The sequence below is a fragment of the Rossellomorea oryzaecorticis genome (assembly GCF_045897515.1).
GTDB classification, from domain to species: domain Bacteria; phylum Bacillota; class Bacilli; order Bacillales; family Bacillaceae_B; genus Rossellomorea; species Rossellomorea enclensis.
This window is the reverse complement of the sequence record NZ_JBJOSA010000010.1, coordinates 1-57671: the sequence shown is the minus strand read 5'-3', so window position 1 is coordinate 57671 and position 57671 is coordinate 1. Positions and strand designations below refer to the sequence as shown.

Here is a 57671-nt window from a genome sequence, read left to right as displayed (position 1 = left end):
AATTCAGAAGGCTGCTTTCCTCTTCCCTTTCCCGCTTCACATCATATCTGATCACCTTGTATGCTTCATAGAAAAAGTAGAAGGAGAGCAGAAGGAACGGGATGGCCCCGAGCCGAAAGTGGTAAAGAAGGGCAGCAGCGTAGATACCGGCCGCAATGAGCATATAGCGTATAAATGTCCTCACAATTTCACATCCAGTATAAGTCGTCTAAAAGTCTAATTATCCAATACCCATTATATAGCAAAACGATGCGTTCTACTATTACGATACGGTAAAGAATTGTCACTTTTCTGTATATTCAGTGTGGACAGTTTTATTCCGATTTAAACAACGCAATTGGTTTCCGTGGAAGACTTCGCTTTCCGCCGGCAGACGGTGAGCCTCCTCGTCGCTGCGCTCCTGCGGGGTCTCACCAGTCTTGCTATTCCCGCAGGAGTCTCCGTCTTCCACTCCAACCAACTGCTGATAACGGTTAACCATTTTAAGTGATGTCATAAATCAGACTTAGTAATGCTTTATGTATATATGGAGATGACTCTGCTCCCTAATGCTTTACGCTTTACTGGCCGGGTCTTGGTTAATAAGTGAAGAAAAGACTGCCGTCCAAAACGACAGCAGTCTTCTCTTTTTCTATTACATATTCCGGCGGTATTGGCCTCCGACTTCGTACAGGGCTCTTGTGATCTGCCCGAGGCTTGCGATTTTGACGGTTTCCATCAGTTCTTCGAAGATGTTGCCTCCGTCTACTGCCGCTTTTTTCAGGCGCTGAAGTGCTTCATCGATATCACTTTCGTTTCTCGCCTGGAAGTCGCGCAGGTTCTTGATTTGTGTTTCTTTTTCTTCCTTCGTCGCACGTGCCAGTTCCATGCTGTCCATCTGTTCCTCTGATGGAGGATTCGGGTTCAGATACGTGTTCACGCCGACAATCGGAAGTTCGCCGTTATGTTTCTTCATTTCATAGTACATTGATTCTTCCTGGATCTTGCCGCGCTGATACTGGGTTTCCATGGAACCGAGCACACCGCCGCGGTCATTCAGGCGGTCAAACTCAGTGAGCACCATTTCTTCAACGAGATCCGTCAATTCTTCCACGATGAAAGACCCTTGAAGCGGATTTTCATTTTTAGAAAGACCGTGTTCTTTCGTGATGATCATCTGGATCGCCATCGCACGGCGGACGGATTCTTCGGTCGGCGTCGTGATCGCTTCATCATAGGCATTCGTGTGAAGCGAATTACAGTTATCCTGCAGTGCCATCAATGCCTGAAGCGTCGTACGGATATCGTTGAAATCGATCTCCTGCGCATGCAGCGAGCGGCCGGACGTCTGGATGTGGTACTTCAGCTTCTGGCTGCGCTCATCCGCACCGTACTTATCCCTCATGACCGTCGACCAGATTCGGCGGGCCACGCGGCCGATCACCGTATACTCCGGATCCAGTCCGTTCGAGAAGAAGAATGAAAGGTTAGGCGCGAACTTATTGATATCCATTCCGCGGCTTAAATAGTACTCGACGTATGTGAAGCCGTTGGCGAGCGTGAACGCAAGCTGCGAAATCGGATTGGCTCCCGCTTCCGCGATGTGGTAGCCGGAAATCGAGACAGAATAGTAGTTTCTCACTTTATGATCGATGAAGTACTGCTGGATATCACCCATCATGCGAAGCGCGAACTCAGTCGAGAAGATGCATGTGTTCTGGCCCTGATCTTCTTTTAAAATATCGGCCTGAACCGTTCCGCGGACAACCTGGAGCGTCTGTTCCTTCACTTCTACATACTCTTCGACTGTCAGCACGCGGCCAAGCTCTTCTTCCTTGGCGCGGATCTGCTGGTCGATCGCCGTGTTCATGTACATCGCAAGGATGATCGGTGCCGGACCGTTGATCGTCATCGACACGGATGTTGAAGGCGCACATAGATCGAAGCCTGCATACAGCTTCTTCATGTCATCAAGCGTACAGATGCTGACGCCGCTCTCGCCGACTTTTCCGTAGATGTCCGGACGGTAATCAGGATCTTCACCATACAATGTAACAGAGTCGAACGCCGTACTCAGGCGCTTCGCATCATCGTCCTTCGACAGGTAATGGAAACGGCGGTTCGTACGTTCCGGAGTCCCTTCGCCTGCGAACTGGCGCTTCGGATCTTCCCCTTTTCGTTTAAAAGGAAACACGCCGGCCGTATACGGGAATGAACCCGGTACGTTTTCCCTGTAGACCCATTTCAGGATCTCCCCGTAATCCTTGTACTTAGGCAGGGCCACTTTAGGAATATTCAGCCCCGACAAGCTCTTTGAAGTAAGCTCGGTGACGATTTCCTTGTCGCGGATTTTCGTGACGAACTGGTCCTTGCTGTACGTATCCTTGAGATTTTCCCATTTAGCCAAAATATCCTTGGATTCAGCTGTCAGCTTGTTTTCCACTTCTTCTTTCAACGTGTTGAGTGAAGTAAGGACTTCATCGTTCTGCTCTCTTTCACGAAGTGCTTCCATCGCACCTTCGAGCTGGAACAGGCGGCGCGCAAGATTCACTTGCTCTTCCGCTTTTTTATGATAATTGCGGACGGTCTCCGCGATTTCTCTTAAATAATAGCGTCGGTTGTTCGGAATGATCACATTCTGTTTTTCAACATCGGCGTTTTTAGAAAAACTTGTCTTCCAATCAAGCTTCATCTTTTCATTCACTGTTTCCACAATTGCCGCGAACAGCGCATTCGTACCCGGATCGTTGAACTGGCTCGCGATTGTGCCGTATACAGGCATCTCATCAAGGTCCTTGTCAAACAGCATATGGCTGCGCTGATACTGCTTCTGGACCTGGCGGCGTGCGTCCTCCGATCCTTTGCGTTCGAATTTGTTGATGACGATCAGGTCGGCAAAATCGATCATATCGATTTTTTCAAGCTGTGATGGCGCACCGAATTCACTCGTCATGACATACATGGACATGTCGCAGATTTCAGCGATTTCCGCATCACCCTGCCCGATTCCGCTCGTCTCGACGACAACGAGATCGTAGCCTGCTGCTTTGACGACATTGATTGCATCCTTGATCGCCAGTGAAAGCTCCGTCTTCGAACCGCGCGTGGCAAGACTGCGCATGTAAACGCGCGGATTGAAGATCGCGTTCATGCGGATACGGTCGCCAAGAAGCGCTCCGCCCGTCTTTTGTTTCGTCGGATCAATCGACAGTACCGCGATCTTTTTCTCAGGAAGCTCGTTGATGAAGCGGCGGATCAGTTCGTCGGTAAGTGAACTTTTCCCCGCTCCTCCTGTTCCTGTGATCCCAAGTACCGGCACTTTTTTCGCCAGTGTCTTGATTTCTGAGAAAACTGTCTGCGCAGTCGCCGCCACTTCTTCATTCGCCCCGACCTGATACTCAGCGAGTGAGATCAGCTTCGAAACAGCATTCACGTCGCCACTCGAAAGCTTTTCAACTTCAGAGTTGACGCTGTCTTTGATCGTCGGGAAGTCGCATTCCTCGATCATCTGGTTGATCATCCCCTGCAGACCGTGCTGACGGCCGTCTTCCGGCGAGAAGATGCGGGCGATCCCGTATTCATGAAGCTCCTTGATTTCGCGCGGGATGATGACCCCGCCGCCCCCGCCGTAAATGCGGATATGGGAAGCTCCTCTTTCGTTCAGCAGATCATACATGTATTTAAAATATTCGACGTGTCCGCCCTGATAGGAGGAAATCGCAATCCCCTGTACGTCCTCCTGGATCGCAGCGTTCACAACTTCTTCCACGGAGCGGTTATGACCTAAGTGAATGACCTCTGAACCGCTCGCCTGGATAATCCGTCTCATTATGTTGATCGATGCATCATGTCCGTCGAAAAGGCTCGACGCCGTCACGAATCGGACATGGTGCTTTGGTTTGTATACTTCAACCGTGCTCATACTACTCCCCCTGTTCTCCTTTGTTTTTCAAAACCCGTGATTCCTGAAAAAAGCAGTTCGACCTGCAGATCGATGTATTCCTGGAGCGAATACCTCTTCTGAAGCGCCCAGCGGCGGAATCCCCACATCTGCCCCTGGACGAATACATTCTGCGCAAGCATGTGGATCTGGTGCTCATCAAGTTCGAGCTCCCCCGTCTCGACACAGCGCACGATCAGCTTCTCGACCATCGCGACCATTTCAAGCTCTTTCCGGAGGACGTAAGGCAAAGCGTCCTTCGAAAGCGACTTTGCCTCCTGATACATGACGAGGACCTCGTCCTGCATCCTGTCCATCACCTGAAAATAATGGGCGATGCCGACCTTCAAGCCGTCAACCGTCCCCTCATCCGTATCCAGCTCCTCAAGCTCCAGCCGAACCTGTTCATAAATGCTGTCACAGACCAGATACAATACATCTTCCTTTGTCCGTATATATTCATAAAGCGTGCCGATGCTGAACCCGGCGGCCTTGGCAATCTCCCTTGTCGTGGTGCGGTGAAACCCCTTCTGTTTAAAAAGAGAGACGGCTCCCCGGATCATCTGATCGCGCCTTTTCTCCACCAAACGTTCATCTTTGACAGAAGCATGCACTTCCCTTTTGTTCTCCACTTCTACCGACCGCCTTTATTTCATTCTCCCATTGTCCCTGTTATTCTCCGCCTGCTTCATCCCCCAACGAGTCAGGCAGATCTATATATGGTAAACATACCCCTTTAAACCTTTTACCGCTTTCTTACTTCGTGACCATCCTTGAAATGACAAGGCGCTGGATTTCCTGCGTTCCTTCATAGATCTGAGTAATCTTCGCGTCACGCATATAGCGCTCGACAGGATAATCCTTCGTGTAGCCGTAACCGCCGAAGATCTGGACCGCTTCCGTCGTCACCTTCATCGCCGTATCCCCGGCCATCAGTTTCGACATCGCCGATTCTTTCCCGTATGGAAGTCCTTCAGACTCAAGCCAAGCAGCCTGATAGGTTAATAGACGGGAAGCTTCAATGGATGTCGCCATGTCTGCAATTTTAAAAGAAATGCCCTGGTTCGCAGCGATCGGCTTCCCGAACTGCTCACGTTCTTTCGCATAGTCGACGGACGCATCAAGCGCACCCTGAGCGATCCCGACAGCCTGTGCAGCAATCCCGTTACGTCCGCCGTCAAGCGTCATCATTGCAATCTTAAAGCCTTCCCCTTCTTTGCCGAGAAGGTTTTCCTTCGGCACCTTGCACTCTTCGAACACGATTTCAGTCGTTGGAGATGAACGGATGCCGAGCTTTTTCTCTTTTTTACCGACAGAGAATCCTTCGAAGTCCTTCTCCACGATGAACGCACTCGTTCCGCGCTGGCGCGACGATGGATCCGTCAATGCAAATACGATGTACGTATCGGCGATTCCGCCGTTTGTGATGAAAATTTTAGATCCGTTTAAAACGTAGTGATCTCCTTCAAGGCGCGCAGTCGTCTTCATGCCGCCTGCATCGGAACCCGAACCCGGCTCAGTCAGGCCGTACGCACCGATTTTCTCACCCTGTGCCATCGGACGGAGATACTTCTGCTTCTGCTCTTCCGTACCGAATTTGTATACCGGCCAGCCTGCCAGTGAAGTGTGGGCGGATAACGTTACACCCGTAGAAGCACACACTCTTGAAAGCTCCTCGACTGCGATACAGTAAGCAAGGTAGTCGCTTCCGATCCCGCCGTACTCTTCCGGCCAAGGAATACCGGTCAAGCCGAGCTCCGCCATTTTCTTGAAGATATCCATATCGAAGCGTTCTTCCTCGTCGCGTTCCGCGGCAGTAGGAGCAACCTCGTTGCGCGCAAAATCGCGCACCATCTTGCGAATCATTTCATGTTCTTCAGATAATGTAAATTTCATGATTTTTTCTCCCATCTTTGTTGGAATCTATTTTGATAGTTATTTAAAAATGTGGTTTTCAATCAGGCACAGTTTAATCACCGCTGTTGATTTCCGTGGAAGACTTCGCTTTCCGCGGGCGGCCCCTTAATTCTTCAAGAAGGTCACTGTCTAGCTGCAGGGCTTAGAGGCACATGTCATAAGCCAAACCGACCAAGAAGGCAAAGAACGCCTTCGTGGCCGATTCGTCTTATGCCACACGCCTCTGAGCAAAGCCCTTCCGCTTTTCTCATAGGAGTCTTCGTCTTGCACTCCAACCAACGCTGGAACTGCCCAATTCACAAGCTCAAGCTTCATCCATTCAATTTCCTTTAAAACCTCTTAAACCAATAAGTTCTTCCCGATAACCATTCTCTGAATCTCGCTGGTGCCTTCGTAGATTTCGGTCACTTTTGCATCGCGGAATAGTCTCTCTACTGGATATTCCTTCGTGTAGCCGTAGCCTCCGTATACCTGGATGGCTTCGATTGTGACGTCGACGGCTGTTTTTGAGGCGAAAAGTTTGGCCATGGAGGCTTCTTTTCCGCAGGAGATGCCCTGCCCGCGGAGGTCAGCCGCTCTGTAGACCAAAAGTTTCGCACCTTCGACTGCGGTTGCCATGTCGGCGAGCTTGAACCCGATACCCTGCTGGGCGGCGATTGGTTTGCCGAACTGGACGCGTTCTTTTGCATAAGCCGTTGCGTAATCGAGTGCACCTTCAGCGATCCCCAGGGCCTGTGCGGCGATTCCGATGCGGCCGACATCCAGGTTCGCCATCGCGATCTTGAAGCCTTCCCCTTCCTCGCCAAGGAGGTTTTCAACAGGCACTTTCATATCTTCAAATGTCAGCTGTACAGTTCTTGAACCGTGCAGCCCCATTTTGTGTTCGTCTTTACCGATGATCAGGCCAGGTGTACCTTTTTCAACGATGAACGCCGATACCCCGCGGCTTCCCTTCGTCTGATCGGTCACGGCGAACACGATATATGTATCCGCCTCGCCCCCGTTCGTGATGAAAACCTTCGAACCGTTCAGTACATAGTGATCGCCGCGTTTTTCCGCTTTAGATTTCAAGCTCTTCGCGTCCGACCCTGCACTCGGTTCCGTCAGACAGAAAGCCCCTAAATACTCACCCGAAGCAAGCTTCGGAAGGTACTTCTGTTTCTGTTCCTCGTTTCCAAAGTAGAGGATCGGGTTCGTCCCGACCGATGTATGCACCGACAGGATCACCCCGATGGTGGCGCTTACTTTTGACAGCTCGTGGATCGCGATGATGTAGGATGTGAAATCCATCTCGGAGCCGCCGTATTTTTCTGGGATCGTGATCCCCATCAGACCGAGCTCTGCCATTTTATTTAAAATCTCCCGTGGAAAATGCCCCTCTTCCATTTTCTCAACGAAAGGCTGTATCTCTGTTTCTGCAAAATCGCGCACCATCTTGCGCATCATCTGCTGTTCTTCCGTGAATCGTAAATTCATGATTGTCCCCTCCCGGATGTTCGCATGCACTACAAGGATCTTTCTCATGGCCCTTTCAACAAGGCCGTTGATTTCCGCTGCAGGCATTTGCTTTCCGCGGGGAGGAAGTCGAGCCTCCTCGGCGTCCCGCCTGCGGGGTCTCGACTTTTCCTCTTTATCCCGTCGGAGTCAAATGCCTTCCGCTTCAATCAACTTAGTGGTAATATCATCAATCGGCTTTAACGAAATCCTTATGCGACATCCACTTATTCGTAAGAGTAAAATCCTCTTCCTGTCTTTTTACCTAGCCAGCCTGCTTTGACATATTTTCTGAGCAGCGGGCATGGACGGTATTTGTCGTCACCGAAGCCTTCGTGGAGCGTTTCCATGATGTACAGGCAAGTGTCGAGACCGATGAAATCGGCAAGCGTCAGCGGCCCCATCGGATGATTCATGCCGAGCTTCATCACCTCGTCGATCGCTTCCTTGCTTGCCACCCCTTCATACAGCGTGTAGACCGCTTCGTTGATCATCGGCATCAGGATACGGTTTGAAACGAACCCCGGGAAGTCTTCCACCTCTACCGGCACTTTGCTCAGTGACTTCGTCATATCCTCGATCGCCTGATACACCTCATCCGTCGTCGCAAGCCCGCGGATGATCTCTACAAGCTTCATCACCGGTACCGGGTTCATGAAGTGCATCCCGATCACCTGCTGGGGACGATTCGTCGCCGCTGCAATCTCCGTGATTGGAAGAGAAGAAGTATTGGTCGCGAGGATCGCATGCTCGGGAGCAATTTCATCCAGCTGAGCGAAGATCTTCGTTTTGATCTCCATATTCTCAACCGCTGCTTCAATCACGATATCCACGTCTTTGGCATCGTTGAGATCCGTGGAAGCCGTCAGCCTGTTCAGCGCTGCTGCCTTATCGTCTTCACTCATGCGGCCTTTGTCCACCGAACGGGAAAGGTTCTTTGTGATGACGCCGATCCCTTTTTGGACAAATTCTTCTTTGAGGTCGTTCAGGAAAACGTCAAATCCTGCCTGCGCACATACCTGGGCAATCCCAGAGCCCATTTGACCGGCTCCGATGACCATGACTTTTTTTATGTTCATTGTGTTTCTCCCCTTTGTTTGAGATGTTTCTGATTACACCGCTTTTGATTTCCGTGCAAGACTACGCTTTCCGCGGACGGCCGGTAAGCCTCCTCGTCGCGTTGCTCCTGCGGGGTCTTACCTGTATCGCTTTTCCCGCAGGAGTCTTCGTCTTGCACTCCAATCAACGCTGGAACTAGTAATATTTCAATAAATGTTTTATCAGAAATTCCGGTTTTGTGTACCTGGTTCATTTGAGTGTGATAGTACCTGGTACACTGGCGTTTTCTGAGCTGTGCCATGCACAGAAGACTTGTTTTGTGCCTGGCACAAACTGGCCTGTTTGTTCCTGGCACAGCTAGACTTGAAAATGGTGCCTGGCTCAGATGACCCGGTTTGAGCCAGGCACCCAGCCCAAACCTAAAACTCTCCCAATCTACCAATTCAAATCAAGAACCCTACTGCTTCGGCACCTCGATCATAACCGCATCGCCCTGTCCGCCTCCGGAGCAGATGGATGCGATTCCGATTCCGCCTCCGCGGCGTTTCAGTTCGTATGCAAGAGTTAAAATGATGCGCGCTCCGCTTGCCCCGATCGGGTGGCCGAGTGCTACGGCGCCGCCGTTTACGTTGATTTTTTCAGGATCGAGACCGGCAATCTTGCCGCTTGCGAGTGCGACTGCCGCGAATGCTTCGTTGATTTCGAACAGGTCGATTTCTTCGAGTGATTTGCCTGTTTTCTTCAATAGTTCATTGATGACAAGGCCCGGCGTCTGTGGGAAGTCTTTTGCTTCCACTGCGATTGCTGTATGGCCGAGGATGGTCGCCAATGGTTTTTTGCCTTCTTTTTCAGCACGCTCTTCGCTCATCAGGATCATGGCGGCTGCTCCGTCGTTGACTCCCGGTGCGTTACCTGCCGTGATCGTGCCGTCGGAGCCGAATACCGGTCCGAGTTTTGCCAATACTTCAATGGATGTATCCTTACGAGGTGCTTCGTCGCGGTCGACCACCACCGGATCGCCTTTGCGCTGCGGCACTTCCACCGCCACGATTTCTTCACCGAGTTTCCCGTCTTCTGTCGCTTTCACCGCAAGCTCGTGACTTCTGAGTGCCCAGTTGTCCTGGTCTTCCCTTGAAAGTTCAAATTCTTTGGCTGTAGCGTTTCCGTATGTGCCCATGTGGACATTGTTGAAGGAGCAAGTCAGTCCGTCGTGGACCATCAAGTCCTTGACGCTTGAGTCGCCCATTTTGAATCCCCAGCGTGCTTTTGGCAGGATGTATGGCGCATTCGACATTGATTCCATTCCGCCGGCCACGATCACTTCCCCGTCTCCTGCACGGATGATCTGATCGGCCATCGTGACGCTCCTCATACCGGACGCGCACACTTTATTGATTGTTTCTGTTTTTACGTTCCAAGGAATACCTGCGTGACGCGATGCCTGGCGGGAAGGGATCTGTCCCTGTCCTCCCTGAAGGACGGTGCCGAGGATCACCTCGTCGATATCTTCACCGCTGACACCTGCTCTATTCAATGCTTCCTTCACTGCAAAACCGCCGAGCTCGGAAGCTGTAAAACTGCTCAATCCGCCTCCAAACTTGCCGAAAGGAGTTCTGGCTCCATCTAGAATGACCGTTTTTCCCATGTAAATCCTCTCCTCTTTCTTTCAGTTTGAGTACTTCATTTTGTATACGCTTTCAAAAAATATTCTAAGTATCATGTGTTTCCCTCGTTCATAAAGAACTCGTCATTCAGAACGTTAAATGGCTTTCCCGACGGGCTGCCGCGATCTTGACTGAACGCTCGCTCGACCGAATGCCAAAAGAGGAAGGGACAGATTCCGTCCCTTTCCACTACTTCCATTGTACTTCAAAATTGTGTAAAACGTAATGATTTTTTAGAAAGTTTTTATTTTTCGCTATAGTTACTATTTTAGAATAATAAAACAGGAGTGAAACGCCATAATGCTGATTATGTTGTTTCACTCCTGCTGTCATATCAATACCTATTAAGCAACGACCTCATCTTTATGATCGCCGCAGACTGCTTTTTCAAGAAGCTCGGCAACGTCGAGTGTGGAGACGTTTTCTTCGACTTCCTTCGCTTTCGTTCCATCGGAAAGCATTGTCAGGCAGTACGGGCAGCCGGAGCTGATGACGGACGGGCTGACGGCAAGTGCCTGCTCGGTACGGGATACGTTGACGCGGTGGCCTGTGTCTTCTTCCATCCACATAAGTCCTCCGCCGGCTCCGCAGCACATTCCCTTTTCTTTGTTCCGTTCCATTTCAACGAGTTTGACGCCGGAAATCGATTTAAGGATTTCACGCGGCGGATCGTACACTTCGTTGTAGCGGCCCAGGTAACACGAATCATGGAACGTGATCGTTTCGTTCACTTCATACTTCGGCTTCAGACGTCCTTCCTTCACGAGTTCATAAAGAAGCTCGGTGTGGTGGTAGACTTCCGCTTCGAGTCCGAAGTCCGGATATTCATTTTTGAAAATGTTGTAAGCATGCGGATCGATTGTGACGATTTTCTTGATCTCATGCTTTTCAAATTCGGCGATGTTGTTCGTCGCAAGCTCCTGGAATAAGAATTCGTTTCCTAGGCGGCGCGGAGTATCGCCTGAGTTTTTCTCTTTATTTCCTAAAATCGCGAACTTGACGCCGGCTTCGTTCATCATTTTGGCAAACGAAAGCGCGATTTTTTGGCTTCGGTTATCGAATGAACCCATGGATCCGACCCAGAATAAATATTCGAAGTCTTCCCCTGCTTTTTTCATTTCCTTCACCGTCGGGATGTGAACGTCTTCCCTTGCTTCGCGCCAGTTTTCGCGCTCTTTACGGTTAAGACCCCAAGGGTTGCCCTGGCGCTCGATGTTCTGCATTGCACGCTGGGCATCGGCATCCATTTTTCCTTCTGTAAGGACCAGATAACGGCGAAGGTCGATGATTTTGTCGACGTGCTCGTTCATGACCGGGCATTGGTCTTCACAGTTTCGGCATGTCGTACATGCCCAGATTTCTTCTTCCGTGATGACGTCTCCGATCAGGGATGGGCTGTATGCCGCACCGGCTGCCGCTTCTTCGGCTGCCTGTGTCGCACCTGCCATCGCAAGCTGGTTTCCTTTTGTACCGTTGAATGCGAATGTCGGCACCCACGGTTTTTTCTGTGTCACGGCAGCACCATGATTTGTCAGGTGATCACGCAGTTTCACGATCAGGTCCATCGGCAACAGCATTTTCCCTGTGCCGGTTGCGGGACACATATTCGTACAGCGTCCGCATTCCACGCAGGCGTAGAAGTCGATCATCTGCGTCTGGGTGAATTCTTCTATTTTTCCTACCCCGAAGCTTTCTGCCGATTCGTCTTCAAAGTCGATCGGCTTTAGTTTTCCAGGGTTGTCTAAGCGGTTGAAAAATACATTGGCTGGTCCTGCGATCAAGTGGGCGTGCTTTGACTGCGGCACGTAGACCAAGAAAGCAAGTAAGAACATCAAGTGGATCCACCATGCGATGTAGAAAATGACAATGGATGCCGTTTCACCGATCGCACCGAGTGCTCCCCCGATCATTGACGCAACAGGCTCGGTCCATGCAAGGTCCTCACCATGCCAGATCAGGCTCATCCCGTTCCCTACAAGCACGGAAAGCATCAAGCCCCCGATGAATAAAAGAACGAGTCCAGATTTGAATCCTCTTTTTAAACGGACGAGCTTTTCCACGTAACGTCGGTGGAACGCCCACACGACAGCGACGAGGATCATCAGCGTGACGAGTTCCTGGAAGAACGTGAAGCCCGGATACAGAGGTCCAAGCGGCAGATGGTTCCCCGGAGCAAGTCCTTTGATGATGAAGTCGATTGCCCCGAATTGTACTAAGATGAAGCCGTAGAAGAACATGACGTGGATCGCTCCACTTTTCTTATCCTTCAAGAGCTTTTTCTGTCCGAAGACGTTGACCATGATTTTTTCGAAGCGTTCCTTGAATCTTTTGTCGAATTCGACTTTCTTGCCGAGTTTGATATATTCAATTCTCGTTTTGACCACATACACAAACAGACTCACTGCGTAAACGGTTACAAAAATGAACGCAATCCAATTGAGAATGAGTAATCCATTCATCTCAAGTCTCTCCCCCTTTTTCGGCTCGCAAATGAACTTCCCCTTTGTTCAAACTTTTACAAACCAAATTAATATTCAGAAAAATATCCTTATGTCCATTATATAATGAATGAGCATTCAGTCAACGGTTTTTTTAAAAGAAAGCTCTCCGATCACCGCTTATGATTTCCGTGCAGGACTTCGCTTTCCGCGGGCAGCCCGTGAGCCTCCTCGTCACTTCGTTCCTGCGGGTGGGAAAAGCCGAGGGGCTTTGCTCAGAGGCGGGTGGCATAAGGCGAATTGGCCACGAAGGCGTTCTTTGCCTTCTTGGCCGAGTTGACTTATGACATGTGCCTCTAAGCCCCGTAGCTGGACAAGTCTCACATTAGCTACTCTTCCCGCAGGAGTCTTCGTCCTGCACTCCAATCAACGCTAGTACTGCTGCTATCCTGGAAATCATGACTGCATGATTTAAAAACATCAGATGGTTCGCAGGTCCCTTTTTCTCCCATAGTCAAAAAGTAGTGATTTAAGGTTTCGAAGCCTGTCATTTCAGGGAATAAAAAAAGATGGAACACAATGCAAGTAGACGGACATACTAAGTTTATTGACGATGAGAGAGTGATACGAATGTGGTTAGTTTATGTGATTTTGATTATCGGGGCTTTGATCGCCTGGATGGTGGTCGATTTCAAGCTCGGACGCAGCAGGTTCATAAGGACGCGCACGAGACGGAATTACGGAGATCGTTATAGTGATATAACGTTGATTTCCCGCGGACCGGAGTTGTTCGATAAAATGTTTTATGATATTAAGAATGCGGAATCATCCATTCATATCCTGTTTTATATTGTCCAGAATGATCATCTCGGCCACCGTTTTTTAGAGGTGCTTGAGGAGAAGGCAAAACAGGGTGTGGAGGTCAGGCTTCTGATGGATCAGCTCGGAAGCTCGCAGGTGCCGAAGTCGAAGGTGAAGCTGCTGAAGCAGGCCGGAGCGGAAGTTGCTTTCGCCCAAAAGGTGAAGCTTCCTCATCTCTTCTTTACCTCCCAGCAGAGGAATCACCGGAAGATCACGGTGATTGACGGAAAACTAGGCTATCTCGGGGGATATAATGTCGGCAAGGAATATATTGATGAAAATGACCGGCCGGAACTATCTCCGTGGAGGGACTATCATATGAGGATGGAAGGTGAAGGCGTCCTCGATCTTCAAGCCGAGTTCAGCATTGACTGGCACCGTGCGACACAGAAGGAATTGAAGAACGAGCCCTTATACTTCCCTCCTGCTGCTAAAGGTGAGATAAGGCATCAGATTTTCCCCACGGAGGGCGTCAATATCGAGAAGTTTTTCGGAGAGTTCATCGATGATGCGAAGCATTCCATCGTCATCGGGACCCCTTATTTCATCCCGACCAGCCATCTGATGGATAAGCTGCTCGCCGCTCTCGACCGCGGAGTCAAGCTGGAGATCATCGTACCGAATCAGGCGGATCATGCCCTTGTGAAAGAGGCGGCCTTCCCCTATTTCAGACCCCTTCTTGAAAAAGGGGCGCTGGTATATCAATATATGAACGGTTTTTATCACGGGAAGCTCATGATTGTCGACGATCATTTCTGTGATATCGGGACGGCCAATTTCGATCAGCGCAGTTTTTTCATCAATCTTGAACTGAACAATTTAATATACGACAAAAATTTTATTGATATAGTAAAAAAAGAAGTTGCGAAGGATATCAAGGAATCGGACAGACTCACCGCAAGTGACTTGCAGTCCGTTTCTGTGTTCACACGCATAAAAGAAAAAGTGGCATCTGCGATTTCGATTCTTTTATAGGAGGGATTCAGCATGAAAGTGAGACTGGGATTCGTGGCAAATTCCCTTGCCCTTTGGGATTCAAGTCCCTCCAAAACAATGACTTACAGACGGTTCACCGAGCTCCCTCACGATGAACGCATGGAGAAGCTCATTGATGTGACTCGAAAGAATCTGGAACACACAAAACGGATCCTTTATTATTGTGCTGCTCACGAAATCGAGCTGTACCGGCTTTCGAGCTCCCTCGTCCCCCTTGCGACGCACCCGGATGTGGAATGGGACTTCCATTCTCCTTTTAAAAAGGAATGGAAGGAGCTCGGAGACCTCATCAAATCGTTCGGCATCAGGGCAAGCTTTCATCCGAATCAATTCACACTGTTCACAAGCCCGAAGCAGCATGTCACCGACAATGCGGTGAAGGACTTGGTGTATCATTACCGGATGCTTGAGTACATGGGGATCGAAAAGGAAGCTGTCATCAATATTCATATCGGCGGTACTTACGGCGATAAAAAAGCAGCGCTCGAACGGTTTCACGAGAACTTGAATGCCATCCCGCCCGAGGTGAAGGAAATTATGACCCTCGAGAACGATGACAAGACGTACAATGTGGAGGAGACGCTTGCCGCCTGTCAAAAGGAAGATATACCGATGGTGCTTGATATCCACCATCATGAAGCGAACCCTGGAAGTCTGCCGCTTGAGGAATGTCTTGAGGATATTTTCAAAACATGGGACAGGCGCGACCTTGTTCCAAAGATACATATCTCCTCACCAAAATCGGATAAGGCGTTCCGCTCCCACGCCGACTATGTTGACCCCGATTTTGTGGAGCCATTTTTCAAAACCCTTAAGAAATTCGGCCAGGACGTCGACTTCATGATCGAAGCGAAGTATAAGGACCTTGCCATGCTGAAACTGACCGAGGACCTCGCCTCTATCCGCGGGGTCAAGCGGATCAGCGGGGGTGTGCTGGAGTTTTGATTTAAAACCGCCGCCTTTTAGACAAGGTGGCGGTTTTTTGATCATCCAATCTTCTGGTTATCTTCCACAGCCAGCCCGGAATCTCTCCTGAAAAATGAAGTTACGAAATAATATAATCCCGGCATGACGATGGCCAGGCCGACAAACATATAGGTTTGTCTTGTACTGAGAATCGCAGAAGAGGCAAACAGGATCCCTAATGGCATCGTCACCCTGATGAAAAGAAGCCTGACAGCACTCAGCTGTGACAGGCGGTCTCTCGGGGCTTCCCTTTGAAACTGAGCGGCATTCTGGGCATTGAAAAGGGGAAAGATCAGGCCGCCGAATAATTCACAGAGCCACGCAAATGGGAGGGAGTGGACAAAGTATAAAAACACGAAGGAAAGTCCGCCGCCTATCAAGCCGAAATACATTGTTTGTGCGTTTTTCGGTACACGGGTCAATAATAGCATGCCGAGAGCATACCCGACAGGAAACGCCCCGGAAAAAATCCCATAGTGCCAGGCATCGCCATTCAGATCGCTGCGAATGAATGGGACACTCAACACCAGTGCCGCTCCAACCGCAAACTGTACAGCAGAGGAAAGGATGGTCAGACGCAAAAGTTGGGGATATTGAAAGAAGGTTTTGTATCCCTCCTTCATCTCTTCCCACCAGAACTTCTTTGTCCATGCCGCCACCTTTTTCTCACTGGTGTGAGGGATTCGTGATAGTGCGAAATAGCTGGCAAGAAACATGATGGAGGAAAAACCATAGATGAAATGCATCGGGCTGACCACAAGTAATAAGGAAGTGGCTCCCGGGGCCAGAAAACTCATCAGCCTGATGGTGCCGTCGAGTAAGCCGTTTGCATCTGCGAGCTCATCATCCTTGCAAATATCGGGCAGTAAGGAGAAGGAGAGACTGGCATAAATGGGCTGCATCAATCCCAAGAGGCATTGCAGCAGGACCAATCCTGAAATGATTCCAACTGTGGAGCCGGTCAGATAGCCTGCTAAAGGAAGAAGATAAGCAAACGCCCGGATTAATTGAATTCTCTTCAGCATCTTTTCTTTTACGACATGGTTAAGAAACGGGGCACTGATTCCCTGCAACACCAAGGAAGGAATGAAGTAAACGAGCCAGAGGATGCCCATCCATTCTTTTGAGCCTGTTAATTCAAACAGCAGCAAGCCGTTAATGATCCCTCCGGCAGCCCCGCCGAATTCCGAAATGACTTCCCCTGCCCAAAGCGCCTTGAATGATCTGGAGAATTTCTTCATCATTTGATATCCAGGAATTGATTCAGTTTTTCAGAAAATGTTTCGATTCTGTGCGGGTTCACTGAATAAACCCCTCTATCGGCGGCCACAAATTTTGCCGCTTTTAACAGTGAAAGCTGATGATGGAGCGACGTTTTAGACATTTGAAACCTAACACTCAATTCCTGCAGCGATAACGGCCCTTTCATAAGCTGGTACAGCAGCTTCAGCCGGAGCTCGTCCCCCAGGGCTTTGTGGCCGCGGACTAGTTCCGAAGATGGCTCGCCGGGAGAAGCAAGGTAATCATCTTTTAAAGGATAGAAAAAAATCTTGGTGTCCGGGGTCCGTTTTTCCAATATCCACGGTCTGTAGGCTGCATGGGGGATCAGTTTGACCTTCCACACCCCGGGTTCCGGGAGGTAGTTCACACCGTCCGTCACTCTTTCAATCTCCTCAACAGGTTTTCTTGCATCAAGATTTCGCTGCTGCTTACTCTCATATTCCAGAGCCTTGACCCACTTTTCCCAGTTTTCGTTTTGCTTGATCCAGCTGGTCCATTCATCCATGATGGTGATGAGCAGATTCCTGACTTGCTCGTAGGCATACCGTCCAAGATGACTTATATATCCCCCTAAAAATTCATGCCCCTCAAATTTGGCAGCGTATTGATCAAACAGATCAAGTTTCTTGTGCTGTTCAGCTGTTTCCACTCTCATTGTCTCAAGATTTCTGCTTTTATACGGCAGCACGGTTTCATAGAAATCAACTGCCGGAAGCTCATTCAGTTTGTTCGAAAAATCTTGAACGGTCTCTGCGGAAAATTTATCTTGAAGCATGATGAGGGAGTACCAGAAGTTCGTTTTTTCGATTTCATTCAGGTTCTTCACCAAGGTTGGAGGCATGGAAGACGAAGCTTCCGCCCACTCCCTGTCCATGTCGAAGGTGTGCCTGAGCTGCTTATGCGTGTAGCCCGAGATGCCAAGGATGACTTCCCATACAGGTGACCATTCCACCTCCAGGGATATGGTTTCCACTTCATCTGATTGCAGTAAGTGTTTCAAAATAATAGCCTCCCTTTTTCATCGTTGACTTCATTCTAATATTATTGAATTTAATATTCAATATATTTTGAACAATAAATTCAAAATAATTACAAAAGCCCGGAACCATTGAGGTCCGAGCTTTTATAGTTATTTTTATGTAAAAGTTACTTAAACACCGATTCAATCCACGGCTGGATTGCCATGAATGCCTTGAATCCCAGATAAATCCCTACGATTCCGGCGATTCCTGCGAGGGCAGGCGGGGCAGGGATGGGAAGCTTGAACAGGGCAAAGATGAATCCTACTAAAAAACCGGTCACAATGGCCAGCACAACTGTCTTCATGAGGTACCTCCTAAGCTATGTCTACCCATTATTATACGTTATGAGGAGAAAAATATTAAAAAGAAGGCCCGTCCCTCACCGCTTTAAAGCAATGAGGGACGGGCCTTCAATTCAATTACATTTTTTCAGGAGCAGCTACGCCGATAAGGGCAAGTGCGTTCTGGAGCGTGACGCGCACGGCTTTGACGAGTGCCAGGCGGGCTGTTGTCAGCTCCCGGTTTTCGTTATCAAGTACCTTGTTGGCATTGTAGAAGCTGTGGAATGCCGAAGCAAGATCGTTGATGTAGTTCGCGACACGGTGGGGTGTGCGCTTTTCAGCTGAATCAGCGATCATCTGCGGGAATTCACCGAGCTTCTTCAATAAATCGATTTCTTTTTCCGTTCCGATCAGGCTCAGATCGATGCGGTCCTCGGATGCAAGACCGGACTCTTCAGCCTGACGCAGGATCGAGCAGATACGCGCATGCGCATATTGAGCATAATATACAGGGTTTTCATTGGACTGGGACACTGCAAGATCCAGGTCGAAATCCATGTGAGTATCCGCGCTTCTCATCGCGAAGAAGTAACGAACCGCATCGAGGCCGACTTCTTCCACTAGTTCACGCATCGTCACGGCTTTACCGGTACGTTTACTCATCTTCATCTTCTCGCCATTTTTGTAAAGATGGACGAGCTGGATCACGGCCACTTCAAGCTTTTCACGGTCAAAACCAAGTGCCTCAACCGCCGCTTTCATACGAGGGATATAGCCGTGGTGGTCCGCTCCCCAGATATTGATGAGCACATCATGGCCGCGCTCGAATTTATCCTGGTGGTAAGAGATGTCAGGAGTCAGGTACGTATACGTTCCGTCGTTCTTAATCAGTACGCGGTCCTTATCGTCGCCAAGTTCAGTCGAACGGAACCAGGTCGCTCCTTCTTCTTCGTACACATGACCGTTTTCACGAAGCTTGGAAAGCGCAGCGTCGATTTTTCCGTTTTCGTAAAGGGATGTTTCTGAGTACCATACATTAAACGGCACGCGGAACATCTCAAGGTCCTTCTGGAGCTTGGACATTTCCACTTTCAAACCGTACTCACGGAAAAATTTATAGCGTTCGTCTTCGCTTGCTTCCGCATACTTGGAACCGAATTCCTCCGCAAGCTGCTTCCCGATTCCGATGATGTCGGCGCCATGATATCCGTCTTCAGGCATCGCCACATCCTGGCCAAGCGCCTGGAAGTAGCGTGCTTCCACTGATTTCGCAAGGTTATGGATCTGGTTCCCGGCGTCATTGATGTAGTACTCGCGAGTAACCTTATAGCCTGCTTTTTCAAGAACGTTGCAGAGTGAATCACCGACTGCGGCACCGCGGGCATGGCCGAGGTGAAGGTCGCCTGTCGGATTAGCAGAAACGAACTCGACGTTGACTCGTTCGCCTTTACCGGCATCAGACTGGCCGTATTCGTGATCTTGATCGAGGATCAGCGGGATGAGATCCGTCAAGTAGTCATTGTTCATGAAGAAGTTGATGAATCCAGGGCCGGCGATGTCCATTTTTTCAATGGAAGCCTTAGACTGATCGAAGTTCTTCATGATGTCTTCCGCGATCATGCGCGGCGCTTTTTTCGCAACACGTGCAAGCTGCATCGCCATGTTGGTGGAGTAGTCACCGTGTGACTTGTCCTTCGGCGTCTCCAGGATTATGTCCGGAAGCTGGTCCTCTGAAGCGAGCCCAGCTTTCAGGACCGCTGCCTTGATTTCGGATTTCAGGTTTTCTTGTACTTTCTCGACGATATTCATGCGCCTATTCTTCCTCCTTAAAATTGATCGACATCTCATAATCCCCGACCGGGCTGCCCTGCATGATCAGCTCATAGGAAAGGTTGAAATCCCCTTCTGCCTTGGAGAGATTTTTCGTATGTGAAAGTTTCTTAGTCTTTGTCGTAAGCAAGAGTGTACCCAGCTCGCTTTCATAGGAACCGTTCATCTCTTCCTCTTCGTTGAACACCATTCGCATTTTGACGGCACCGCTCCTCAGGATCAGTGCCTGGGTGTCGGTGACCTTGACGATCGTGTGGATGGTCCCTTCTTCCTGGACTTCGTCGTACTTAAGGAAAAAGGCATCCCCTTTTTCATAGTATCGCCCGAATGAGACGAGCTCAAAAGCGTCGCTTTCTTCACCGACTGTGATAGTTGTTTTTAAGTGAATTTTGACAGGCGTGGATTCACTGTTGAAATCTGTCAAACCACTCACATCCTTTTCTTATTTAGGGTCCGATCTGGAATCTATCCGGCCGGTTTGGTGGACGGTCTTCCTCTAACTTATTAAGTATAAGAAGTATTGGGGGAAAATGCAATGAGTGGGGGTGAGTTTTGGGATGGAAGTTTGTGAAAGTCGGGTTATATCACTCCGCAAAAACACAATTACCTCCCTTTGATTGCCGCAGTTTATTTCCGTGGAAGACTTCGCTTTCCGCTGGCAGCCCGTGAGCCTCCTCGTCGCTGCGCTCCTGCGGGGTCTCACATTGGCTACTTTTCCCGCAGGAGTCTTCGTCTTCCACTCCAATCAACTGCTGGATAGGATATAAACTCAGTTTTTCTCCTCGTAAATTGTGTATAGTGACCTCCCCACCCTTTTCATTTTTGAGACAGGAAGATCAACAGCCACCCATACCTTCTAAACATCAATATAAGAAAAAGGATTACCCTTTTACAGGCAATCCTATTTTAAAAATATTATTTTACCCAGCCCAGCAGCATTTCACGGATGAGTTTGCTGGCTGTGTTGGCTGTTTGTTCGGAGTTGTCGTAGATTGGGGCTACTTCGACTAGGTCGGCGCCTACTACGTTGATGTTGGAGTGGGCGATCGCGTGGATGGATGCAAGCAGCTCCTTGGATGTGATGCCTCCGCAGTCCACGGTTCCTGTTCCGGGCGCGTGAGCCGGATCAAGGACGTCGATGTCGATAGTGACGTAGACAGGGCGTCCCGCGAGCGTCGGAAGGATTTCCTTCAGCGGCTCGAGCACTTCGAATTTCGAGATGTGCATGCCGTTTTCCTTCGCCCATTGGAATTCTTCCTTCATGCCGGAACGGATCCCGAATGAATAGACGTTTTCGGGGCCGATATGCTCGGCGATCTTTCTGATCGGGGTCGAGTGGGAAAGAGGCTCTCCCTCGTACTCTTCGCGAAGATCCGTGTGGGCATCCATATGGATGATCGCCAGGTCCGGATATTTCTTCGCGATCGCCTTCATGACCGGCCATGAAACGAGGTGCTCCCCGCCCATGCCGAATGGGATTTTCCCGTCGCCTAAGACCTGGTCGATGTAATCCTCGATCATATCGATGCTGCGCTGCGCATTTCCGAACGGAAGCGGGATATCGCCTGCATCGAAGTATTTTACTTCTTCAAGCTCGCGGTCAAGATAGGCACTGTATTCTTCAAGTCCGATCGACACTTCGCGGATACGCGTCGGGCCGAAACGTGAACCCGGACGATAGCTCACTGTCCAGTCCATCGGCATCCCGTAAAGCACGACTGAGCTTTCTTCGTATGAAGGGTGGCTCTTAATAAATACATTACCTGAATAAGCTTCATCAAAACGCATCATATTCAAACCTTTCTCTATTGAGGGGGCGGACCGTTGGAGGCCCGTCCCTCACTTATTTAAATCGTTAATCGATTAAACGCCCGTCCCTTTTGCTTGTCTGAGGGGACGGGCCATCCATGGTTTTATTATTCCGTCAGGTCTTTAACAAACTTAGGAAGCACGAATGCTGCTTTGTGCAGTTCCGGTGTGTAATACTTTGTCTGGATTTCGTGGAAACGCTCTTCCGGCACTTCGATTGGGTCGTGTTTTTTCGATCCGATCGTGAATGCCCACATGCCGCTTGGGTATGTCGGGATATTCGCTGTGTACAGGCGTGTAACAGGGAAGATTTCCTTTACATCACGCTGTACCTGGCGGATAAGGTCCGCTTTGAACCAAGGGTTGTCACATTGAGCGACAAAAATCCCGTCTTCTTTAAGAGCTTTCGAAATTCCTGCGTAGAAACCTTTAGTGAAAAGATTTACAGCCGGCCCGACTGGCTCAGTGGAATCGACCATGATGACGTCGTATTCATTTTCACTTTTCGCGATATGCATGAATCCGTCGCCCACCTGGACATCGACGCGCTCGTTTTCAAGCTCGCCCGCGATTTCCGGCAGGTATTTCTTTGAGTATTCGATGACTTTTCCATCGATATCGACCAATACGGCTTTTTTCACGCTTGGGTGCTTCAGCACTTCGCGGATGACTCCGCCGTCCCCGCCGCCTACTACAAGAACGTTTTCAGGATTCGGGTGTGTGAATAATGGTACGTGTGCGACCATTTCGTGGTAGACGAATTCGTCTTTTTGGCTTGTCATGACCATGCCGTCAAGGAAGAGCATGTTGCCCCATTCTTCTGTTTCGGCCATTTCGAGGTATTGAAAATCCGTTTGTTCTGTATGTAAAGTCTTTTTGATTTTCATTGTGATTCCGAAGTTGTCTGTTTGTTTTTCTGTGTACCAAAGTTCACTCATTTTGTTTCAACTTCCCTTCTTTGTTTTTATAGGCTCTTAATCGCCGCTTATTGATTTCCGTGCAAGACTACGCTTTCCGCGGGTGACCCGTGAGCCTCCTCGGCTTCGCCTGCGGGGTCTCACGTTGGTCACTTCTCCCGCAGGAGTCTTCGTCTTGCACTCCAATCAAACGCTGGATCCGGTTAATACATAATGGGACAAACCAAAAATTTGTATGTCTATTCTAGCTGTAAACACTTTTATCACTGAAAACCAATAACAGCTTAGGTTTCCAAATGCAAAAGTCACTTAACATCACAGATATTGAGTACAAAATAAATAACGTCATGGACAGACGTCATTTTTATCCTTCCCTATCATGATAAATACAAACATGAGAAAAAGTATAGTGGAATCTAGCAAAAATTCAAGTGAAATTTTTTCTATCTCTAGTACGTTTAAAATCTCTGCAAACCTTTCATACTGATTATATAGAGCTGCAGTTTGCGGGAAGGCCCGTCCCTCATCGCTTTAATGTGTTGAGGGACGGGCTTCGGGAATGGATTTTCATAGAAAACTATTTTATAGAGAAGGCGGGATCGGGGATGGAACTGATGACTCGTGCTGGATTGGAGAAAACAAAAAAATATGTGAGAGCGGCCGTTATTTTGTCTCTTTTCTTATCTGTCCTTATGCTCATCGGGCTGATCGGGGTGCTGACGTATGCGAAGTTCCAGGGTCCCCCTCCGCTTGCGGTCCCTCAGTCCACGCTGATTTACGGGGATGACGGCAAGGTGATCGGCGAGACGAATACTGGTGAGAAACGCTATTGGGTGGATCTCGAAAAGATTTCACCGACCCTTATCGAGGCGACAATTTCAATAGAAGACAAGAATTTTTACCAGCATTACGGATTTGATTTAAAGAGGATAGCAGGGGCCGCACTCGCCGACATAAAGGCGATGGGCAAGGTCCAAGGTGCGAGCACCATTTCCCAGCAGTATGCCCGGAATCTCTTTTTGACGCATGATAAAACGTGGAAGCGGAAGGTCTCAGAAGCCCTTTATACCCTGCGGATCGAAATGAATTACAGCAAGAAAGAAATCCTTGAGGGCTATCTGAATACGATTTATTACGGTCATGGTGCGTACGGCGTCCAGGCCGCGAGCCAGTATTATTTCGGAAAGGATGCCGACCGGCTGACGCTTGCCGAGGCGTCCCTGCTCGCCGGGATCCCGAAAGCGCCGTCCTACTATTCGCCTCTCAAATCGGCCGAGCATGCGAAGAATCGTCAGGAGCTCATCCTTGATTCCATGAAGGATGACGGCTTCATCACGAGAGAGGAAAGTGAGATCGCGAAGGCAAAGCCGCTCAAAATCACGGGGGAACACGCGCATCAAACGGTGGAGACGGCCCCTTATTTTCAGGATGTGGTGAAAAATATCCTCCGCACAGAACTGGGGCTGGATGAGCGGACGATCGAGATGGGCGGACTAAAGGTATTCACAACATTAAACACGAAACACCAGGAAATCGCTGAAAAAGTGGTCGATGAACAGATACAGGATGAATCCGACATCCAGCTCGGGTTTGTCTCGATGAATCCGAAGAACGGCTACGTCACCGCGATGGTCGGGGGGAGGAGCTATGAGGAGAGTCCATTCAACAGGGCGGTCCAGGCGATCCGCCAGCCGGGCTCGACGATCAAGCCGCTCCTGTACTATTCAGCACTCGACCAGGGGTTCACACCTGCAACGACGATGAAGAGCGAGCTCACTACGTTCACGTTTGATGATAATAAAAAATATGCACCGCACAACTACAACAATAAATACGCGAATGATGATATCACGCTTGCCCAGGCAATCGCGCTTTCCGATAACGTCTATGCCGTGAAGACGCATCTGTTCATGGGACAGGATACACTGGTGAAAACGGCGAAAGAGAAGTTCGGACTCACCACCCCGGTCAAGAAATATCCGTCCTCCGCCCTCGGAACATCAGGGGCGAGAGTGATCGACATGGTGAACGCCTACAATCTATTCGCCAACGGCGGCTACAAAGTGAAGCCGGTATTCATCACCCGTGTCGAAGACTGGTCAGGGAAGGTCATTTATGAAAAAGAAGTGAAAAAAGAACAGGTCCTGGATTCCGACAAGGCTTTCGTGATGACGCATATGCTGAGCGGGATTTTCGATCCGAAACTGAATGATTACTCGACCGTCACCGGGATCCAGATCCGCAAAGACGCGACCAGGCACTATGCTGGAAAATCCGGGACGACCAACACAGACAACTGGATGATCGGGTTCTCACCGCAGCTGACAGCGGGGGTATGGACCGGTTATGACAAAGGCAAAGACATCTCGCTTGTGCACGATAAGCTCTACGCGAAGAAAATATGGGTGCATTTCATGGAGGAAGCCCTGAAGGACGAACCCGTAAAAGCGTTCAAGCCGACCAAGGGCGTCGTCGGCGTCGCGGTCAATCCACATAACGGCAAGCTTGCCACCAAGGATTGCCCCGTCCAGCGCTTCACCTATTTCGTGAAGGGCACTGAACCGACCGAATACTGCAAGGAACACCTTGGCAAAAAAGAAGCACCAAAAGAAAAACAGCCTGCCAAAAAAGACAGTAAACCTTGGTACAAAAAACTGAAGGATTGGATTTTCTGATTTAAAGGCCCGTCCCTCGCTGCTTTAAAGCGTTGAGGGACGGGCCTTCAGCTGTTAAAGTTTCATTTTCATTCCTTCATGTGTCGCAGTGAAACCAAGTTTCTGATAGAACCTGAGAGCTTCCCCGCGCTGTTTGTCTGTCGTGAGCTGGACGAGGCTGCAGCCGCGTTCACGGGCACGATCGACTGCCCAGTTGATCATCTTGGATCCGACTCCCTGACCGCGTACTGCGGAAGAGGTCCTAACGCCTTCGATCGTCGCCCGCCAGCTTCCCTGATGGGTAAGATACGGCGTGAACGTTATTTGCATCACACCTATGATTTCTTTGTCGTGGCAGGCCACTGTCAGTTCATTGTTCGGATCTGACTCGATTGCCTTAAAGGCTTTCAGATACCCTTCCGGCAGTGGATCCTCATAACGTTCCCTTTCTTCTCCCAATACATCATCCGCAAGCATCTGGACAATCCGTTCCAAGTCCTCTTCTGCAGCTAATCTGAATGTAATATCCCTCTCCACCTCTACCACTCCTTTTTGTAACAATCTACTACCATCGTACCCGCCAAGCTGTCATAAGTTAATTAGAAGATCATTATCCTCATACATAAGTTTTCCTTATGTTTCCGAATATGTACTTTAAGGAGGTTTTTCCGGTCTTTAGTTTATCGCTTTTTTATGAGGGAATAATGGTGACAAGAAATCAAGGGGAGGTTTGGCGATGGTTAAAGTTCTGGGAACACGGAGCATTTACTCCGGGCGGAATCTGTTATCGGGATTTCTATGCGGACTAGGACTGGTGGCTTTCATTGATGAGACGGTCTTTCACCAGCTGCTTCACTGGCATCATTTTTATGATAGATCCACCACGGATGTCGGCTTGGTATCGGATGGCTTTTTCCATGCATTCAGCTGGTTTGCCACGATCGGCGGATTTTTTCTTTTTGCAGACCTGAGACGGAGGAACGCCTATTGGCAGAAGAGATGGTGGGGCGGCGTCCTGCTCGGCACCGGCGGATTTCAATTGTACGACGGTACAATCCAGCATAAGATCATGGGCATCCATGAAATCCGCTATGTTGAAAATGTACTCGTTTACGATTTGATTTGGAATGCCACTGCCCTCGCACTGCTGATTGCCGGCATCATGGTGACGATCCATACAGGCAGGAAGGCAAAGGCGGAACTCAGCCAATGAGCACGGATCACGTCCACGAAGAAGCTGCCCGCAGCCTTTTGGGGTCCGGACCTCAATTGATCTTGGCCCTTCCTTTTGTTTGTGCACTGATCCTCTATGTGTGGGCGGTTATCTATACAAACCGCCGCTATAAAAAATGGCCATTATATCGCACGGTTTCCTGGTCCGCAGGGATTTTACTGGCTGTTGCTGCCGTTGCGGGCCCCCTTGCCGAGATGGCCCATCATGATTTTCAGGCGCATATGCTCGGCCACCTCTTCCTCGGCATGCTCGCCCCGCTGTTGATGGCATTAGCCGCTCCCATGACACTTACACTGCGCACCCTATCCAGGGATAAAGCGAGAAAGCTAACCCGACTGTTAAAAAGCAGGCCGTTCCGGGTGTTGAGCGATCCCTTTTTTGCTTCCATCCTGAATATAGGAGGACTGTGGCTTCTATACACCACGAGCCTCTACAGCGCGATGCACGAGAATATGCTGCTGCATATTTTTATCCATCTGCATGTATTCCTTGCGGGCTATCTATTTACGATCAGTTTGATTTATTTCGATCCCATCCCGCACCGTACAAGCTATGTATACCGGACAATCGGATTGCTGTGCGCACTTGCTGCCCATGGAATTCTTTCCAAAATCATTTATGCCCGGCCTCCTGAGGGAGTCACGGCAGATCAAGCAGAAGCCGGCAGCATGCTCATGTATTACGGAGGGGATGCCATCGATATGATCATCATTTTTATCCTTTGCCTTCAATGGTACAAGGCTACTAGACCAAAACCGGCTGCTATCACTCTATAAAGCTCTTTTCGTATACTTTGTTGCTTTACAAAGCAGAAAATACCGGAACTTAGGTATTTTCGGTGGTTTAAACCAATCTTCATATAGAATTGAGTTCGACAAGAGCACGTGTACACTCTTCTTTAGAATTTTATATGTACTTCGAAAAGCAACAATCTTTTAGAAAACAGCCATCTATAAATACGAAAAACCCCGGGCTTGTGCGAACCCGGGGTCTTTCATGTCCTAGTTTATGTGCAAACTGTGCTTTAAGTGTACTTTTTTTCCAACAGGAGTACAAGATGTGAAAGTCACTTTCAAATAAATGTCACAATTTGTTCACACATTACGAATTTTGTCGAAATAAAGGCCCGTCCCTCACTGCATTAAAGCGGTGAAGGACGGGCCTCCCATTTATTAAGCGTTCAACGCATTTTTCAGTTCAGGCTTGGAGCGGTCCCACATGCCCTGGTCATGGTTTTTAAGGAATTCTGCGAGAACCCCTTTTGACTTATCGTCCATTTGATCAACGATGATGTGACGCTTGATGGACTTATCCATATGATTCACGTGCTCAGGCATCGACTTGTAGCCTCTGCGCTTTTCTTGGTTGACCACCAATTCACAAGCTGTAACCCCCGCATAATATGGACCTTCGTCCATGAGGTCGATCGTCACCCAGATCAGCCAGTACGGCTTGCCGCCGGCTGAATCCTCACGATTATTCGTAAATTTGATCCTTTTTTCAATCGGGCTCCGCGCATGCAGGGCACCGATTTCAATCGTCGCTTCCCCTTCTTCGATATCGATCATGACAGGAGAAACATTATCAAGGCTCAGCGATCCGACACCGTAGCCCCCGTGGCCGTCCGTAGGATCACTTTTTATGATATTGAATCCGATGTTTTTTTTCTTTTCCATCGAAACTCACTCCTTTTAGCTAAAAATTGAAAAGATTGTTCCGTAAATCGTGCTGAATGCCTGGCCGGTCGCACTCATACCTGTATTCAAAAACGGCCAGATCGTATATTGGTCAAGCGGTGTGATCACCAGGACCAGAAACAGCAGGATGCCGTATTGTTCAAACTGACTCATTTTCACCCGCACATTCGGCGGAGACAGATCCTCGATGATCCGGTACCCGTCCAGCGGAGGGAACGGCAGCAGGTTAAACACAAACAGAAGGATGTTCAGCTCGACGATCATCTGCAGAAGATCGATGACGAACGGAGGAATCCCGCCTCCCGTCACACCGACAAAGAAATAAAATAGGCCGAACGCGATGAATGCGATCAGGAAGTTGCTCAGTGGTCCTGCAGCCGAGACGAGAATGCCCGCAAGCCGCGGATTCTTGAAGCGCGACCTCATCACGGGAACCGGCCGCGCCCATCCGAAACCTGCAATCAGGATCAAGATCGTCCCGAACGGATCAAGATGCTGCACAGGATTCAGCGTCAGCCTTCCCTGGTCCTTCGCCGTCGTGTCCCCGAATTTATAGGCCACAAACGCATGGGCAAACTCATGGACCGTGAAGGCGAGCACCAATGCAATGACCACAAACGGAAGCTCTTCAAGCGAAAAGACCGAAATGGATTCAAAAAAACTGCGAAAAGTATCCAAACTATGTACTCCTTTAAAAATGGTTTACTTTCTTATTCAATAGTATACAGAAAAAGTCCTGCTCATGACTTTCAACTTACGCTTGCTTCCCTACCCCGACAGGATTACAGTAAAAGCAGGGTTCTACCCACGATTGTATCAAAATCAAGGATAAGGAGCGAATCATAATGCCTTACATTACCGTAAAAATGCTCGAAGGACGTTCAGAAGACCAAAAGAAAGCCCTCGTCGAAAAAGTCACCCAGGCCGTCAGCGAAACCACCGGCGCCTCAGAAGACAAAATCGTCGTCTTCATCGAAGAAATGACGAAAGGCCATTACGCAGTTGGCGGGAAGAGATTGAGTGATCAGTAAATCGCTTCACACGAGGCTCTGAAGTTATTGCTTTGGAGCTTTATTTCTTCCTCTCCGTATTAAGGATTCAACCAAAGACATCGAATATCCGAGCTTCTCTGCAATAGTCTCCTTGCTTACACCATTTCGATAATCACGGGCAACAGATTGGTATCTTTCCTTTTTTTTATATATCTTATGAATTTGATTTGCCCTATTCCCAGTTACTCCAAGTGTTTCACCGATGGCTCTAAATGTTTTCCCTTCTTCCCTTAGCTTGTTCACAAACAACTCTCTCTCCGTAAAATCATAATGCTGCATGTAATTTTCCTCCTATTTATAAAATAAAAAGACCGCCCTTCCACTAAGAGCAGCCCTTCATCCAATTATTGAACAACCTTAATCTTCTTCAACCCATCGATATAGGCAAACGCCTCATCGATTTCTTCTTCGGTATACTTCTGCTTGCTCTTCAGCGTGAAGACCTTCTCGCAGACTTCTTCTTTTGTAAGATTATCAAAATATAAAACCGTTGAAACAAGCTCCAAAAAGCGGGCAGACTGCGTGTTCATGTCCGTGAGGCAGTCCTTCAGGGACGGGATGTCCTTTTCATAGAGTGAAAGGAATTCTTCCCCTTCCTTCGTGACGGTGTAGCGGTACTGGTAATAGCCGCCCTTTTTCTCGCGCACCTCCGAGATGAATCCCATATTGCACAGCTCCTCGACGCGCAGGGTCAGCTCCTCCGAATATGGGCCGTAAAAATGAAATTGGAATTTTTCTTGAAACGGGAAAGCGAGCTTCTTGGCGATGAAGATCATCTTCTGCAGCTTCTTCCTTCCCACCACTTCGCCGGACGCTAAAAAGGCACTCATCAGTTTTGCATGTTCTTTCAACAATGTACGTCATCTCCTACTCCTAGTATTGCATAAGCGATTCTCCGTTGGCATAGGTGTCGGGGCTGTCCTGCAGATGATGCCCGCGCACAGATCGCGCGAACCATTCACCCATACAGCCTTTTTCTAAGAAAGTTCCAGAATCGTCCGTATCTGTCTCTTTATATTCTTCTTCGTTGATTCGTCGTATAGTAAATCCACTGGATAGTATAATTTATGGTCGGTTCTGCGCTTGCCCGAGATGGAATCGACGATATCTGACTCCCTCGAGAGCTCCCGAAGCTCGTTGTTTCTCATTAAAAGATGGATCGGAAGGCGTTCCTCTTCTTCACCAGGCCGGTAGAAATCGTACGGAAGATCGGAAGATGAGTCTACGACCAGATAATATTCGGGGTCGATGCCCGCTTTTTTAAACAGGGTCTCAAGCTCGCTGTGCTTCTTGTATTCCTTCGCCGGATCGAATTCCACATATTTGAAGAGGTTGCGGTTCATGAACCGCTCGCACAAATCGCGCAGGATGTCGTCCTCTTCTTCCTGCCAAATCTGAAAATAATACATGATCACCGATTCATCGAGCTTCAAATAATCCTGAAGTGCGACGCTTCCTGTGAACAGTGAGTAAAAATGAAGGGGTTTCTGCTTGAAAGAGTATCCCGTTTCATGAAGCTCCTTCGCTCTATGTAAAATCTTCGTCAGGATCACTTCCGCACTTCGCGTCACTGGATGGAAGTAGACCTGCCAGTACATCTGATAGCGGCTCATGATGTAATCCTCCACGGCATGCATCCCGCTCTGCTTGATCACGACCTGATCTTCACGCGGCCTCATCACACGCATGATGCGTTCCATGTCGAAGTGTCCGTAGCTCACACCCGTAAAATAGGCATCGCGCTGCAGATAATCCATGCGGTCGGCATCGATCTGACTCGAGATCAGGCTGACAACAAGCTTGTTCTCATAGGTCTTCGCGATGACCTCTGCCACATGCTTCGGAAAATCCTTCCCGACTTTCGTAAGGACCCCATTCACTTCGGTGTCGCCCAAAATGATCGCCTGCGTGAAATGCTCATGATCAAGGTGGAACACCTTTTCAAACGAATGTGAAAAAGGTCCGTGGCCGAGGTCATGGAGCAGGGCTGCACACAGGGAAAGAAGACGCTCCCCCTGATCCCATTCCGGGCGTCCGTCAAAGACATCATCCACGATGCGGCGGATGATCTCGTAAACACCGAGGGAGTGGTTAAAGCGGCTGTGTTCCGCCCCGTGGAAGGTCAGATACGTCGTACCGAGCTGCCTGACCCGTCTGAGGCGCTGGAACTCCTTCGTCCCGATGAGATCCCAAATCACGCGGTCCTTTACATGAACATACCGATGAACAGGGTCTTTGAATACTTTTTCTTCATGCAATTTCTGCTTGGAATACTCCATCTTCTACCCTCTTCCTAAACTAGCATATTTCTATTATAGCGACTTTGTACCCGTCGTTCATCTCGAATTTTGTCGAAAAAAATATAAAAATGTCCCCTGAACAACTCACACCGGGCACTCCGTCACTCTCAAAAAAATTTCATCCATTTACACCATCTTGACAAAACATTTACCCTCTTAACATTCTCCATCCCTTAAATATTTCCTTTAAACACACCAGGTAAACATTCGGGAGGGACGGGCTTTCAGCGCATTAAGTCGCTAAAGGACTGTCCTTTAGCGGAGAAAAGAAAAAACTCCCTTAAAGGAAGTTTGCTGAACCACGCATTTATTTCTTCATTTTCTTTTCGATCTTTTCCATTAATTCTTCTTCCGTCAATGCCGCTACCGGACGATTATTGACAAAGGCGAATGTCTTTTTGCGTCCTGGACCACAATAGGACTGACACGCAATATCAATCGGTGCATCCGGATCCATCTCTTTTAATTTCGGAATCAAAGTCTTTAAATTCACGGCCTGACAATCATCGCAAACCCTAAATTCGTTTGCCACCTGCCAACAACCCTTTCTATCTATCGAATCAATTATTTTCACACAAACATCGATTTCTAGAATACCGTTTTCCGGGGCGATTTGCAAGAGAGCGTCATTTCCAGGTTGTAGAGATTTATCGCGATGAATTGTTGGCACGTGAAGATCTTCCACATCAACATATAGTGGTAGTGCCGGCATTTTACTTGAAACCAGCGTTTGATTGTAGTGGAAGACGAAGACTCCTGCGGGAGAAGTGACCAATGTGAGACCCCGCAGGCGAAGCCGAGGAGGCTCACGGGTCACCCGCGGAAAGCGTAGTCTTCCACGGAAATCAATAGCGGCGATGTAAGGTACAATCAAAAACATGGTGCTCACCGGCCACACGCGGAAAGCGTAGTCCTGCACGGAAATCAATAGCGGCGATTAAAGGGACAATCAAAAATAAGGTGCTCACCGGCCGCCCGCGGAAAGCGTAGTATTCCACGGGAATCAATAAGCTGGATTAGAAGAAATGTACAACGAAACTACCAACTTCAAAATATTTTTAACATATTCGTATAAAAATCTATAAAACTGCCCATCCTTTTATCAACGAACAAATTTCAAGTAAAAGTTGGGAGTTGAGATGAGAATGATGAAAACAAGACAGGATGCCTGGACCGAAGAAAACGATCTGCTTTTAGCCGAAACGGTCCTGCGCCACGTACGCGAAGGCAGCACACAATTGAACGCATTCGAAGAAGTCGGGGATAAACTGAACCGCACATCCGCAGCCTGCGGGTTCCGCTGGAATGCAGTCGTGCGCCACCAGTATGAAAAAGCTCTGCAGCTTGCAAAAAAACAGCGCAAACAGCGCCACCGCCTGCTGGGGAAAGATCAGGGCGGAAAGAAGAAGCTATTATACAGGCCGCCTACACCTTCTATGGAAGAGCTTGATGCTATGTCTCTATCAATGGAAGAAGCGGAAGAGGAAATGGAGTTCCAATTCGAGAATTATGTACCGGCAACCGAGCAGCTTTCACAGCAGGCCGCTCAGGCAGAAGCTGAAGTTCCGGAGGAAGCCGAAGAGCAGACCGCCGCTCCTCAGGCACCGGCCAGTAAGCATATGGTGAACCCGTCCGGCCTCCGCGGGGAAGTCACACTCGAAAAAGTGATTGCGTTCCTGCAGAACATGGCGCAAACAAGTATGAACTCGGATATCGTAAAAATCGAGAATCAAAGATTGAAGCATGAAATCGCTGAGATTAGGAGAGAAAACAAAGAGCTTGAAAAGAAAGTCGCAGAGCTCGAAAACAACTCCGTCACGATGCAGGAAGACTACGAAACACTCATGCAGATCATGAACCGTGCCAGGAAGCTCGTCCTGTTCGATGAGGAAGGCGAAGCTAAAGCACCGCGCTTCAAGATGGACCGCAACGGTAACCTGGAGAAGGTCGCAGAGTAAATTCTATATGTGAGGCCCCCTTTTAATAGGGTTCCCAAGCCAGTATGCCTTTTTTTGAAAAAAGGTGTGCTGGCTTTTATTGTGGAAGGGGGTATTCCCTGTTTTGTCAGCCTCACCACACGGATTTAAGTGCGGGAGCTCCTCATTTATGTGCGGAAAATTGAATATAAGTGCGAAATCTCTACGACCCCCTAATTCCTTTGGACACATTTGTACTGAAAAAAGTACACTAGAGACATAAATATGTCAGGAATTAGGGAGGGATATTTTTCAATGCCTAAGAAGAAGATTGAAGCCTTGGAAGAAGTCAAAAGAAACTATGTCCGAATGGCTTTAGAAAGTGGTAATTACTCGTCCATCGCCCGCCATGCAGGGATATCCAGGTCTACCCTTACGAAGTGGATCAAAGAGTATGAGGATGAGGTAAGAGAACAGATGGAGGATCCCACATCAGCTATTGTTTCTATTGAGCCGACAAAAGAGGAGTTGAAGGCTAAATATGAGCAGGCGATGAAGCTCCTTGGTGAAAAAGAGCTGGAAGTGGCCATGCTTAGAAACTTATTAAAAAAAACCCAGTACCGGCCCTAACGGTCTTGGATGAGGTTCGACTATGGGCAAAGGAGGGGTTTCACATCACTAAGCTTTCAAAGGTGACAGGGGTTAATCGATCCCTTTATTACTACCATAACGGCATTGAAGAAGCTTTTACAGCTGAGGAAAAAAGAGGCCGTCCGATTCCAGGTTACTCTAAGACAAATACAGGAGAAATGATTCCCGATGAACAGATAGAAGAATACCTCATGGAAGCCATTGAGGGGGATGGCGAAAACTATGGTGTAAAGAACCTCACTCAATTTCTAAAAGATCATCACGACCTTATAATTAATCACAAAAAGGTTGCGAGGTTGTGCAGGAAGTTAGGGATTCTTCTTCCCCAACGAACGGGCAACCCGAAGTATCCAAAACGACTTGTACGAAAACGGTTCATTACGGCTCCTAATCAACTTTGGCAGCTTGATATCAAATATGGGTCCATCTCAGGAAGCCGAAGGTTTTTCTTTGTCGCCTGTGCGATTGATGTGTTTGCCCGCGCCATCGTTGGATATTATAGAGGGCCAAGGTGCACTGCCAAGGATATTACGGGAATGCTTAATGAAGCCATCATTAGACGTGAGTTACAGGAGATAGAAGAAATAGATGGCCATTGTATCGTTATTAGAACAGATAATGGACCTCAATTTGTCAGTAACCATTTCGGTGGATTTTGCGAAGAAAATATGGTTTTCCATGAGAGGATTCCTCCTAGATCACCAAACTATAATGCCTATATTGAGTCGTTTTTCAGCATTTTAGAAAGAGACGTATTCAGGCGTAATGAATTCGAACACTTTGAAGAAGCTTATTACGAAATTGACGATTTCATGGAATTTTATAATTATCGACGCTACCATGGGAGCCTGGGCAGGATGTCTCCTGTAAAGTTCAATGAGAAATACAAGGATATTGGCTTCCCTGAAGAAATGGCCTTGAGCCTTTAAAAAGGCAGGAATACTCCTTCTTCACTTACTAACCCCCCAGATGGCGGAACGAAAGGGTCAAGCGGTTTTGGCTTGACGCTGAAGTAGAGTCATCTCCCCTTGGTAAAAGTGAAGAAGGAAATGATAAAAATGAAAAACTAAGAATCATTTAGTTTTATAAAGAATTCGTCAGGAATTAGGGGGTCAAACCGAAATTCCCCATATATGTGCGAACTCTTTAATTATATGTGCGAATCAGGGGAAATAGCCGACACGGATACACCGGTCGGTATGCAGCTGAATCTTCATCTCACCCCCGCCTCCTCAAACTCTACCATTCTCCAATCCAGTCAGACGATCAGTCCAATGACTGTGAATATAACCACCGCCATACCTGCCAGTCCGATAACCGGAAAGGCGAACAGTTTCCTAAACCTCCCCCACACCGGATCTTCCAGCTTTTTATCATAAGGGACGACCGAAAAAAACGGGCTGTCCAGCATTTTCTTGAACAGGCTTTTCAGCCACGACTGGATGAAAAGCGCGAAGCCGGCAAAGACGAGCCATTTCAGCCAAATCGGCAATACGATGACCGCCGACATGGTCAAGAGGAACATCTGGATATAAAGCGTTAAATAGTTCCTTCGCAAAAAGCCCTTCACCACGAGCTCCAATAGGCCATACTCTTTCGATCGTTCTCCTTTAAAAATCCGCTTCGACCCCCTGAACATAAGGAGCGGCCTGTTCCTCTGGTTGACAGGTTCCTTTTCCACTTCCATCGAGTACGTCAGGATCAGCTTGATATACCTGACCTTTTCCCGATTCTCGATTTCAATTTCTTTCATGAACCAGCGGTCTGAGCTGGGCATCTGCTTCAAATGGTAGAAAACGACCGCGGCCGCAATGAAAAGACTAAAGACGCCGACCAATGCGGGGGCTGCGTTCGTCACCATGAGCACTGCTCCGGCCGTGAGCAGCACGAACACCGAAAATATAACCGCTCCCTTAGAAGTGAACTTTTTTACCGTCATAAAAACAAGCTTCACCGCTAGCGCCGCTGCCAACAAAGGCAGCACCTCAACGGCTTTCATCCCATACACGCCAGCGAACAAAGGAAGCGTAATGACACCTGCAGCCAACACCCCGATCACCGAACCCGCCGCAGAATATAAAAATCCCAGACGTTTAAAAGGAATAAGAAGTTTCTTTTTCTGAAGGAGGTACAAAAGATCTGCCTCCATTAAATAGGCCCTGAAATTCCCTCCGGCCGTCACCAGCAGAATCAGCACGAACAAAATGGTGAAGGGAAGCCGCCCGCTCCAGTAGAGGCCGCTGTGCTCCCACATATCTGCGTAGACGAAAGGAGCCGCAATCATGACCGGGATAACCAGATAAACGACAATCGTCCAGTCCAGGACCGTCTTCATGACGCCCCATTGGTAACCCCATTCAGCAGCCAGCCTCCTCCTGAACAACGTGCTAGCCCGCATGGCTGTCACGCTCCGTCAGCAGATCAAAACAATCAAACAGCGAACCTTCCCGAAGGCCGCTGTCGCGTTGGACCTCCTCCAATTTCCCCTGCAACACAAGCTTCCCGTTCGAGATCAGGACAAACCGGTCGCAGATTTTCTCGGCAGTATCCAGCACATGAGTCGACATCAGGATGCCGGCCCCGCGCTTCTTTTCATCGGCGATCAGCTGCAGCAGCTTCTTCACCGCATTCGGATCAAGCCCCATAAAGGGTTCATCAATAATATACAGATCAGGCTTTTTCAAAAACGCAAGGATCAGCATAACCTTCTGCTGCATCCCTTTCGAAAAACTCTCAGGATAGTGGTGAATCCGCTGCGACAGCTGGAAAAACTCCAGCAGTCTCTTCGCCTCCAGCTTGAATTCCTCTTCCGGGACATCGAGCGTGGAAAGGAGAAAATCAATATGCTCCCATAACGTGAGGCGGTCATAAAAAATCGGCCGCTCCGGGATATACGCATAATCCCCCACCTCCACCTTGCCGTCCACATGCTTGAGGATCCCGAGAATCGATTTGATCGTGGAGCTCTTCCCCGCCCCGTTCGGCCCGATCAACCCGACAAGCTCCCCGGGACCGACGGAGAAACGGATATCCTTCAGCACATTCGTATTCCCTGCATAACCTGCTTCGTTTATATCAACTGTTAAATACAAGCTGTTCTCCTCCAATAAAATAGATAGTACCTAACATTACGAAGGAGAAGCTGGAAAGTTTCAATTTTTTCCAGTAAGGGATTTGATTTAAAAGAAAGCGGCGTGACTTTCGATTCAATCCGATGTCCAATTGATTATCTTTAACCAGATTGTGGTATTCATCCTTATGTAGGTAGTCAGCACACAGGAGGGATTAAACATGGAACAAATTCAAGCAGAACAACAGCAGTTGACCATGCCACGGATCGGGGATCCAGCCCCGGCTTTTGAAGCAGCAACCAGCCGCGGAAATATCAGCTTGAAAGATTACAAGGGGAAATGGGTGGTTTTATTCTCTCATCCTTCTGATTTCACACCTGTCTGCACAACAGAATTCGTTGCTTTTCAGGAAATTTATCCGGAGCTGAATCAATTAAACACGGAGCTCCTGGGCTTGAGTGTGGATAGCGTCTCCTCCCATATCGCATGGATCCGGAGTATTGAAGAAAACTTCGATACGTCCATTGAATTCCCCGTCATCGCCGACCTTGATAGAAATGTCGCCATGAAATACGGGATGATCATGCCGGGAGAAAGCCAGGTCGAAACTAGCCGGGCGGTCTTTGTAATCGATGACAAGCAAACCATCCGGTCAATCATCTATTACCCGCTGACAACCGGACGGAACATGCAGGAAATCCTCAGGCTTGTCAAAGCCCTTCAAGCAACGGATGAACACGGGGTGTCCACACCGGCCAACTGGCAGGAAGGTGAAAAAGTGGTCGTCTCCCCGCCGAAGTCCCAGGAAGAAGCCGCAAAGCGGGCAGAAGAGGAAAATATAGAATATATCGACTGGTACATTTCAAAAAAAGAGATCTAATGGCAGAGGCTATCCTTCTTGGATAGTCTTTTTTTAGGCTCTTTTCGCATGCTTTGTTGCTATACATACAAGAAAATACCGTAAATTGGGTATTTTCGGGTTGTCCACGCGTCCCTAGTTTGAACTAGAGTTCGAAAAGAGCACGTCCACAAGCTCCACCCGGCTACAAGCCTATTTACGACAAGCAACAATCTTTTAGAAAACAGCTTTTTTTAAAATAAAAAAGACCAAATGGACCTGTGCCATTTAATCTTTGCAATGCTTATTCACCCAATACCTTCTCATTCCGCTCCACGACTCTCTGGTAATACGTTTCATACATCGTGTACTCTTCACCCTGAAGGGCACTGGCGTAAATCCCGCCGCTGAACGACTTCAGCGCCTGCAGGAAGCGGAGCATCACATCCTGCACGGTCAGCTCGACACCGAGGAGCTCCGACAATGAAGCCATTACCTCAGGGCGGATCGACGGGAACGTAAACTTGGTCTGTTCACCCTTAAGCCCCGTTTCATAAAAACGGCGGACCAGCTCCGCACGCTCTGAGCCGCTTCCATTCACACACAGATAAATCTGAACCGCTACACCGTTCCGGATCCGCCGCTGCGAAATCCCCGCAAACTTCCGATCACCGATGCTCAGATCATAGCTTCCCGGACAGTACGATTCCGTGATTTCCTTCGCTTCCATTTCCGCCCCGAAATCCTTAAACATCTCCTGGACGAGCAGCCACATCGCATCATATCCTCTATTGATATCGATCCCTTTCTCCGAATCGGGGAACACGAGTGACAAATTCAGAACCCCTTCATCCAGCACAACGGCCAAACCTCCGGAATTCCTCACAATATATTGATAACCAGCTTCCTCCAACACGCGTAACGCCTCAGAAAGAAACGGCAATTTCGTATCCTGTATACCAAGCACCACCGTCTGATGATGAACCCACGAACGGGCAGCCGGATCGGACTGGTCAGCTCCCACAGCCGTACACAATGTATCATCCATTGCAAAAGACTGCAGCGCCCCGAACACTGGCCCGAGACTCGACTGATCAATCACCCTCCACCGTTCCTGACGGAGCAGTGCATACGTTTTTTCCTTATCCATAACGCTTCTCCTTCACTGAAAACATGCGGGTTTATTATATCATAAATTGGTTGGGGGGTGGCTGGCACTTGGGGGGATTGGGATTGGAACTCGGATCTGGGTTCGTATGCAGGCGAGGGGATTGGTACCTGGCACAAATAGGGTGTATTGTGCCAGGCACAGTAGGCGGGATTTGTTCCTGGCACAGAACGGCAATTTTGTGCCAGGAACAATGGCATTGATTTGTGCCAGGCACAGATTCCCTTTTCTGAGCCTGGCTCAATCCGGCTAAAACGAGCCAGGCTCAAATCACTTAAATTGAGCCTGGCTCAAACTAACCCAATCGAGCCAGGCACCCCGCTGCCCCCCGTTAACTGGTATACCGGGTACAAATCTACTCGCCTGTACCTGGTACATTCACCTCGTTTTGTACATGGTACCATCCATCAACCCTGTACCAGGTACAAACCAAAACCACACCCACAACAAAAAAAGCCGGACCCCTCAAATAGAGTCCAGCTTCCCTTCAACAAATCCTTACAGCGCCTGAGCAGCCGTAATCAATGCCAATTTATATACGTCTTCCTCGTTGCATCCGCGGGAAAGATCGTTCACAGGGGCGTTCAACCCTTGAAGGATCGGGCCTACTGCTTCGAAGTTTCCTAGGCGCTGGGCGATTTTGTAGCCAATGTTCCCTGCTTCAAGGCTTGGGAATACAAATACATTGGCGTTACCCTGGATGTCTGCGCCCGGTGCTTTTTTCTCTGCAACGGATGGGACGAAGGCTGCGTCGAATTGGAATTCGCCGTCTACTGTCAGTTCAGGAGACTTTTCTTTTGCAATCGTCACGGCTTCTACTACTTTTTCAGTTTCTGCTGATTTAGCAGATCCTTTCGTGGAGAAGCTCAGCATCGCCACGCGCGGATCGATGTCGAACATGCTTGCAGTCTTTCCGCTTTCAACTGCGATTTCAGCAAGGTCCTGGCTGTCAGGAGTAATGTTGATCGCACAGTCGGCGAATACGTATTTCTCATCGCCGCGCACCATGATGAACACGCCAGATGTTTTGCGTACGCCTTCTTTTGTCTTGATGATCTGAAGCGCTGGGCGGACCGTGTCAGCCGTTGAGTGGGCAGCGCCGCTTACCAGGCCGTGTGCCTGTCCAGTGTATACAAGCATCGTTCCGAAGTAGTTGCCGTCCAGAAGGATTTTCTTCGCATCTTCTTCTGTCGCTTTTCCTTTACGGCGCTCGACGAAACTTTTCACAAGGTCGTCCATGCCCTCGAAAGATGCAGGATCGACGAGTTCGCAGCCGTCAATCTTCACGCCTGATTGATCTGCAACCGTTTGGATTTCAAGCGCATTCCCGATGATGATCGGAGTCAGGATGCCGTCGCTTGCCAGACGGGAAGCAGCGCGTACGATACGTTCGTCTTTTCCTTCCGGGAAGACGATCTTCAATTCTTTGCCTTTGATTTTATCTGTCAGTGTCGTAAATAAGTTACTCAATAGAGGAACCTCCTTGATTTATACATATCCATTCTTAGAATACTCTACTCATATAGGAATTCAAGGAAAAGGGAAAATGTATTCGGTTACACCGGTAAAGTCTTTGTTTTCAAAAAATTCCCCTTCGACATCCATCATTCCTATACCCGGTATACCATGCAGACAATCCCTTATGTAACACCTTTTAGTGTGTTCCGTAAAAACGCTTCCTATCCTATAATTGTGCCATTTTAACGACATTTGGGTTTCACGTTCTTCTTCTTTGACCAAACTATGATATAGTGAAAATGCAAGGCTCTTTTAATGGGTTGTTGCTTTTCGCACCTGTTCTGTTTATTTGATTGGAGCTCGTGAAGTGCTCTCTTCGAAAGGATCCTTAAACAGGCTGCGGACATATAACCGATTAACCATTCCCTTATGTTTATAGCGGCAACCAATGCGAAAAGAGCCCAATTGGAAATAGAATATAAGGAGTGATTGAACATGGCAGAACCAGCACAAACATTGGATGGTTGGTATTCGCTGCATGATTTCCGTGCGATGGATTGGACTTCATGGAAGATGCTTCCGAGTGAAGAACGAGCAGCGGCAATCGCTGAATACCGCCGTTTCTTAGATAAGTTGAATACGACTCAGGCTGCAAAAGAAGGAAGCCACGCCCTTTACACAATCGTTGGGCAGAAAGCGGACTTCATGATGATGATCCTTCGTCCGACGATGGAAGAATTGAATGAACTCGAAAACGAATTCAACAAGCTGAAAATTGCTGAATTCACGATCCCGACATTCTCTTACGTTTCAGTCGTTGAGCTCGGAAACTACATGCCGACTGAGGGCGATCCGTATGAGAACCCTTATGTTCAGGAGCGCATCTATCCGATTCTTCCGAAAGCGAAGCATGTCTGCTTCTATCCGATGGACAAGCGCCGTCAGGGCAATGACAACTGGTATATGCTTCCGATGGAAGACCGCCGCGCGATGATGAAGAGCCACGGCATGATCGGCCGTCAATACGCAGGCAAGGTCAAGCAGATCATCACCGGTTCTGTCGGTTTTGACGACTATGAATGGGGCGTTACGCTGTTTGCAGATGACGTTCTTCAATTCAAGAAGCTTGTATACGAAATGCGCTTCGACGAAGTCAGCGCACGCTACGGCGAATTCGGTGCATTCTATGTCGGCAACCTTTTAGAAGAAGATGGGATTGAAAAGTTCCTTCACGTATAAGAATTAAAAAGCAGTCCGCCTGGTCAAACCCAGGCGGACTGCTTTTTTCTTTATTTTATCTCGATCGTGTTCAGCATCTTCAGTATTTCCGGCACGATCCCCTCCGACTCCTCCGCATTCCGGAAATGGATCGTAAACTTCAGCAGGACGCCGTCCACTTTTTTTACCACGATGTTCTTCTGTACGTCTGAGTCATGGGCATGCATCACGAATTCCGACCCTTTGTAAAACGGCAGTGAATTATCAGAAGGGAGTTCGGTCACCTTGCCGAGCAGGCGGAGCTCATTTTGCGCCTGTTTTTTCAGGGAGCCGATGTCAGTACCGGCACCGATGACTTCGACTCTTGTAAAATAATAATCGTCGTTGGCGGATTGAAGGATGAATTTCCTCGGCTCCTCCGCCGTATAGTAATAGCCCGGACGCGGTGTCAACCCGGGAATGATCTTGTCGGCATCATAACCCGTCGATTTGTCCGGTGTGACCTTATTCACTTTCAGGACCTGCCCGGTAAAAATAAGGCTGCTTTTCAAGCCGTTATTCCTCTTCAATTCATCTACGGTCAAGCCGTATGTCTGGCTGATCCCCCATAATGTATCCCCCGTCCTTACCAGCACGAACGCCGGAATGATCAGTTTTTGTCCGGCATAGATTGTGTCGGATTTCAGTCCATTCACATGTTTCAGCTGCCCGACTGTCGTATGATGTTTCTTCGCGAGGCTCCATAAGGTGTCCCCTTTTTCGATGGTGATCCTTTTTTCAAAACGGAGCTTATCACCGGCATAAATCAAACTTGAACTGAGGTTGTTGCTGTCCATCAGCTGGTCCACCGTCAACCCGTATTTCTGCGATAACCCCCATAGTGTGTCTCCTTTCTTGATCAAATGGAATCCCGAGGCCCCTGCACTTGATGCACTCAGCGCCGTGATGGTCAGGGCGAGTGCGGCTGATTTGAATAGGCTGCTTTTTTTCATCTTCATCCCCCATTATGTTTTCTCATGATGCTCATTGTTACTTCTTCCTATACTCCATTAGACGGCTGGAAAAATGTCCGGTTACGTAAGAATGAGCCCATTTTGAAAAAGGGCCGGGTCAGATGATTCATCTTTCACTCCCTAAATATAAGAATATCTTTTTCCATACGGACATAGACATGAATTAGTGAGACAGAAAGCATCTTCTGAATTGAGGTGGGAAGATGGCTGTTGTTCCCTTTAATGAGAAGGAAGTGAAGCTCCTCGCCCGGTTGATGAGGGCAGAAGGAGAGGGTGATGGTCAGCTCGGGATGCTGTTGGTCGGGAACACCGGGATCAACCGTGTGCGGGTGGGATGCCTTGACTTCAAGGATATCAATACGATCCAGCGCATGGTGTTCCAAAAGCCCGGCGGATTTGAGGCCACGCAAAAAGGCTACTTCTATCAGCGGGCCAGGGAGAAGGACATCAATCTTGCCAGAAGGGCCATTAAAGGTGAGAGATTCCATCCCGCTTCAAATGCGCTATGGTTTTTCCGGCCGGAGGGAGATTGTCCGCCACAGTGGTATAACCAGACCAACTCGGGCCGATTCAAGGCACACTGCTTCTTCATCCCGACCAGGGCGGATTGTCCAAAAGCCTATTAACATGCAGGGCTCCGAACGCGTTAAAATCCATGTTTTCAAGGAGGTATATCACTTGTCAAATCAAGAATACAACCCTTATTACCAGGGGTATCAAGCGTATGACCCTTATCGTCAGTACTACGGCACCGGCATGCAGGGCCAGGGCCAGCAGGCTCAATATAATGCCATGCAGCCGCCTGCACAAAAAAATGCCCCGGGACCGTCCCAGAACATCCCCGGCATGCTGCCTGTTGAAGAATCATATATCGAGAACATCCTCCGCCTCAACAAAGGCAAAGTCGCGACTGTGTACACGACATTCGAAAACAACACACAGTGGAATGCAAAAATATTCAAAGGCGTCATCGAGGCAGCCGGACGTGATCATCTCATCCTGAGCGATCCCCAGTCGGGAACGCGCTATCTGATTCCGATGATTTATCTCGACTACATCACCTTCGACGAAGAAATCGAATACGAATATCCATTCAACGGCACCGGCGGACTAACAAACTACTCTCCGCGATAAGAAGATTCCCAAGTGTTCAAAATTTCATTTTGGACACTTTTTTTATTTGGATTTTGCATCCCCCTTTCATTCGACTCGGAAAACACAAGATTGATAGCATCATATGGTAAAATATAGGTAGCTATTTTTTAAAAAAGGGAAAAGTTGCAGCAATCCGAGGGGGACAAATCCATGAAAAAAATCAGTATCCTATTGGGCGTGGTCATACTCATCGTTGTGTTAGCAAATATCACGCATATAGTGGCCCATACGAAACTGTATTCATTCAACCAACATAAAAAAATCACAACCGAAACAAGAGTCATCACGTTTGAGGACATTTTTGAGACTCTGCATCAACAAAGAGGACTGGCAGAAGAATTACGACACTCGAAAGTGAACTCATTGATAGGCGAGGAAGTGCAAAAAGGACTTGATGATGCTTCTGATTACGAAATGTTTTTACGGAAGCATCCTCAAATCAATACAATCAAAGTTGAGCTGCCGATCGTCACATATAAAGACGATGACAGGACGATTGAGTTTATATCAGGAAAAGGGAAAGTGTTAGAAGTATTAGAGGACGGTCAATGGAAAGAATTCAACGGTACCTGGGATGATTTATGGAAGGATTTAATTGAGAAGCTTAACGAGAATTAAATTGGGTTTGTTAGACCTGTGTGCTAGTAAAATCAGACTCTGATCACCGCTATTGATTTCCGTGCAAAACTTCGCTTTCCGCGGGCGGTTGGTGAGCCTCCTCGGCTTCGCCTGCGGGGTCTCACCTAACACGCTTTTCCCGCAGGAGTCTACGTCTTGCACTCCAATCAACCGCTGGAACATGCTAATTATAAACACCCATCTGTATAAAACTATTAAAAAACCCGAACTAATTTCTAACTAGTTCGGGTTTGACTTAGATTAAAATACTTGCCCCAGTCTCTCTATGTTTATCATTCAAGAGCCGGAAATCCCTACATCGTCTTCGCCGCAAAGATCACAAGCAGGATCCACCCTGCAAGGAAGCTCACTCCCCCGAGTGGTGTGATCGCTCCAAGCACCTTGATGCCGGACAGGCTCAGGACATACAGGCTTCCCGAGAACAGGATCGTCCCGATCACCATCAGCCAGCCCGACCATGATAATAGGGATGTCGGTGAGACGGTTCCCATCAGGACACCGATGATGATGATGCCGATTGCGTGGAACATTTGATAAAGGACACCAGTATTCCAAGTATCTATGTATTTTTGAGAGATCTTGCCTTCGAGCGCATGGGCACCGAACGCCCCGAGGCCGACCGAGAAGAACGCACTGAGCGCTCCGATGATAATGAATGTTTTCATGATTCTGCTCCTCCACTTGTATTCAGGGGGATACCCCCGATTTTATTAAAAATCAAACAATGAATCCCCGTTTGCTCCATCGTCTGTCTCCAGCGGTTCGTCCTTCTGGATCTGCACCGGCCGCCGTTCAGGCTGTTGCTGCTGGGCGGAGATGTATGGGACGGTCTGCTGCGGCTGGATGGGAGCGGTGAAGCTTCCTGCCTGGCTGTTTTCTTCAAGCAGGACTTCGCACAGCACTTTGATCGAGTTGATATGCTCCCGGATCTGCTGTGATTTTTCCGCAGATTTTGCCTTTGCGAGCTCCCGTTCCATTTGTTTGATGATACTTTGATGAGGAATATTCATTCCGTGCTTCCTCCTTTCGCAACGCTTTCGTTCATTATCTATATCCTACTTCTAAATGGAAGCATAATCAAATATGTTCAGCGCCCTCACTGAGGTTTCCTGACAAACTTCAAACACGGACGCCCCGATGACTGAAGGACCACCGTGGACGGCATCGCTTTCGTCTTGAAGCTGTATCCCCTGCACCCCCTCGGGTGGGCTGGTTCCCATGTTGTATAAAAGTAACGGCACTTGAAGCAGTTGATCCGCTTTTCATTTTCCACCATATTAAAGCCTCCCTGCAAGACTAAAACCCCTCTCACGCTTGCAGATCGAGGGGTTAAGGAATGTTTCACGTGAAACAACTTCTTTATTCAAGGCTGTTTTCTAAAAAAGTTGCTGCTTTCGGAAATCGGCTTGAAGCCTGAATGCAGCTTTTGGACGTGCTCTTTTCGAACTCAAGTTCAAACAACAGACGGACAAGCTGAAAATCCTTCTTGGGTGAAAAGCAACAATGTATGCGAAAAGAGCCTTATTCAATGCACCAGTCGATCTCATTCATCCCTTTTTCTTTTAAAAATTGATTGGCCTTCGAATACGGCCTGCTCCCGAAGAAACCACGGTGGGCAGACAGCGGACTCGGATGCGGGGCAGTGATAATTTTGTGCCTGGATTCATCAATCAGTGCACGTTTCTTCTGGGCCGGTTTCCCCCAAAGCAGGAACACCATCGGCTTTTCGCGTTCATTCAACAGGGTGATGACCTTGTCGGTGAACGTCTCCCAGCCTTTTCCCTGGTGAGAATGGGCTTTCCCCTCCTCCACCGTCAGGACGGTATTCAAAAGCAGGACACCCTGCTCCGCCCAATTGACGAGCGACCCGTGCTGCGGGATATTACACCCGATATCATCGTGAAGTTCCTTATACATATTACGGAGCGACGGAGGCACCTTGACGCCTTTTTTGACGGAAAAGCTGAGCCCTTCCGCCTGATTCGGCCCGTGATAAGGATCCTGCCCCAAGAGGACGACCTTCACATCCTGATACGGCGTGTAATGAAACGCATTGAAGATATCGTACATCGATGGATGGGTGGCCGAAGCCTGATATTCACCCTTCAGCCACTCTCTCAAATTCAGATAATAGTCTTTCTGAAGCTCCTCCCCGAGGACTTCAGACCAGTCATTTTTAAAAACAGCAGATGACAACGCGGAACATCCTTTCTAGTTCTCGTACGTGATGGTCACTTTATAGCCTAATTGTTCAAAGAATCCTTTCAGCGACTTTTCTGCATTTTTCTCAGCAGCCTGCAAAAGTCCCTGGTCCACCGCTTCCTGGCTGATCATGTCCTTGGCCACTTCGGCAAGGGCAAAGCCTTCATTCCAGTCAACGTCACTCCGGAAGATCCCCTCCACGGAAAACGTCTTGATATTGTCCGTGTCGAGTGACGGAGCCTGGAGGATCGATGCACGCGGAAGCGTCAATTGGATTTCCTTCTTCTCTTCATCTACCACTATATCGTTTTTATCAACCTGCTGTAAATCAACACCCGCGAGAACCGTCCCCGGTACCACCATCAATAGCTTCCGCTTCGTCCCGGGCAGATCCGCACCGATTTCTCTTCCAAAAATCTGATTGTCCTCCTGCTCGATGACCGCCTTCACAAACCCCTGGGCGGTCGCAAGCGAACTCATATCCTGGATCCGTTCAACAAACGAGCCCTTCTCCTCCGTGAAAGTGGAGCCCGACAGCCACGTATACATGAATGCCGCGGTCCCTCCCACTGCTAAAATAATCACCAGCAGCACGAGCAGAAATCTGTTTTTCCAAAACGACAGAATTCCCGTCATCACCTTCCATGAGTTCCTCCCGCTCCTGCTTCTATGTTGAACAGCCGCCGTCGCGCCTGTTTCTCTCTCACTCGCCTTCAACTCTTCCAAAATCCCTTCCATTTTCCTTATCTTTTCATATTGGGTACTCAAGTCCTTCACCTTCCTCTATCTCTATTATATGAAAATATGTCGAATCTTGGAAACAATTATTCTATTAAAATGTATTGCTATATTATGGAAGTTTTAATTTGAAATGAGCGGGAAAAGCAGGAACAAGAACACATTAGGAAACAAATTTCCAAGGAGGGTGAGAAATATGTATAAAGTAGAAGTCGTCGAAAACGTAGTAGGAGCGAAAACAAAAATCGAATCACTGACAACGGAAGGTTTCACAAAGGATGACATTTATGTCTTCGCACATGACAAAAAACGTTCAGAGGACATCACTGAAGGTACACACACCGAATCAATCGGCGTAAAGGAACAGGGCATGATCGAAAGCATGGGTAACCTGTTCAAAAGCCGCGGTGATGAACTGCGTACGAAAATGAAAGCCGTCGGCATGAACCAGACCGAAGCCGATACCTACGAAGAAGAGCTCGACAAAGGCAAACTCGTCATCGTCGCTTCAAAAGAAGCAAGGGCGAATAACGCCAGCCCTTTCTGATTTGACTGAAAGCCCGTCCCGCGATAACGGACGGGCTTTTTTCGTGGTTCAAAAGATTGAACATTTGTAATTACGCCGGCAGTATTATATCCTTTATTCAGACAAAAAATGGACACGACAATAGGAGGTAATCACCCATGACTTTGAAAAAGACCCTTACAATCGCAGGATCCGATACGAGCGGCGGCGCCGGCATCCAGGCGGACCTGAAGACATTCCAGGAACACGGCGTGTACGGAATGACCGCCCTGACCACTGTCGTCACCATGGACCCGAACAACCACTGGCACCATAATGTCCACCCGCTTTCGATCGACACACTGGAAGCACAGTTGGAAACAGTCCTTTCCGTCGGAATCGACGCGATGAAGACAGGCATGCTCGGAACGGTTGAAATCATCGAGCTTGCAGCTAAGAAAATCGACCAATTCGGCTTGGATAAAGTCGTGATTGACCCTGTCATGGTGTGCAAAGGGGAAGACGAAGTACTGAACCCCGAAACGACCGACGCCATGAGGGAGCACCTCCTTCAGCGCGCGACAGTCGTAACGCCGAACCTGTTCGAAGCAGGCCAGCTTGCACAGACCGGCCCGATCAAAACGATCGACGGCATGAAAGAAGCCGCCAAGAAAATTCATGACCTCGGCGCGAAGAACGTCATCATCAAAGGCGGCAAGCAGCTCGAACACGACAAAGCGCTTGACCTCTTCTACGACGGCAATGAGTTCACGCTGCTGGAAGAAGAAAAAGTGGAAACATCCTATAACCACGGCGCCGGCTGCACGTTCGCTGCGGCCATCACATCCAACCTTGCAAACGGCCAGGATGTGAAGGAAGCAGTCCAAAATGCGAAAAAATTCGTCACGGCTGCGATCAAACACGGCTTTAAATTGAACGAATATGTAGGCCCGGTTATGCATGGTGCTTATAATCGTTTTGAAAAATAATATTTTGCTTTTAGGGTATGGGTGCCAGGCACAGATTGGATGATTTGTGCCTGGCACCTTTTTTGTGTGTGCATTTGGCGGGAGTGGCCGGCGGCGGATAACGATTTTTCGACAAGTGGCGCAATTAATTGGAATTCGGCGCAATTATCAAGATAGTGGCGCAATTAAATAAAATTTGGCGCAATAATATCGAAAGTGGCGCAATTAATATTACTATATTAATATTCCAGGCTTTGAGGGGTGTGTTCATAGCCTGCTTAAAGTAGGAATAGTATTAAAAATGGCATTCCCTTAAGCAAAAAGGTACAGCTCGGTTAAAAGAAAAGAAAATTTGTCAAAACCCATTTAAAAATGACTTTATATCCTTTCATTCCAGCTTCTCCATCCACCCAAGCTGTCTCAGGTGCTTCCCCCATCTCCCCATCTGAAAACGTGGCAGCCTTCTAAACAGACTTTTCGCTTTCACCGAAAAACTTTAGTAAAATGGAACATAATACGTAAGAGTCTTTTCTGTATCTAAGGAGGAAATGGAATGGAACCGATCAAGATCGATGACGCGCAGGGATTGATCAATCAATTCGCCCGTCAGGATGTCTACATACATTTGGAAACGACGAACGGGGCGTACGCCGCTCATTTCAACGACGGCTTTTTCAATGCGGGCGCCTATATCCGCAATGCGAAGGTCAATTACGAACACGGGAAAATCATCGGGGACGGACCTTTCCGTGTCGGTCTGAAGATCGAGCTTGGCTGGATTTACGCAGAAGGCCTCACCCACTACGAAATGGATGAGCACGGCCGCCTGCTCATGGCCGGTCACGGTGCTGACGGAAAGCTTGCCGTTGCACTTGAGATCAGCCCAACTCCGTTTAATTAAGAAAGGAGAGTCCAAAATGGAAAAAGAAAAACAAGTACTGGTCATCTTTCCGCACCCGGATGATGAAGCATTCGGCGTATCCGGAACGATTTCAACCCATATAAACAGCGGCACACCTGTGACGTACGCATGCCTCACACTAGGTGAAATGGGGCGCAATCTAGGGAATCCCCCGTTTGCAACCCGTGAATCACTGCCGCTCATCCGTAAGAAAGAACTCAAAAAAGCAGCCGAAGCGATGGGCATCAAAGACCTCCGAATGATGGGCTACCGAGATAAAACGCTCGAATTTGAGAACGATGAGAAGCTTGCCAACATGGTGACGGAGCTGATCGAAGAACTCGATCCGTCGCTGATCATCAGCTTCTACCCAGGCTACTCGGTCCACCCCGACCACGAAGCGACGGCGCGTGCGGTCGTCCGTGCGGTGCGCCGCCTGCCGAAGGATGCACGTCCGAAACTGCACTGCCTGGCGTTCTCCAAGGACTGCCGCGAAGAACTGGGCGAACCGGATATCGTCAACGATATCACCCAAGTAAGGGATCAAAAAATCGAAACGCTGAAAGCCCACATCTCCCAGACAGCCTGGATGCTGCAGGATCTCGAAAAAGGCCTGAAAACAAACGACCCGGAAGCCCTGAAATGGGTCACCACCGAAGTCTTCTGGAGCTATCAGTGGGAGAATGACAAAGTAGATTAATCAATAAAAAGCTGAACGCATACACCAAAGCATGGGACATTCGATGAATGTTTCATGCTTTTTATTTTATACAAAGTTACGTTGTGGTTTGTAATCATTCTTTTAAGCCTGTTCCAGCTGTTGGTTGGAGTGAAAGGCGAAGACTCCTGCGGGAAGAGTAGCTAATGTGAGACCCCGCAGGAACGAAGTGACGAGAAGGCTCACGGGCTACCCGCGGAAAGCGAAGTCTTTCACGGAAACCAACAGCGGAATTCAAAGGTAAATAAATGAGTGATTACTCACTTTACAAATCCACCCAAACCATTTATATTAAAAAGTGAGTAATCACTCACTACCCAAACATCACCAACGAAAGGTGTGAAATCATGAACCCAATTATTCGATTAAACGATGTTTCAAAATCATTTAAAACACAGCATGTATTGAAAAATGTTTCCCTCGATATCGAACCCGGCGAAATATACGGCCTCCTCGGCCCGTCCGGTTCAGGGAAGACGACGATGATCAAAATGATGATCGGCCTTGAGCTTCCTTCAGAAGGAACCGTCACCTTCAAGGGAAGCGAGCTGAAAGCAAAGACTTTATATCCTTCGATCGGTTACATGGCACAGTCGGATGCCCTGTATGAGGAGCTGACCGCCAGGGAGAATCTCGACTTCACCGCCTCGCTTTACGGGCTGAAAAAAGCGCAGCGGAAGCAGCAGATCGAGAAAGTGATGGAGCTGGTCGACCTCCTCCCCCATCTCGAGAAGCCTGTGCATCAGTTTTCCGGGGGCATGAAGAGAAGGCTGTCGCTGGCGATCGCCCTACTCCATGATCCAGATGTCCTTTTCCTTGATGAACCGACCGTCGGGATCGACCCGGTGCTCCGAAAAGAGATATGGGATGGTTTTCATACACTCAAAGAGGAAGGCCGGACCATCATCATCACCACCCATGTCATGGATGAAGCGGAGCGCTGCGACCGGCTGGGGCTCCTGCAGCATGGGGAGATCATTTCGAGCGACACACCCCAGTCCATCAAATCCGCGTACGGTGTGGATTCCATCGAAGACGTATTTTTGAAAAATGGAGGTGTTTCTCTTGAGAATTAGCGGTTTTGTCGTTCGCATCATCAGGCAGCTTTTCCGGGATAAACGGACGCTTGCGCTCATGTTCCTCGCCCCTCTTTTGATTTTGACGATGCTTTCGCTTGTGTTTTCCTCTGAGGATTATGAACCGAAAGTGGGCGTGGTCGATGTACCCCAGCCCCTCCAGGCAAAGCTTGACCTCGATGATTTCGAGGGCTATGAAAATAAAGATGAAGCACTTTCTGCGATGAAGGACGGGGAGCTTGACGGATACGTCACGTTTGACGATTCCAAAACGCCTGATATCACCGTCGAAGGGAGCGACCCGTCGGTTAACGGGGCCGTGCTGAAGAAGGCCCAGACTCTCTTTCCATCCCAATCTATGAAACTCTCAGACCGGGTTACCTTTTTATATGGAAATGAAGACATGGGGATGTTTGATTCGTTCGGGCCGGTGCTGCTTGGATTCTTCGTGTTCTTCTTCGTCTTCCTGGTGAGCGGGGTCTCATTTTTACGAGAAAGGACGACCGGCACGCTTGAAAGGCTGCTGGCTTCGCCGATCAAGATTTGGGAGATGGTCTTGAGCTATGTGATTGGATTCGGGATTGTGACGCTGCTGCAGGCGGCGCTGATATCCTGGTTTTCCATCTATATACTCGATATGATGATGGCAGGCAGCTTTTTTAACGTACTGATCGTGATTGTACTGCTTTCGTTCACGGCACTGACGCTGGGGATCCTGCTGTCGGCGTTTGCAAAAAATGAGCTTCAGATGATGCAATTCATTCCGATCGTCGTCGTACCGCAGCTCTTTTTTTCCGGACTGTTCAACCTTGATACGATTTCGGAGTGGCTCAGCTGGGTAGGGCCTCTGACGCCGCTCTATTATGCAGCCGGCGCGCTCCGGGATGTGATGATTCGCGGGTTCGGCTTCGGGGATCTGCTGTTCAATCTCTCGGTCCTTGCCGGATTTTCACTGCTGTTCATGATCCTCAATGTTGCAGCGCTGAAAAAATACCGTAAAATATAAGGTACTACGACTACGTTAGGGGTTTACGCATGGCTGAGGAAAAAGATATTTTCAAGCAATTATTCGAACAGGAGGAACCGTTCACGGAGAAACAGCAGAAGATCGTGGAAGCTGCGATCGAGATGTTTGCCGAAAAAGGCTACGCCTCCACTTCGACGAGCCAGATCGCCAAGAAAGCAGGCGTGGCCGAAGGAACGATTTTCCGTCATTATAAAACGAAGAAGGATCTGCTTCTGTCAATCGTATCTCCAACCATGGCCAAACTGATCGCGCCGTTCGTGATCCGTGATATCAATAAAGTATTGGACGCCAAATACGAACGCTATGAGGATTTCCTGAAGGCGATGATCATGAACCGACAGGAATTTCTGAAGGATAATATGACCGTCTTTAAAATCCTGATTCAGGAAATCCCGTTCCATCCCGAACTGAAGGAACAGTTCAAGGAACATATCGCCCGCAAGATTTTTGAAAAATTCACCGCACTTGTCGATCACTACAAAGAGAAAGGTCAGATCATCGACCTCCCGTCACCTGCTGTGGTGCGCTTCTCGGCGACCAGCATCTTCGGCCTGCTGCTCGTCCGCTATGTGTTCCTCCCCGAGGAAGACTGGGATGACGAGAAGGAGATCGAGATGACGGTGCAGATGATCATGAATGGTGTGGGAAAAGAGTAGAACGTAATGAGCTCCGGCTGCGTCCGGGGCTCTTTTTTTATGCCGTTTTACGCCAGGGTTTCACGGGTAACATACATTACATAGTTAAAGGAGGAATTCTGATGAACTTTCCATTTCATGATAAAACGCTGGAAGGACAGCATATTTTAATCACCGGGGCGACCGGCGGAATCGGGTATGCTGCGGCAAAAGCAGCCGTCGCTGCCGGTGCGCGGGTGACGATCACGGGACGGAATGAAGAGAAATTGAGTGAACTGAAGCAGGAGTGCGGGGGCGGCGACGTATTCGCGGTCAGGGCGGATCTGTCCAAGCCCCAGGCGCGCGATCAGCTGGTCGAGGCCGCAGCAAACGAATTCGGCCCGATCACCGGCCTCCTCAATTCAGCCGGGATTGGCGGCGGTGACATCGTTGAAAACCTGTCTGAAGAAGATCTGCGGGGCATCATGGAACTCAATTATTTTTCACTGGTCGAACTCACACAGCTCGTTTATAAAGGCATGAAAGACAAGGAAAAAGGTTCTATCGTCAACATCGCTTCCCTCTCAGGGCTCCGGGGTACGCACGGCAACTCAGCATACAGCGCATCCAAGTTCGCGGTGGTCGGCTTCACGCAGGCGTTCGCCCTTGAAGCGATCGAACACGGCGTACGCGTCAATGCGGTGTGCCCGGGATATGTGGATACGGAAATGGGACGGAACGCCATCAAATCCAAAGGGGAACGCAACGGCCGCAGCTACGAGGAGCAGCTGAAGCTGGCAAAAGAAAGCATCCCCTCAGGAAGGCTGACCTCCCCTGAAGAAGTGGCAAACACGATCGTCTATCTATTGAGTGATGCTGCGGAAAACATCGTCGGCGAGTCCGTCAAGATTTCGGGCGGCAGCGTGATGAGATGATATTTTTTTAGTTGTGGCCGCTGTTTTCAATAGCAGCGGCCACATTTTTGATGAAATGACGGACCTTTGTGTTCGGTGAGGAAGCATATACAGCGAAATTGGGAGTGAAACAAGCGCCGGCTTGGCGTTTATTATCAAAAACGGAGGTTATATTATCAAAAATCCAATTATATTATCAAAACCGGACATTTTATTATCAAAAATCAAAATATATTATCAAATCGCCCGCCAGTCCCAATCCAGCCCTTCTGACCCGGCCGCACACCTAATACGTCCATACTCCCATCTCCATCCTCCCCACCCAAAAATTAGTCCCTTCCGCCCTTCACAAAAATATCCATTCTATGGTTTAATGAATAGTACATTGGAACGATATTAATCAATGAGGTTGTCATTTTTTTGATGAAGGTTTCTTTATATACTAAAAGCAGGAGCAGGATCCGCCGCTTTTTTTTTAACAATTTAACCGAACATACGTTCTAATGGTGGTGAAAAAAATGGACTCATTGAAAGAGAGATTTTACCGTATCTACCCGGATTTAAAGGGAAATAAAGCAGTGGAATCGTTTATGACCCGGCCCGAACACCAGGAACTTTTGAGAGAATTTTTGACGTCGCCGAGTGCATCGTCGGAGGATTGCCTGAATGAAGCATTCAAGGCCCATTATTTCGGAATCAGATTCACTTCCTATGTCAGTTCATCCTTATATTTTCATAGTGTCAATTTTGATAAAAAAATCCGCCTTCACCGCGGCAGGCAGCTCTTGACCCTCGATCAGCCGCTCGGCGGTGATGAGGACGGTACCTTCAAGGACATGATACCGGGGCACGGTGAGCCGATCCCTTTGCCCGAACAAAGCCTGGAAGAATCGATCACGGATGCCAGCCTCCTCCATGCATACAGAAAACTCACAGACCGGCAGAAGGAGATCCTTGACCTCGCTTATGTAAGGGAGCTGAGCGATACCGAAATCGCTGAAATCCTGAACGTATCACAGCAGGCTGTTTCGAAATCCCATAAAAAAGCCTTTGCAAAATTAAAAGAAGATCTCAGGAAGGAGAACTGAAATGAACGCACTTTATGACATGGTAAAAGAAGCGCAGGATGACAGCCTTTATGAAGTGAATGTGGTGCAGAGCTTCGAGCCGAAGATCAAAAAGTCGCTGCGCCTGACGCATCAGGAGAACAGGGAAGATCTCGAACAGGAACTCAGGATCAAGGTGATCGGATATGTGCGCAGTTATTCACTCGAAGACGTTCCCGGATTGTTTGATTTACGAAAATAAGCGCCCCGAAAGGACCAGTAAACACGTCTCCCCCTCGTGTTTACTGGTCCTTTTTGATTTTCTTACAAAGTTTCTGAAGCGGGTTGTAAATCGACACCTCTCTCCTTCTTTATAAGGTGTAAGGCAAACAAAACAGCGTAAGAAGCGGCAGGGATGGCCGCTCTTATCCTGCATCCCTTTTGGATGTCTCACAACCCAAACCACGTCCTCAGCGCTTCACAATGCGCGATGGGCAATCCAAAAAAGGGAGATGTTTTGATGAACTGGACAAGAACAATGAGAAATGGTGATTCCGGCAGTGATGTAAAGGAACTTCAGATCCGTGTTGCAGGCTGGGCTGCAGATTCCCCTTCACAGACGAGAGTAGCAGTAGACGGGGCATTCGGTCCCGGAACCGAGGCCGCCGTGAAACGATTCCAGCGTGCTTACGGGCTCTCAGCGGACGGAATTGCCGGTCCCGCTACCCATTCTAAGCTGAATTCACTGGAAAGCAGCGACGGGTCGACCGCCCACTTCAGCTTCAGTGAATTTTATTCAAAAGACGGCAGCGGTTTCTCCGGAGGGAAGGTCGGTTCCACACAGATAAAAGAAAATGTCCGCCGCTTGATGTATAAGCTTGAAGCCCTCCGCAAAAAGCTTGGCAACGTGCCGATTACGATCAACTCAGGATTCAGGAGCATCAGCCACAACAGCAGCGTCGGCGGCGCATCGAACAGCATGCACCTGTACGGCGTGGCATCCGATACAAACCCTTCAGGAAAAACGCCTTCCCAGACAGCCGAAATCGCGAAAACATGCGGCTTCAGCGGCATCATCAAATACAACACGTTCGTCCATGTCGACAGCCGCATCGAATATCCTTACGGTTCCCAATTCTGGTACTGGGCGTAGGAAGGGAGGATGATCAGTATGCCAACGATTGTACTTGATCCCGGACACGGCGGGAACGATCCCGGGGCAGCCGGTAACGGTCTCCAGGAGAAACAGCTGACACTTACCATCGCTTCAAAGGTAAAAACACTTCTTGAAGAACAATATATCGTGGACGCCATCATGACCCGGACCTCGGATGTCTATGTCGGACTATCAGAGCGGGCCCAATTTGCCAATGGGGTCGGGGCTGATTACTTTGTCTCCTTCCACCATAATGCCGGCGGCGGGACTGGGTTTGAAAGCTATATCTATCCCGGCACGTCGGGCACTGAAACAGGGAGGCGCCAGGACGTCCTCCATGCTGAAATCATGAAGTTTTATGGGGGCTACGGACTCCGTGACCGCGGCCAGAAGGAAGCCAACTTCGCCGTCCTCAGGGAAACCGCGATGCCTGCGATCCTGCTAGAAAACCTGTTCATTGACCATGAGGGCGACGCCTCCCTTTTAAAGAATGCCTCGTTTATCCAGGGGCTTGCCGGAGCGATTGCCTCAGGGATTGCCAAAGCCGTCAACCTGCAGCCTTGATTTAGATTATGACCTGGCCCCGGGTAGTTAAGCGCCTATACAGGCCCGACCCCGCATTACACATCATCTTTAAGGAGGTCTCGCAATGGAATATTCAGTGTTCATACAATTGCTGGGTAACTTCGGTTTTCCGATTGCAGTCACTCTCTTTCTGCTCGTCAAGCTTGAGAAGAAACTCGAACAGCTCGAGCTTGCCATCCACGCCTTGTCGAAAGCCTTCTCCAAACAGGAAGGCAAGAGCGATAAATAGCATTTTCCACTTTTCAATAAAGAGGGAGCCGTTTTGGTTCCCTCTTTTTGTTTGTATTGAACAGAATTTAATAGTAAGTAATTTCGAATAAAAGGATTAGACTTGATTGGGTTTTTAACATGTTATTCAAGTGAACATTTAGATTCAGCCTTTTCCAGCGGTTGATTGGAGTGCATGACGAAGACTCCTGCGGGAAGAGTAGCCAATGTGAGACTTGTCCAGCTGCAGGGCTTAGAGGCACATGTCATAAGTCAACTCGTCCAAGAAGGCAAAGAACGCCTTCGTGGCCGATTCGTCTTATGCCACCCGCCTCTGAGCAAAGCCCCTCCGCTTTTCTCTCCCGCAGGAACGGAGTGACGAGGAGCATTCCTGTTATAAAGTAAATTGCGTTTATATTGAAGTTTTTGCGATGTGCATAAAAAAAGCCCCCTTGGTACGATAGAGAGTGTCATGCATGACCTCGAATTAAGTACC

The 57671-nt window shown here is 48.7% G+C and carries 59 protein-coding genes (1 of these 59 running past the window's edge); 27 read left to right on the top strand and 32 right to left on the bottom strand.

Annotated elements, in window-relative coordinates:
- The 8 genes from ACKA06_RS12970 to ACKA06_RS12935 all read right to left on the bottom strand — a co-directional run.
- Nucleotides 1-184: the 5' portion of a hypothetical protein gene (locus tag ACKA06_RS12970; RefSeq protein ID WP_032086951.1), read on the bottom strand. The gene continues 11 nt to the left of window position 1, outside the view; 184 of the gene's 195 nt are visible here — the first part of the coding sequence; it begins with the start codon at nt 182-184; the stop codon falls past the left edge of the window.
- Between the two features lie 450 nt (nt 185-634).
- Entirely contained in the window at nt 635-3901 is a 3267-nt protein-coding gene (gene icmF, locus ACKA06_RS12965; protein ID WP_197669727.1) for a fused isobutyryl-CoA mutase/GTPase IcmF, read from the bottom strand.
- Entirely contained in the window at nt 3898-4551 is a 654-nt protein-coding gene (locus ACKA06_RS12960) for a TetR/AcrR family transcriptional regulator (RefSeq protein ID WP_032086953.1), read from the bottom strand. The genes icmF and ACKA06_RS12960 overlap by 4 nt, the downstream gene beginning before the upstream one ends.
- Before the next feature lie 124 nt (nt 4552-4675).
- Nucleotides 4676-5815 (bottom strand): acyl-CoA dehydrogenase, encoded by a 1140-nt coding sequence (locus ACKA06_RS12955; RefSeq protein ID WP_032086954.1) that lies wholly within the window; start codon nt 5813-5815, stop codon nt 4676-4678.
- A 360-nt stretch (nt 5816-6175) separates the two neighbouring features.
- The gene (locus ACKA06_RS12950; protein ID WP_214872340.1) at nt 6176-7312 is read right to left on the bottom strand and encodes an acyl-CoA dehydrogenase; all 1137 of its coding nucleotides are present in this window, start codon (nt 7310-7312) and stop codon (nt 6176-6178) included.
- A gap of 245 nt (nt 7313-7557) precedes the next feature.
- A complete protein-coding gene (locus ACKA06_RS12945) occupies nt 7558-8409 on the bottom strand; it encodes a 3-hydroxybutyryl-CoA dehydrogenase (RefSeq protein WP_064567858.1) in 852 nt (283 codons plus the stop codon).
- A 437-nt stretch (nt 8410-8846) separates the two neighbouring features.
- On the bottom strand, nt 8847-10034 hold the full coding sequence (locus ACKA06_RS12940; protein WP_411159845.1) for an acetyl-CoA C-acetyltransferase: 1188 nt from the start codon (nt 10032-10034) through the stop codon (nt 8847-8849).
- Nucleotides 10035-10397: 363 nt separating this feature from the next.
- Nucleotides 10398-12512 (bottom strand): 4Fe-4S dicluster domain-containing protein, encoded by a 2115-nt coding sequence (locus ACKA06_RS12935; RefSeq protein ID WP_411159844.1) that lies wholly within the window; start codon nt 12510-12512, stop codon nt 10398-10400.
- A gap of 609 nt (nt 12513-13121) precedes the next feature.
- Between ACKA06_RS12935 and cls the strand changes: the two genes are divergently transcribed.
- Together cls and uvsE are read left to right on the top strand one after the other, a co-directional pair.
- Nucleotides 13122-14327 (top strand): cardiolipin synthase, encoded by a 1206-nt coding sequence (gene cls, locus ACKA06_RS12930; RefSeq protein ID WP_411159843.1) that lies wholly within the window; start codon nt 13122-13124, stop codon nt 14325-14327.
- 12 nt (nt 14328-14339) lie between these two features.
- On the top strand, nt 14340-15293 hold the full coding sequence (gene uvsE / locus ACKA06_RS12925; RefSeq protein WP_411159842.1) for a UV DNA damage repair endonuclease UvsE: 954 nt from the start codon (nt 14340-14342) through the stop codon (nt 15291-15293).
- A 41-nt stretch (nt 15294-15334) separates the two neighbouring features.
- On the opposite strand, the gene ACKA06_RS12920 is transcribed toward uvsE, so the two are convergent.
- The 7 genes from ACKA06_RS12920 to speE form a co-directional block, all read right to left on the bottom strand.
- On the bottom strand, nt 15335-16555 hold the full coding sequence (locus ACKA06_RS12920; protein ID WP_411159841.1) for an MFS transporter: 1221 nt from the start codon (nt 16553-16555) through the stop codon (nt 15335-15337).
- Nucleotides 16555-17595, bottom strand: coding sequence for an ArsR/SmtB family transcription factor (locus ACKA06_RS12915; protein ID WP_411159840.1), 1041 nt, complete (start codon nt 17593-17595; stop codon nt 16555-16557). Before ACKA06_RS12915 ends, ACKA06_RS12920 begins: the two co-directional genes overlap by 1 nt.
- A gap of 146 nt (nt 17596-17741) precedes the next feature.
- Nucleotides 17742-17921, bottom strand: a complete 180-nt coding sequence (locus tag ACKA06_RS12910; RefSeq protein WP_032086963.1) for a XapX domain-containing protein — start codon at nt 17919-17921, stop codon at nt 17742-17744.
- 115 nt (nt 17922-18036) lie between these two features.
- Nucleotides 18037-19707: an arginine--tRNA ligase gene (argS, locus tag ACKA06_RS12905; RefSeq protein ID WP_032086964.1), complete on the bottom strand. Its 1671-nt coding sequence runs from the start codon at nt 19705-19707 to the stop codon at nt 18037-18039.
- A gap of 4 nt (nt 19708-19711) precedes the next feature.
- Nucleotides 19712-20152 (bottom strand): DUF1934 domain-containing protein, encoded by a 441-nt coding sequence (locus tag ACKA06_RS12900; protein ID WP_411159839.1) that lies wholly within the window; start codon nt 20150-20152, stop codon nt 19712-19714.
- Nucleotides 20153-20643: 491 nt separating this feature from the next.
- A complete protein-coding gene (gene speB, locus ACKA06_RS12895) occupies nt 20644-21516 on the bottom strand; it encodes an agmatinase (RefSeq protein WP_411159881.1) in 873 nt (290 codons plus the stop codon).
- A gap of 128 nt (nt 21517-21644) precedes the next feature.
- A complete protein-coding gene (gene speE / locus ACKA06_RS12890; RefSeq protein WP_032086966.1) occupies nt 21645-22475 on the bottom strand; it encodes a spermidine synthase in 831 nt (276 codons plus the stop codon).
- Between the two features lie 584 nt (nt 22476-23059).
- On the opposite strand from speE, the gene ACKA06_RS12885 reads away from it, so the two are divergent.
- On the top strand, nt 23060-25129 hold the full coding sequence (locus ACKA06_RS12885; protein WP_411159838.1) for a transglycosylase domain-containing protein: 2070 nt from the start codon (nt 23060-23062) through the stop codon (nt 25127-25129).
- Nucleotides 25130-25183: 54 nt separating this feature from the next.
- On the opposite strand, the gene ACKA06_RS12880 is transcribed toward ACKA06_RS12885, so the two are convergent.
- Entirely contained in the window at nt 25184-25645 is a 462-nt protein-coding gene (locus ACKA06_RS12880; protein ID WP_411159837.1) for a GNAT family N-acetyltransferase, read from the bottom strand.
- A gap of 199 nt (nt 25646-25844) precedes the next feature.
- On the opposite strand from ACKA06_RS12880, the gene ACKA06_RS12875 reads away from it, so the two are divergent.
- A complete protein-coding gene (locus ACKA06_RS12875) occupies nt 25845-26321 on the top strand; it encodes a DUF2243 domain-containing protein (protein WP_411159836.1) in 477 nt (158 codons plus the stop codon).
- On the top strand, nt 26318-27118 hold the full coding sequence (locus tag ACKA06_RS12870; protein ID WP_411159835.1) for a cytochrome c oxidase assembly protein: 801 nt from the start codon (nt 26318-26320) through the stop codon (nt 27116-27118). The genes ACKA06_RS12875 and ACKA06_RS12870 overlap by 4 nt, the downstream gene beginning before the upstream one ends.
- Before the next feature lie 396 nt (nt 27119-27514).
- On the opposite strand, the gene ACKA06_RS12865 is transcribed toward ACKA06_RS12870, so the two are convergent.
- Together ACKA06_RS12865 and ACKA06_RS12860 are read right to left on the bottom strand one after the other, a co-directional pair.
- Complete coding sequence (locus ACKA06_RS12865; protein WP_411159834.1) at nt 27515-28018, bottom strand: YwhD family protein; 504 nt, start codon at nt 28016-28018, stop codon at nt 27515-27517.
- A 15-nt stretch (nt 28019-28033) separates the two neighbouring features.
- Nucleotides 28034-28717 carry a site-2 protease family protein gene (locus ACKA06_RS12860; RefSeq protein WP_411159833.1) on the bottom strand — a complete coding sequence of 228 codons (684 nt, stop codon included), beginning with the start codon at nt 28715-28717 and terminating at the stop codon, nt 28034-28036.
- Between the two features lie 167 nt (nt 28718-28884).
- On the opposite strand from ACKA06_RS12860, the gene ACKA06_RS12855 reads away from it, so the two are divergent.
- On the top strand, nt 28885-29070 hold the full coding sequence (locus tag ACKA06_RS12855) for a 2-hydroxymuconate tautomerase (protein WP_032086972.1): 186 nt from the start codon (nt 28885-28887) through the stop codon (nt 29068-29070).
- A 24-nt stretch (nt 29071-29094) separates the two neighbouring features.
- Here the strand turns inward: ACKA06_RS12855 and ACKA06_RS12850 are convergent, their stop codons facing one another.
- The 4 genes from ACKA06_RS12850 to ACKA06_RS12835 form a co-directional block, all read right to left on the bottom strand.
- Nucleotides 29095-29370: a hypothetical protein gene (locus tag ACKA06_RS12850; protein ID WP_411159832.1), complete on the bottom strand. Its 276-nt coding sequence runs from the start codon at nt 29368-29370 to the stop codon at nt 29095-29097.
- A 65-nt stretch (nt 29371-29435) separates the two neighbouring features.
- Entirely contained in the window at nt 29436-29945 is a 510-nt protein-coding gene (locus ACKA06_RS12845; protein ID WP_032086974.1) for a YwgA family protein, read from the bottom strand.
- 123 nt (nt 29946-30068) lie between these two features.
- On the bottom strand, nt 30069-31370 hold the full coding sequence (locus ACKA06_RS12840; protein WP_411159831.1) for an HD domain-containing protein: 1302 nt from the start codon (nt 31368-31370) through the stop codon (nt 30069-30071).
- A gap of 328 nt (nt 31371-31698) precedes the next feature.
- The gene (locus ACKA06_RS12835; protein ID WP_032087215.1) at nt 31699-31923 is read right to left on the bottom strand and encodes a DUF1450 domain-containing protein; all 225 of its coding nucleotides are present in this window, start codon (nt 31921-31923) and stop codon (nt 31699-31701) included.
- A gap of 616 nt (nt 31924-32539) precedes the next feature.
- Between ACKA06_RS12835 and ACKA06_RS12830 the strand changes: the two genes are divergently transcribed.
- The 3 genes from ACKA06_RS12830 to ACKA06_RS12820 all read left to right on the top strand — a co-directional run bounded on the left by ACKA06_RS12830 (nt 32540) and on the right by ACKA06_RS12820 (nt 34887).
- Complete coding sequence (locus tag ACKA06_RS12830; protein WP_411159880.1) at nt 32540-33349, top strand: RsfA family transcriptional regulator; 810 nt, start codon at nt 32540-32542, stop codon at nt 33347-33349.
- Nucleotides 33350-33622: 273 nt separating this feature from the next.
- Nucleotides 33623-33937, top strand: a complete 315-nt coding sequence (locus ACKA06_RS12825) for a helix-turn-helix domain-containing protein (RefSeq protein WP_411159830.1) — start codon at nt 33623-33625, stop codon at nt 33935-33937.
- Between the two features lie 5 nt (nt 33938-33942).
- Nucleotides 33943-34887 (top strand): IS3 family transposase, encoded by a 945-nt coding sequence (locus ACKA06_RS12820; RefSeq protein WP_411159829.1) that lies wholly within the window; start codon nt 33943-33945, stop codon nt 34885-34887.
- A gap of 329 nt (nt 34888-35216) precedes the next feature.
- On the opposite strand, the gene ACKA06_RS12815 is transcribed toward ACKA06_RS12820, so the two are convergent.
- Both ACKA06_RS12815 and ACKA06_RS12810 read right to left on the bottom strand, forming a co-directional pair.
- Complete coding sequence (locus ACKA06_RS12815) at nt 35217-36356, bottom strand: ABC transporter permease (RefSeq protein WP_411159828.1); 1140 nt, start codon at nt 36354-36356, stop codon at nt 35217-35219.
- Complete coding sequence (locus tag ACKA06_RS12810) at nt 36346-37050, bottom strand: ABC transporter ATP-binding protein (RefSeq protein ID WP_411159827.1); 705 nt, start codon at nt 37048-37050, stop codon at nt 36346-36348. The genes ACKA06_RS12815 and ACKA06_RS12810 overlap by 11 nt, the downstream gene beginning before the upstream one ends.
- A gap of 199 nt (nt 37051-37249) precedes the next feature.
- Here ACKA06_RS12810 and ACKA06_RS12805 point away from each other — a divergent pair, with 199 nt between their 5' ends.
- The gene (locus ACKA06_RS12805) at nt 37250-37909 is read left to right on the top strand and encodes a peroxiredoxin (protein ID WP_411159826.1); all 660 of its coding nucleotides are present in this window, start codon (nt 37250-37252) and stop codon (nt 37907-37909) included.
- A 262-nt stretch (nt 37910-38171) separates the two neighbouring features.
- On the opposite strand, the gene ACKA06_RS12800 is transcribed toward ACKA06_RS12805, so the two are convergent.
- Nucleotides 38172-39017: a lipoate--protein ligase family protein gene (locus ACKA06_RS12800; RefSeq protein WP_411159825.1), complete on the bottom strand. Its 846-nt coding sequence runs from the start codon at nt 39015-39017 to the stop codon at nt 38172-38174.
- Nucleotides 39018-39533: 516 nt separating this feature from the next.
- Nucleotides 39534-40505 carry a phosphate acetyltransferase gene (gene pta, locus ACKA06_RS12795; protein WP_411159824.1) on the bottom strand — a complete coding sequence of 324 codons (972 nt, stop codon included), beginning with the start codon at nt 40503-40505 and terminating at the stop codon, nt 39534-39536.
- Nucleotides 40506-40988: 483 nt separating this feature from the next.
- Here pta and hemQ point away from each other — a divergent pair, with 483 nt between their 5' ends.
- Complete coding sequence (gene hemQ, locus ACKA06_RS12790) at nt 40989-41732, top strand: hydrogen peroxide-dependent heme synthase (RefSeq protein ID WP_197669745.1); 744 nt, start codon at nt 40989-40991, stop codon at nt 41730-41732.
- A 50-nt stretch (nt 41733-41782) separates the two neighbouring features.
- Here the strand turns inward: hemQ and ACKA06_RS12785 are convergent, their stop codons facing one another.
- Entirely contained in the window at nt 41783-42703 is a 921-nt protein-coding gene (locus ACKA06_RS12785) for a LysM peptidoglycan-binding domain-containing protein (RefSeq protein ID WP_411159823.1), read from the bottom strand.
- Nucleotides 42704-42927: 224 nt separating this feature from the next.
- On the opposite strand from ACKA06_RS12785, the gene ACKA06_RS12780 reads away from it, so the two are divergent.
- The 3 genes from ACKA06_RS12780 to ACKA06_RS12770 all read left to right on the top strand — a co-directional run bounded on the left by ACKA06_RS12780 (nt 42928) and on the right by ACKA06_RS12770 (nt 44497).
- The gene (locus ACKA06_RS12780) at nt 42928-43350 is read left to right on the top strand and encodes a cell wall hydrolase (protein ID WP_411159822.1); all 423 of its coding nucleotides are present in this window, start codon (nt 42928-42930) and stop codon (nt 43348-43350) included.
- A gap of 52 nt (nt 43351-43402) precedes the next feature.
- Nucleotides 43403-43858 (top strand): spore coat protein GerQ, encoded by a 456-nt coding sequence (gene gerQ / locus ACKA06_RS12775; protein WP_058299480.1) that lies wholly within the window; start codon nt 43403-43405, stop codon nt 43856-43858.
- 171 nt (nt 43859-44029) lie between these two features.
- Entirely contained in the window at nt 44030-44497 is a 468-nt protein-coding gene (locus tag ACKA06_RS12770; RefSeq protein ID WP_411159821.1) for a hypothetical protein, read from the top strand.
- 314 nt (nt 44498-44811) lie between these two features.
- Here the strand turns inward: ACKA06_RS12770 and ACKA06_RS12765 are convergent, their stop codons facing one another.
- The 5 genes from ACKA06_RS12765 to ACKA06_RS12745 all read right to left on the bottom strand — a co-directional run bounded on the left by ACKA06_RS12765 (nt 44812) and on the right by ACKA06_RS12745 (nt 47497).
- Nucleotides 44812-45183: a DUF423 domain-containing protein gene (locus ACKA06_RS12765; protein ID WP_411159820.1), complete on the bottom strand. Its 372-nt coding sequence runs from the start codon at nt 45181-45183 to the stop codon at nt 44812-44814.
- A gap of 45 nt (nt 45184-45228) precedes the next feature.
- Nucleotides 45229-45528: a YwdI family protein gene (locus tag ACKA06_RS12760; protein ID WP_411159819.1), complete on the bottom strand. Its 300-nt coding sequence runs from the start codon at nt 45526-45528 to the stop codon at nt 45229-45231.
- Between the two features lie 86 nt (nt 45529-45614).
- Nucleotides 45615-45794 (bottom strand): uracil-DNA glycosylase, encoded by a 180-nt coding sequence (locus ACKA06_RS12755; RefSeq protein WP_411159818.1) that lies wholly within the window; start codon nt 45792-45794, stop codon nt 45615-45617.
- Nucleotides 45795-46039: 245 nt separating this feature from the next.
- A complete protein-coding gene (locus tag ACKA06_RS12750; protein WP_411159817.1) occupies nt 46040-46714 on the bottom strand; it encodes a uracil-DNA glycosylase in 675 nt (224 codons plus the stop codon).
- A gap of 15 nt (nt 46715-46729) precedes the next feature.
- Complete coding sequence (locus ACKA06_RS12745) at nt 46730-47497, bottom strand: DUF4230 domain-containing protein (protein WP_411159816.1); 768 nt, start codon at nt 47495-47497, stop codon at nt 46730-46732.
- Between the two features lie 157 nt (nt 47498-47654).
- Here ACKA06_RS12745 and ACKA06_RS12740 point away from each other — a divergent pair, with 157 nt between their 5' ends.
- The 13 genes from ACKA06_RS12740 to ACKA06_RS12680 all read left to right on the top strand — a co-directional run bounded on the left by ACKA06_RS12740 (nt 47655) and on the right by ACKA06_RS12680 (nt 57197).
- Nucleotides 47655-48005, top strand: coding sequence for a general stress protein (locus tag ACKA06_RS12740; RefSeq protein ID WP_032086989.1), 351 nt, complete (start codon nt 47655-47657; stop codon nt 48003-48005).
- Nucleotides 48006-48142: 137 nt separating this feature from the next.
- Nucleotides 48143-48952, top strand: a complete 810-nt coding sequence (gene pdxK / locus ACKA06_RS12735) for a pyridoxine/pyridoxal/pyridoxamine kinase (protein WP_411159815.1) — start codon at nt 48143-48145, stop codon at nt 48950-48952.
- 532 nt (nt 48953-49484) lie between these two features.
- Nucleotides 49485-49832, top strand: a complete 348-nt coding sequence (locus tag ACKA06_RS12730) for a YojF family protein (RefSeq protein ID WP_411159814.1) — start codon at nt 49485-49487, stop codon at nt 49830-49832.
- Between the two features lie 16 nt (nt 49833-49848).
- Nucleotides 49849-50532: a bacillithiol biosynthesis deacetylase BshB2 gene (gene bshB2, locus ACKA06_RS12725; RefSeq protein ID WP_032086992.1), complete on the top strand. Its 684-nt coding sequence runs from the start codon at nt 49849-49851 to the stop codon at nt 50530-50532.
- A gap of 365 nt (nt 50533-50897) precedes the next feature.
- On the top strand, nt 50898-51626 hold the full coding sequence (locus tag ACKA06_RS12720; RefSeq protein WP_214872357.1) for an ABC transporter ATP-binding protein: 729 nt from the start codon (nt 50898-50900) through the stop codon (nt 51624-51626).
- Nucleotides 51616-52632, top strand: a complete 1017-nt coding sequence (locus tag ACKA06_RS12715; protein ID WP_064567912.1) for an ABC transporter permease — start codon at nt 51616-51618, stop codon at nt 52630-52632. The genes ACKA06_RS12720 and ACKA06_RS12715 overlap by 11 nt, the downstream gene beginning before the upstream one ends.
- A 29-nt stretch (nt 52633-52661) precedes the next feature.
- A complete protein-coding gene (locus ACKA06_RS12710; protein ID WP_411159813.1) occupies nt 52662-53309 on the top strand; it encodes a TetR/AcrR family transcriptional regulator in 648 nt (215 codons plus the stop codon).
- A 101-nt stretch (nt 53310-53410) separates the two neighbouring features.
- Nucleotides 53411-54202: an SDR family NAD(P)-dependent oxidoreductase gene (locus ACKA06_RS12705; RefSeq protein WP_411159812.1), complete on the top strand. Its 792-nt coding sequence runs from the start codon at nt 53411-53413 to the stop codon at nt 54200-54202.
- A gap of 497 nt (nt 54203-54699) precedes the next feature.
- Nucleotides 54700-55269: a sigma-70 family RNA polymerase sigma factor gene (locus tag ACKA06_RS12700; RefSeq protein ID WP_411159811.1), complete on the top strand. Its 570-nt coding sequence runs from the start codon at nt 54700-54702 to the stop codon at nt 55267-55269.
- A gap of 1 nt (nt 55270) precedes the next feature.
- A complete protein-coding gene (locus tag ACKA06_RS12695) occupies nt 55271-55489 on the top strand; it encodes a hypothetical protein (RefSeq protein ID WP_411159810.1) in 219 nt (72 codons plus the stop codon).
- 258 nt (nt 55490-55747) lie between these two features.
- A complete protein-coding gene (locus ACKA06_RS12690; protein ID WP_411159809.1) occupies nt 55748-56380 on the top strand; it encodes a D-Ala-D-Ala carboxypeptidase family metallohydrolase in 633 nt (210 codons plus the stop codon).
- Between the two features lie 18 nt (nt 56381-56398).
- On the top strand, nt 56399-56947 hold the full coding sequence (locus ACKA06_RS12685; protein WP_032086999.1) for an N-acetylmuramoyl-L-alanine amidase family protein: 549 nt from the start codon (nt 56399-56401) through the stop codon (nt 56945-56947).
- Between the two features lie 85 nt (nt 56948-57032).
- Nucleotides 57033-57197, top strand: a complete 165-nt coding sequence (locus ACKA06_RS12680; protein WP_141771974.1) for a YvrJ family protein — start codon at nt 57033-57035, stop codon at nt 57195-57197.
- The last annotated feature ends 474 nt before the right edge of the window (nt 57198-57671 follow it).

What these genes read in the sequence shown, in the direction of transcription:
- ACKA06_RS12740 (WP_032086989.1), top strand. Translation starts at nt 47,655, where the DNA reads ATGTATAAAGTAGAAGTCGTCGAAAACGTAGTAGGAGCGAAAACAAAA.
- ACKA06_RS12680 (WP_141771974.1), top strand. Translation starts at nt 57,033, where the DNA reads ATGGAATATTCAGTGTTCATACAATTGCTGGGTAACTTCGGTTTTCCG.
- ACKA06_RS12815 (WP_411159828.1), bottom strand. Translation starts at nt 36,356, where the DNA reads ATGCGGGCTAGCACGTTGTTCAGGAGGAGGCTGGCTGCTGAATGGGGT.
- ACKA06_RS12695 (WP_411159810.1), top strand. Translation starts at nt 55,271, where the DNA reads ATGAACGCACTTTATGACATGGTAAAAGAAGCGCAGGATGACAGCCTT.
- speE (WP_032086966.1), bottom strand. Translation starts at nt 22,475, where the DNA reads ATGAGTGAACTTTGGTACACAGAAAAACAAACAGACAACTTCGGAATC.
- ACKA06_RS12885 (WP_411159838.1), top strand. Translation starts at nt 23,060, where the DNA reads ATGGAACTGATGACTCGTGCTGGATTGGAGAAAACAAAAAAATATGTG.
- ACKA06_RS12940 (WP_411159845.1), bottom strand. Translation starts at nt 10,034, where the DNA reads ATGGGAAAAACGGTCATTCTAGATGGAGCCAGAACTCCTTTCGGCAAG.
- ACKA06_RS12945 (WP_064567858.1), bottom strand. Translation starts at nt 8,409, where the DNA reads ATGAACATAAAAAAAGTCATGGTCATCGGAGCCGGTCAAATGGGCTCT.
- ACKA06_RS12770 (WP_411159821.1), top strand. Translation starts at nt 44,030, where the DNA reads ATGAAAAAAATCAGTATCCTATTGGGCGTGGTCATACTCATCGTTGTG.
- ACKA06_RS12700 (WP_411159811.1), top strand. Translation starts at nt 54,700, where the DNA reads ATGGACTCATTGAAAGAGAGATTTTACCGTATCTACCCGGATTTAAAG.
- ACKA06_RS12705 (WP_411159812.1), top strand. Translation starts at nt 53,411, where the DNA reads ATGAACTTTCCATTTCATGATAAAACGCTGGAAGGACAGCATATTTTA.
- cls (WP_411159843.1), top strand. Translation starts at nt 13,122, where the DNA reads ATGTGGTTAGTTTATGTGATTTTGATTATCGGGGCTTTGATCGCCTGG.
- hemQ (WP_197669745.1), top strand. Translation starts at nt 40,989, where the DNA reads ATGGCAGAACCAGCACAAACATTGGATGGTTGGTATTCGCTGCATGAT.
- ACKA06_RS12855 (WP_032086972.1), top strand. Translation starts at nt 28,885, where the DNA reads ATGCCTTACATTACCGTAAAAATGCTCGAAGGACGTTCAGAAGACCAA.
- ACKA06_RS12875 (WP_411159836.1), top strand. Translation starts at nt 25,845, where the DNA reads ATGGTTAAAGTTCTGGGAACACGGAGCATTTACTCCGGGCGGAATCTG.
- ACKA06_RS12825 (WP_411159830.1), top strand. Translation starts at nt 33,623, where the DNA reads ATGCCTAAGAAGAAGATTGAAGCCTTGGAAGAAGTCAAAAGAAACTAT.
- ACKA06_RS12730 (WP_411159814.1), top strand. Translation starts at nt 49,485, where the DNA reads ATGGAACCGATCAAGATCGATGACGCGCAGGGATTGATCAATCAATTC.
- uvsE (WP_411159842.1), top strand. Translation starts at nt 14,340, where the DNA reads ATGAAAGTGAGACTGGGATTCGTGGCAAATTCCCTTGCCCTTTGGGAT.
- ACKA06_RS12870 (WP_411159835.1), top strand. Translation starts at nt 26,318, where the DNA reads ATGAGCACGGATCACGTCCACGAAGAAGCTGCCCGCAGCCTTTTGGGG.
- pdxK (WP_411159815.1), top strand. Translation starts at nt 48,143, where the DNA reads ATGACTTTGAAAAAGACCCTTACAATCGCAGGATCCGATACGAGCGGC.
- ACKA06_RS12760 (WP_411159819.1), bottom strand. Translation starts at nt 45,528, where the DNA reads ATGAATATTCCTCATCAAAGTATCATCAAACAAATGGAACGGGAGCTC.
- ACKA06_RS12690 (WP_411159809.1), top strand. Translation starts at nt 55,748, where the DNA reads ATGAACTGGACAAGAACAATGAGAAATGGTGATTCCGGCAGTGATGTA.
- ACKA06_RS12685 (WP_032086999.1), top strand. Translation starts at nt 56,399, where the DNA reads ATGCCAACGATTGTACTTGATCCCGGACACGGCGGGAACGATCCCGGG.
- ACKA06_RS12765 (WP_411159820.1), bottom strand. Translation starts at nt 45,183, where the DNA reads ATGAAAACATTCATTATCATCGGAGCGCTCAGTGCGTTCTTCTCGGTC.
- speB (WP_411159881.1), bottom strand. Translation starts at nt 21,516, where the DNA reads ATGCGTTTTGATGAAGCTTATTCAGGTAATGTATTTATTAAGAGCCAC.
- ACKA06_RS12830 (WP_411159880.1), top strand. Translation starts at nt 32,540, where the DNA reads ATGAAAACAAGACAGGATGCCTGGACCGAAGAAAACGATCTGCTTTTA.
- ACKA06_RS12720 (WP_214872357.1), top strand. Translation starts at nt 50,898, where the DNA reads ATGAACCCAATTATTCGATTAAACGATGTTTCAAAATCATTTAAAACA.
- argS (WP_032086964.1), bottom strand. Translation starts at nt 19,707, where the DNA reads ATGAATATCGTCGAGAAAGTACAAGAAAACCTGAAATCCGAAATCAAG.
- ACKA06_RS12755 (WP_411159818.1), bottom strand. Translation starts at nt 45,794, where the DNA reads ATGGTGGAAAATGAAAAGCGGATCAACTGCTTCAAGTGCCGTTACTTT.
- ACKA06_RS12840 (WP_411159831.1), bottom strand. Translation starts at nt 31,370, where the DNA reads ATGGAGTATTCCAAGCAGAAATTGCATGAAGAAAAAGTATTCAAAGAC.
- ACKA06_RS12950 (WP_214872340.1), bottom strand. Translation starts at nt 7,312, where the DNA reads ATGAATTTACGATTCACGGAAGAACAGCAGATGATGCGCAAGATGGTG.
- bshB2 (WP_032086992.1), top strand. Translation starts at nt 49,849, where the DNA reads ATGGAAAAAGAAAAACAAGTACTGGTCATCTTTCCGCACCCGGATGAT.
- ACKA06_RS12785 (WP_411159823.1), bottom strand. Translation starts at nt 42,703, where the DNA reads ATGAAAAAAAGCAGCCTATTCAAATCAGCCGCACTCGCCCTGACCATC.
- ACKA06_RS12935 (WP_411159844.1), bottom strand. Translation starts at nt 12,512, where the DNA reads ATGAATGGATTACTCATTCTCAATTGGATTGCGTTCATTTTTGTAACC.
- ACKA06_RS12710 (WP_411159813.1), top strand. Translation starts at nt 52,662, where the DNA reads ATGGCTGAGGAAAAAGATATTTTCAAGCAATTATTCGAACAGGAGGAA.
- ACKA06_RS12920 (WP_411159841.1), bottom strand. Translation starts at nt 16,555, where the DNA reads ATGAAGAAATTCTCCAGATCATTCAAGGCGCTTTGGGCAGGGGAAGTC.
- ACKA06_RS12955 (WP_032086954.1), bottom strand. Translation starts at nt 5,815, where the DNA reads ATGAAATTTACATTATCTGAAGAACATGAAATGATTCGCAAGATGGTG.
- ACKA06_RS12910 (WP_032086963.1), bottom strand. Translation starts at nt 17,921, where the DNA reads ATGAAGACAGTTGTGCTGGCCATTGTGACCGGTTTTTTAGTAGGATTC.
- ACKA06_RS12805 (WP_411159826.1), top strand. Translation starts at nt 37,250, where the DNA reads ATGGAACAAATTCAAGCAGAACAACAGCAGTTGACCATGCCACGGATC.
- ACKA06_RS12850 (WP_411159832.1), bottom strand. Translation starts at nt 29,370, where the DNA reads ATGCAGCATTATGATTTTACGGAGAGAGAGTTGTTTGTGAACAAGCTA.
- icmF (WP_197669727.1), bottom strand. Translation starts at nt 3,901, where the DNA reads ATGAGCACGGTTGAAGTATACAAACCAAAGCACCATGTCCGATTCGTG.
- ACKA06_RS12780 (WP_411159822.1), top strand. Translation starts at nt 42,928, where the DNA reads ATGGCTGTTGTTCCCTTTAATGAGAAGGAAGTGAAGCTCCTCGCCCGG.
- ACKA06_RS12865 (WP_411159834.1), bottom strand. Translation starts at nt 28,018, where the DNA reads ATGGAAAAGAAAAAAAACATCGGATTCAATATCATAAAAAGTGATCCT.
- ACKA06_RS12800 (WP_411159825.1), bottom strand. Translation starts at nt 39,017, where the DNA reads ATGGATAAGGAAAAAACGTATGCACTGCTCCGTCAGGAACGGTGGAGG.